General features: G+C 41.3%; 48 protein-coding genes and 1 pseudogene (1 of these 49 running past the window's edge). 23 read left to right on the forward strand and 26 right to left on the reverse strand.

The window, feature by feature from the left end; genetic code table 11:
• The 6 genes from F7734_RS09325 to F7734_RS09350 all read left to right on the forward strand — a co-directional run.
• Window positions 1-1,886 (forward strand): family 10 glycosylhydrolase (locus F7734_RS09325; protein ID WP_155744408.1); only part of this gene is annotated, 1,886 nt, incomplete at its 5' end.
• A 227-nt stretch (window positions 1,887-2,113) separates the two neighbouring features.
• Window positions 2,114-4,960: a PAS domain S-box protein gene (locus tag F7734_RS09330; protein ID WP_155744409.1), complete on the forward strand. Its 2,847-nt coding sequence runs from the start codon at window positions 2,114-2,116 to the stop codon at window positions 4,958-4,960.
• Between the two features lie 15 nt (window positions 4,961-4,975).
• Window positions 4,976-6,199 carry an EAL domain-containing response regulator gene (locus F7734_RS09335; RefSeq protein ID WP_155744410.1) on the forward strand — a complete coding sequence of 408 codons (1,224 nt, stop codon included), beginning with the start codon at window positions 4,976-4,978 and terminating at the stop codon, window positions 6,197-6,199.
• A 234-nt stretch (window positions 6,200-6,433) separates the two neighbouring features.
• Window positions 6,434-7,543, forward strand: coding sequence for a response regulator (locus F7734_RS09340; protein WP_155744411.1), 1,110 nt, complete (start codon window positions 6,434-6,436; stop codon window positions 7,541-7,543).
• Window positions 7,544-7,756: 213 nt separating this feature from the next.
• Window positions 7,757-10,129 carry an NACHT domain-containing NTPase gene (locus tag F7734_RS09345; protein WP_155744412.1) on the forward strand — a complete coding sequence of 791 codons (2,373 nt, stop codon included), beginning with the start codon at window positions 7,757-7,759 and terminating at the stop codon, window positions 10,127-10,129.
• A 92-nt stretch (window positions 10,130-10,221) separates the two neighbouring features.
• Window positions 10,222-11,586 (forward strand): sorbosone dehydrogenase family protein, encoded by a 1,365-nt coding sequence (locus tag F7734_RS09350; RefSeq protein ID WP_155744413.1) that lies wholly within the window; start codon window positions 10,222-10,224, stop codon window positions 11,584-11,586.
• Between the two features lie 145 nt (window positions 11,587-11,731).
• Here F7734_RS09350 and F7734_RS09355 read toward each other — a convergent pair whose 3' ends face one another.
• The 8 genes and pseudogenes from F7734_RS09355 to dndC form a co-directional block, all read right to left on the reverse strand.
• A complete protein-coding gene (locus F7734_RS09355; protein WP_155744414.1) occupies window positions 11,732-12,493 on the reverse strand; it encodes a HEAT repeat domain-containing protein in 762 nt (253 codons plus the stop codon).
• A 101-nt stretch (window positions 12,494-12,594) separates the two neighbouring features.
• Complete coding sequence (locus tag F7734_RS09360; RefSeq protein ID WP_243146772.1) at window positions 12,595-13,164, reverse strand: GNAT family N-acetyltransferase; 570 nt, start codon at window positions 13,162-13,164, stop codon at window positions 12,595-12,597.
• Window positions 13,165-13,304: 140 nt separating this feature from the next.
• On the reverse strand, window positions 13,305-13,457 hold the full coding sequence (locus tag F7734_RS60595; RefSeq protein WP_166481815.1) for a hypothetical protein: 153 nt from the start codon (window positions 13,455-13,457) through the stop codon (window positions 13,305-13,307).
• Window positions 13,458-13,662: 205 nt separating this feature from the next.
• On the reverse strand, window positions 13,663-14,082 hold the full coding sequence (locus tag F7734_RS09365; RefSeq protein ID WP_155744415.1) for an ABC transporter permease: 420 nt from the start codon (window positions 14,080-14,082) through the stop codon (window positions 13,663-13,665).
• 5 nt (window positions 14,083-14,087) lie between these two features.
• A complete protein-coding gene (locus tag F7734_RS09370; RefSeq protein WP_166481816.1) occupies window positions 14,088-15,359 on the reverse strand; it encodes an AmpG family muropeptide MFS transporter in 1,272 nt (423 codons plus the stop codon).
• A 212-nt stretch (window positions 15,360-15,571) separates the two neighbouring features.
• Window positions 15,572-15,969: pseudogene (gene dndE / locus F7734_RS09375) on the reverse strand (DNA sulfur modification protein DndE).
• A 295-nt stretch (window positions 15,970-16,264) separates the two neighbouring features.
• Window positions 16,265-18,250, reverse strand: coding sequence for a DNA sulfur modification protein DndD (dndD, locus tag F7734_RS09380; RefSeq protein ID WP_155744416.1), 1,986 nt, complete (start codon window positions 18,248-18,250; stop codon window positions 16,265-16,267).
• 201 nt (window positions 18,251-18,451) lie between these two features.
• The gene (gene dndC / locus F7734_RS09385; protein WP_155744417.1) at window positions 18,452-20,113 is read right to left on the reverse strand and encodes a DNA phosphorothioation system sulfurtransferase DndC; all 1,662 of its coding nucleotides are present in this window, start codon (window positions 20,111-20,113) and stop codon (window positions 18,452-18,454) included.
• A gap of 158 nt (window positions 20,114-20,271) precedes the next feature.
• On the opposite strand from dndC, the gene F7734_RS09390 reads away from it, so the two are divergent.
• The 3 genes from F7734_RS09390 (at window position 20,272) to F7734_RS09400 (ending at window position 22,627) form a co-directional block, all read left to right on the forward strand.
• On the forward strand, window positions 20,272-21,870 hold the full coding sequence (locus F7734_RS09390) for a DGQHR domain-containing protein (protein ID WP_155744418.1): 1,599 nt from the start codon (window positions 20,272-20,274) through the stop codon (window positions 21,868-21,870).
• An 86-nt stretch (window positions 21,871-21,956) separates the two neighbouring features.
• Window positions 21,957-22,148: a hypothetical protein gene (locus tag F7734_RS09395; RefSeq protein ID WP_155744419.1), complete on the forward strand. Its 192-nt coding sequence runs from the start codon at window positions 21,957-21,959 to the stop codon at window positions 22,146-22,148.
• A gap of 152 nt (window positions 22,149-22,300) precedes the next feature.
• Window positions 22,301-22,627 carry a hypothetical protein gene (locus F7734_RS09400; protein WP_155744420.1) on the forward strand — a complete coding sequence of 109 codons (327 nt, stop codon included), beginning with the start codon at window positions 22,301-22,303 and terminating at the stop codon, window positions 22,625-22,627.
• A gap of 53 nt (window positions 22,628-22,680) precedes the next feature.
• Here F7734_RS09400 and F7734_RS09405 read toward each other — a convergent pair whose 3' ends face one another.
• The 6 genes from F7734_RS09405 to tig form a co-directional block, all read right to left on the reverse strand.
• Window positions 22,681-23,154, reverse strand: coding sequence for a DNA phosphorothioation-associated protein 4 (locus F7734_RS09405; RefSeq protein WP_155744421.1), 474 nt, complete (start codon window positions 23,152-23,154; stop codon window positions 22,681-22,683).
• Between the two features lie 112 nt (window positions 23,155-23,266).
• A complete protein-coding gene (locus F7734_RS09410; protein WP_243146773.1) occupies window positions 23,267-23,788 on the reverse strand; it encodes a type I restriction endonuclease subunit R in 522 nt (173 codons plus the stop codon).
• 12 nt (window positions 23,789-23,800) lie between these two features.
• Entirely contained in the window at window positions 23,801-24,736 is a 936-nt protein-coding gene (locus tag F7734_RS09415; protein ID WP_155744422.1) for an alpha/beta hydrolase, read from the reverse strand.
• 203 nt (window positions 24,737-24,939) lie between these two features.
• Window positions 24,940-26,280 (reverse strand): ATP-dependent protease ATP-binding subunit ClpX, encoded by a 1,341-nt coding sequence (clpX, locus tag F7734_RS09420; protein WP_155744423.1) that lies wholly within the window; start codon window positions 26,278-26,280, stop codon window positions 24,940-24,942.
• 9 nt (window positions 26,281-26,289) lie between these two features.
• Window positions 26,290-26,988: an ATP-dependent Clp endopeptidase proteolytic subunit ClpP gene (gene clpP / locus F7734_RS09425; RefSeq protein ID WP_155744424.1), complete on the reverse strand. Its 699-nt coding sequence runs from the start codon at window positions 26,986-26,988 to the stop codon at window positions 26,290-26,292.
• 185 nt (window positions 26,989-27,173) lie between these two features.
• Window positions 27,174-28,643 carry a trigger factor gene (gene tig / locus F7734_RS09430; RefSeq protein WP_155744425.1) on the reverse strand — a complete coding sequence of 490 codons (1,470 nt, stop codon included), beginning with the start codon at window positions 28,641-28,643 and terminating at the stop codon, window positions 27,174-27,176.
• 805 nt (window positions 28,644-29,448) lie between these two features.
• Here tig and F7734_RS09435 point away from each other — a divergent pair.
• From F7734_RS09435 to F7734_RS09445, 3 genes are all read left to right on the forward strand, one after another.
• A complete protein-coding gene (locus F7734_RS09435) occupies window positions 29,449-30,492 on the forward strand; it encodes an aspartate-semialdehyde dehydrogenase (RefSeq protein ID WP_155744426.1) in 1,044 nt (347 codons plus the stop codon).
• Between the two features lie 134 nt (window positions 30,493-30,626).
• On the forward strand, window positions 30,627-31,526 hold the full coding sequence (gene dapA, locus F7734_RS09440; protein ID WP_166481817.1) for a 4-hydroxy-tetrahydrodipicolinate synthase: 900 nt from the start codon (window positions 30,627-30,629) through the stop codon (window positions 31,524-31,526).
• 381 nt (window positions 31,527-31,907) lie between these two features.
• Window positions 31,908-33,686 (forward strand): ribonuclease J, encoded by a 1,779-nt coding sequence (locus F7734_RS09445; protein ID WP_155744428.1) that lies wholly within the window; start codon window positions 31,908-31,910, stop codon window positions 33,684-33,686.
• A 305-nt stretch (window positions 33,687-33,991) separates the two neighbouring features.
• Here F7734_RS09445 and F7734_RS09450 read toward each other — a convergent pair whose 3' ends face one another.
• Window positions 33,992-35,182, reverse strand: a complete 1,191-nt coding sequence (locus F7734_RS09450) for an anion transporter (protein WP_207714057.1) — start codon at window positions 35,180-35,182, stop codon at window positions 33,992-33,994.
• Window positions 35,183-35,295: 113 nt separating this feature from the next.
• Here F7734_RS09450 and F7734_RS65160 point away from each other — a divergent pair, with 113 nt between their 5' ends.
• The 3 genes from F7734_RS65160 to F7734_RS09460 all read left to right on the forward strand — a co-directional run bounded on the left by F7734_RS65160 (window position 35,296) and on the right by F7734_RS09460 (window position 36,204).
• Window positions 35,296-35,421, forward strand: a complete 126-nt coding sequence (locus F7734_RS65160; RefSeq protein WP_279239686.1) for a hypothetical protein — start codon at window positions 35,296-35,298, stop codon at window positions 35,419-35,421.
• Window positions 35,422-35,681: 260 nt separating this feature from the next.
• A complete protein-coding gene (locus tag F7734_RS09455; RefSeq protein WP_155744430.1) occupies window positions 35,682-35,843 on the forward strand; it encodes a hypothetical protein in 162 nt (53 codons plus the stop codon).
• Window positions 35,827-36,204 (forward strand): Mo-dependent nitrogenase C-terminal domain-containing protein, encoded by a 378-nt coding sequence (locus tag F7734_RS09460; RefSeq protein WP_155744431.1) that lies wholly within the window; start codon window positions 35,827-35,829, stop codon window positions 36,202-36,204. Before F7734_RS09455 ends, F7734_RS09460 begins: the two co-directional genes overlap by 17 nt.
• A gap of 75 nt (window positions 36,205-36,279) precedes the next feature.
• Here F7734_RS09460 and F7734_RS09465 read toward each other — a convergent pair whose 3' ends face one another.
• Window positions 36,280-38,133: a caspase family protein gene (locus F7734_RS09465; protein WP_155744432.1), complete on the reverse strand. Its 1,854-nt coding sequence runs from the start codon at window positions 38,131-38,133 to the stop codon at window positions 36,280-36,282.
• Between the two features lie 241 nt (window positions 38,134-38,374).
• Between F7734_RS09465 and F7734_RS09470 the strand changes: the two genes are divergently transcribed.
• From F7734_RS09470 to F7734_RS09485, 3 genes are all read left to right on the forward strand, one after another.
• Window positions 38,375-38,878 (forward strand): hypothetical protein, encoded by a 504-nt coding sequence (locus F7734_RS09470; RefSeq protein WP_155744490.1) that lies wholly within the window; start codon window positions 38,375-38,377, stop codon window positions 38,876-38,878.
• A 583-nt stretch (window positions 38,879-39,461) separates the two neighbouring features.
• Window positions 39,462-39,635 (forward strand): 50S ribosomal protein L32, encoded by a 174-nt coding sequence (gene rpmF / locus F7734_RS09480; RefSeq protein ID WP_155744434.1) that lies wholly within the window; start codon window positions 39,462-39,464, stop codon window positions 39,633-39,635.
• Window positions 39,636-39,778: 143 nt separating this feature from the next.
• On the forward strand, window positions 39,779-40,375 hold the full coding sequence (locus F7734_RS09485) for a sulfite oxidase-like oxidoreductase (protein ID WP_155744435.1): 597 nt from the start codon (window positions 39,779-39,781) through the stop codon (window positions 40,373-40,375).
• Between the two features lie 59 nt (window positions 40,376-40,434).
• Here the strand turns inward: F7734_RS09485 and F7734_RS09490 are convergent, their stop codons facing one another.
• From F7734_RS09490 to F7734_RS09505, 4 genes are all read right to left on the reverse strand, one after another.
• On the reverse strand, window positions 40,435-41,811 hold the full coding sequence (locus F7734_RS09490; RefSeq protein WP_155744436.1) for an aldehyde dehydrogenase: 1,377 nt from the start codon (window positions 41,809-41,811) through the stop codon (window positions 40,435-40,437).
• Between the two features lie 17 nt (window positions 41,812-41,828).
• Entirely contained in the window at window positions 41,829-42,929 is a 1,101-nt protein-coding gene (locus F7734_RS09495) for a hybrid sensor histidine kinase/response regulator (RefSeq protein ID WP_155744437.1), read from the reverse strand.
• A gap of 640 nt (window positions 42,930-43,569) precedes the next feature.
• A complete protein-coding gene (locus F7734_RS09500; RefSeq protein WP_207714058.1) occupies window positions 43,570-43,932 on the reverse strand; it encodes a hypothetical protein in 363 nt (120 codons plus the stop codon).
• A gap of 105 nt (window positions 43,933-44,037) precedes the next feature.
• Entirely contained in the window at window positions 44,038-44,994 is a 957-nt protein-coding gene (locus F7734_RS09505) for a transposase (protein WP_155744438.1), read from the reverse strand.
• A gap of 344 nt (window positions 44,995-45,338) precedes the next feature.
• Between F7734_RS09505 and F7734_RS09510 the strand changes: the two genes are divergently transcribed.
• The 3 genes from F7734_RS09510 to F7734_RS60600 are packed head-to-tail and all read left to right on the forward strand — an operon-like array spanning window position 45,339 to window position 49,983.
• Window positions 45,339-45,677, forward strand: coding sequence for a CU044_2847 family protein (locus F7734_RS09510; protein WP_166481818.1), 339 nt, complete (start codon window positions 45,339-45,341; stop codon window positions 45,675-45,677).
• Window positions 45,661-47,295 (forward strand): AAA-like domain-containing protein, encoded by a 1,635-nt coding sequence (locus F7734_RS09515; protein ID WP_155744439.1) that lies wholly within the window; start codon window positions 45,661-45,663, stop codon window positions 47,293-47,295. The genes F7734_RS09510 and F7734_RS09515 overlap by 17 nt, the downstream gene beginning before the upstream one ends.
• Entirely contained in the window at window positions 47,296-49,983 is a 2,688-nt protein-coding gene (locus tag F7734_RS60600) for an AAA-like domain-containing protein (protein WP_166481819.1), read from the forward strand.
• 266 nt (window positions 49,984-50,249) lie between these two features.
• On the opposite strand, the gene ureC is transcribed toward F7734_RS60600, so the two are convergent.
• From ureC to F7734_RS09550, 6 genes are all read right to left on the reverse strand, one after another.
• Window positions 50,250-51,953 carry an urease subunit alpha gene (gene ureC, locus F7734_RS09525; RefSeq protein ID WP_155744491.1) on the reverse strand — a complete coding sequence of 568 codons (1,704 nt, stop codon included), beginning with the start codon at window positions 51,951-51,953 and terminating at the stop codon, window positions 50,250-50,252.
• Window positions 51,954-52,029: 76 nt separating this feature from the next.
• Window positions 52,030-52,341, reverse strand: coding sequence for an urease subunit beta (locus tag F7734_RS09530; protein ID WP_155744440.1), 312 nt, complete (start codon window positions 52,339-52,341; stop codon window positions 52,030-52,032).
• Between the two features lie 34 nt (window positions 52,342-52,375).
• On the reverse strand, window positions 52,376-52,678 hold the full coding sequence (gene ureA, locus F7734_RS09535; RefSeq protein WP_155744441.1) for an urease subunit gamma: 303 nt from the start codon (window positions 52,676-52,678) through the stop codon (window positions 52,376-52,378).
• A 12-nt stretch (window positions 52,679-52,690) separates the two neighbouring features.
• Window positions 52,691-53,587, reverse strand: a complete 897-nt coding sequence (locus F7734_RS09540) for an urease accessory protein UreD (protein ID WP_243146774.1) — start codon at window positions 53,585-53,587, stop codon at window positions 52,691-52,693.
• Complete coding sequence (locus F7734_RS09545) at window positions 53,556-54,245, reverse strand: hypothetical protein (protein WP_155744442.1); 690 nt, start codon at window positions 54,243-54,245, stop codon at window positions 53,556-53,558. The genes F7734_RS09540 and F7734_RS09545 overlap by 32 nt, the downstream gene beginning before the upstream one ends.
• 405 nt (window positions 54,246-54,650) lie before the next feature.
• Window positions 54,651-55,019: a hypothetical protein gene (locus F7734_RS09550; RefSeq protein WP_243146775.1), complete on the reverse strand. Its 369-nt coding sequence runs from the start codon at window positions 55,017-55,019 to the stop codon at window positions 54,651-54,653.
• 482 nt (window positions 55,020-55,501) lie between these two features.
• Here F7734_RS09550 and F7734_RS66015 point away from each other — a divergent pair, with 482 nt between their 5' ends.
• Entirely contained in the window at window positions 55,502-57,130 is a 1,629-nt protein-coding gene (locus F7734_RS66015; protein WP_207714059.1) for an ABC transporter substrate-binding protein, read from the forward strand.
• Window positions 57,131-57,150: 20 nt separating this feature from the next.
• A protein-coding gene (locus F7734_RS09560) for a vWA domain-containing protein (protein ID WP_166481821.1) crosses the window boundary here: on the forward strand, window positions 57,151-57,671 show its 5' portion. Its footprint extends 376 nt past the window's final position; 521 of the gene's 897 nt are visible here — the first part of the coding sequence; it begins with the start codon at window positions 57,151-57,153; its stop codon lies beyond the right edge, outside the window.

Below are 57,671 nucleotides of genomic sequence, written 5' to 3' on the forward strand. Positions count from 1 at the left end.
CCCCTACTCCCTACTCCCTACTCCCTACTCCCCGCATTAACGTTGCACCGCCACCAAAGTCAGACGAAGCGATCGACCAATTAGAACAAACGGTACGGTTTAATGTTGACCCCAACTCACAATCGCAAATTAGCCAAGCGGATGCGATCGCACTCCAGCACGAACTTGAAAATCTAATTGGCAGAGTAGAGAGTTCTCGTTTGGCAGTTTCAGTTAATAACGGAAACGCCAACACAACCCAAGGGACCAAGGCGCAACAAACAGAGGTGGCATCCACAACACCAGGTTCACTTGTTTCCAATCCAGAACAAGTTATAGATAATGCCCGCTCGATCGCTAAAAATTTGCCTCAATTAGTTTCACAAAGAAATTATGCCCTTGCCCGTCAGCAGTGGCAAATGGCAAGAGCAAATTTATGGAAACAATTTCCTCTCGACCAAAGACTTGCTCAACCAGAAATTCGGTCAGTGTGGCTCGATCGAGGAACAATTGTCCGTGCTAGGAACGAACAAGGGTTAGCTGCCATTTTTGATAAGTTGGCTCAAGCGGGAATTAACACTGTATTTTTTGAAACTGTAAATGCTGGGTACACGATTTACCCCAGCAAAATTGCACCACAGCAAAACCCCCTCGTTCGGGGATGGGACCCCCTTGAAGTTGCGGTTAAGCTTGCTCATGAAAGAGGTATAGAATTACACGCTTGGGTTTGGGCGTTTGCTGCCGGTAACAGAAATCACAATATACTGCTGAACCTTAACCCTGAATATCCAGGACCGGTGCTTGCTGCTCATCCTGATTGGGCTGGCTACGACAATCGCAGTCAGATGATTCCTCCAGGGCAGGGTAAGCCATTCTTCGATCCAGCTAATCCTCAGTTAAGGCAATACCTACTGAATCTCTATGAGGAAATTGTCACTCGTTACAATGTAGATGGTTTGCAACTAGACTACATTCGCTATCCCTTCCAAGATCCATCTGCCAACCGGACTTATGGTTACGGCAGAGCTGCCAGAGAGCAGTTTCAACAGCAAACTGGCGTAGATCCAGCCAGTATTTCTCCAAAAGACGGAGAATTATGGCAAAAGTGGACGGAATTTCGGACTTCTCAAATTAATACTTTTGTTGCACAACTGTCAAAGCAACTGCGAGAAAAACGACCCAACTTGATTTTGTCAGCTGCTGTATTTCCCCTACAAGAACAAGAACGCATTCAAAAACTTCAACAACAATGGGAAGTTTGGGCAAAAAACGGGGATATAGATTTGATTGTTCCTATGACCTATGCTTTAGAGACAGCTCGTTTCGAGCGTCTGGCACAACCTTGGATCAGATCTTCACAACTGGGATCGGCGCTATTAGTACCGGGAATTCGCTTGCTTTCATTGCCTACAGTGGGAGCATTCGATCAAATTCAACTCCTGAGAGACTTGCCAGTAATTGGTTATGCCCTATTTGCTGCTGAAAACTTTAGCAATGACTTACACAAAGTCTTTAGTGCAACTCAAGGAAGTGTTCAACCCAAACCACAAGAACTCATTCCTCACCGCCAACCTTTTAAAACTGCAGCAGCCCGTTACTCTGCTTTACAACGGGAATGGAAATTTTTGTTTCAAAATAATAAGTTACAACTGTCGAACACAACCTTGGCAACATTTCATTCTCAAGCAGATATTGTACAAAGTGCTTTAGATCGGCTAGCGCAAGAGCCTAATTCCAGTAATTTGATTGCAGCAAAAGCTGTACTCACTCGCTTTGTGTCTCAATTTAGAACATTAATGCGTGCTCCGTCTCAAGAAAATTTGTATCAAGTCAAAGTTTGGGAAAATCGTTTGACTACAATAGATAGGTTACTACGTTACGGAGAACGTGCTCAAGTTCGCAAGTAGGAGAAAATTGCAACCGCCAGTGTACGCAGACGGATGCGGATAATTTATCAGTTTTGTCTGCATGCATCTGCGTACATTGGCGGTTAAAAATATTTAGTATAAACCTATATTTTTTCTTTGTAGTTATACTTAAGAAAATGCTTTTATACAGCGTAAAAACAATATAAGTTATTTAGAGAAAACACTATAATACAACAATTTCGCCATTTAGGCTATTGCAACTACCTATGCAAGCTTTAGCTCAACAAATTTTATTACCGTGTTTGGATTTTATCATTTATCCTTCTCCTCCAACGATTACTGGAGAAAGAACTTTATTAGACGCAGTAGCCGTTATGCGTCAATCTCCGTTACAAACAGGTTTTGTCCTAGTACTAGAAGAAATGCGAGTGGTGGGGTTACTGACTGAGCAAAATATAGTGCAGGTAGCTTTGTCAGATATGAATTTTAAAACAATTAAGATTTTTGAAGTGATGGAGACTTCAGTAATTACCCTGAAGCGTTCTCAAATGGAAACCAATATATTATCATTACTAACATTTTTGCGCCTGCATCATTTACCTACAGTAGTTGTTGTAGATGATGAGGAACAATTAGTGGGAGTGATTACATACGAAAGTATTTGCCACGCTATAGAAAGAGAAGGATTGACTATAGGTGAATTAGAGCAAACTCAGGAGCAACTTAGTTTGATAGAGTCGGCTGTTATCCATTCTGAAGCAAAACAGCAACTTCAAGCTGTTATAGATGCAGTGCCTGGATTTGTATCGTGGGTGAGTGCTGATGGACATTATTTGGGAGTGAACCGTCGTTTAGCTGAAAGTTTGAATTTAACCACTGATGATTTTGTTGGTCAACTGGTGGGTTTTACACAAACCAATCAAAAAATAGCAAATTTCATACAAGATTTTGTGGGTAGTTCCGAGCTAGCAAAATCTTGTATCTTTGATATGCAGGTTCATGGCACAACTCGTAATTATTTAATCACAGCGAATAAATACCAGCAAGGGCAAGCTGCAGTTTTAGTGGGAATTGATATTACTGAAACCAAGCAAGTAGAAAGAGCATTACAACAAGCGCAAGCAGATCTTGTAAGGGCAAATGCAGAACTGGAGGTGCGAGTTGAAGAGCGTACACAAGCTTTGAGAGATATAAATCGGCAGTTAATGTACGAAATCGCCGATCGCCAGTTAATAGAAGAGCAATTGCGGCAATCTCAAGAAATGTGGCAACCGATCGTGGACAACATTCCTCAAAGTGTTTTTTGGAAGGATACAACATCTGTCTATTTAGGTTGCAACCGCAATTTTGCTCAGATGATAGGGTTGGATAACCCAGACGATATTATTGGCAAGACTGACTTTGATTTGGTTTGCAATCGGGAAGAAGCTAGATATTACCGTGAATGTGATGCTAGGGTGATGGACGCTGATACACCAGAGTATCATGTAGTGTCACTTCACGTGCGGAAAGATGGTCAAGACGCTTGGTTAGAAACGACTAGAGTGCCACTTCATGATGGAGAAGGTCAAGTCATGGGTATCTTAGGTACATTTGAGGATATTTCTTCTCGCAAGCAAGCTGAAGAAAGCCTTCGACTTCGCGATCGCGCGATCGCAGCTAGCAGCAATGGCATTGTCATTACTGATGTGACTATGCCAGACTCACCAATTATTTATGCCAATAAAGCGTTTGAGCAAATTACGGGTTACTCTATAGAAGAAGTTCTGGGAAGAAATTGTCGTTTTCTTCAAAATGGAGATACCAATCAGCTTGGTTTAATCGAATTACGCAATGCTATTACCCAAGGAAAGGGCTGTACTGTAGTTTTACGCAACTACCGTAAAGATGGCTCTTTGTTTTGGAATGAGTTAAGTATTTCTCCAGTTCACGACTCCAATGGAAATTTAACACACTATATTGGTATTCAAAGTGATATTACAGAGCGACAGAAGGCAGCTGTTGCTCTATTAGTTTCGCAAGAGCGGTTGCACTATTTACTCTCCTCTAGCCCAGGAGTCATTTATAGCTGCAAACCTTCAGGCGATTTTGACACGACATTTATCAGTGAAAATGTTACGTCCGTGCTTGGTTATGAAGTACAAGAGTTTGTGCAAACGCCTGGTTTTTGGATAAACCATGTTTATTCAGAAGATTTGCCGAGAATCATTGCTGATGCAGCAAAACTGTTTGAGCAAAGACAAGTTAACTATGAGTATCGTTTTTCTCATAAAAATGGGAGTATCCGATGGATGTATGACCAAGCTAAGCTTGTGCTAGATGATACTGGCAATCCATTAGAAATCGTTGGTTACTGGCTCGATATTACAGAACGCAAGCAACTTGAAGAGGAACTAAAAAATGCACTGCAAAAAGAAAAAGAACTCAACGATCTCAAATCTCGCTTTATTGCCATGACTTCCCATGAATTTCGCACGCCTTTAAGTACTATTCTCTCCTCAGCAGAATTGCTACAACACTACCGTTACAAATGGCCGCAGGAAAAACAGCTTTCTCACCTGCAACGCATTCAAAACGCCGTGCATCATATGACAGAAATATTAGACAATGTTTTGTTAATTGGTAGAGCAGAATCGGGAAAACTAAATTTGGCTCTGGAAGAGTTTGATTTAGTTGAATACTGTCAGTACATGGTGGAGGAATCAGAATTAAATATTAAAAATCAACACACAATCAATTTTAAAAGCCAAAATAAATCCGTACAGTGTTGTATGGATAAAAAATTACTAGGGCATATTTTAAGCAACTTACTATCAAATGCTATTAAATATTCTTGGGAGAATAAATTGATTGAATTTACCCTTCAGTTAGAAGCTGAGCAAGCAATCTTTGAAATTCAAGACCATGGAATTGGTATTCCACCGGATGACCTACCTCATATATTTGAATCATTTCATCGTGCTACAAACGTCAGTCACATCCAGGGGACGGGATTGGGACTAGCGATTGTAAAAAGATGCGTCGATACCCACAAAGGTGACATTACTGTAACAAGCCAAGTTGGCGTAGGAACAACCTTCACTGTTAAGTTACCAATAACCAATGACCAGTGACAAACCAAGGAAAGTATGATTAAAATTTTAGTCATTGAAGACGAAGAATCAGTAAGAGAAAATATTTTAGATCTATTGGAAGCAGAAAACTATGATACGATTTCTGCCGCTAATGGAAAAATGGGATTACATCTGGCATTCTCTGAAGCTCCCGATCTAATTTTATGCGATCTTATGATGCCAGAAGTTGATGGTTACGGCGTACTTACTGCATTACGCGAACAAATACTGACAGCAACAATTCCATTTATCTTTTTAACTGCTAGATCGGCTAGATCTGATTTTCGTCAAGGTATGGACTTAGGAGCGGATGACTATTTAACCAAACCATTTACTCGGGCTGAACTGTTAAATGCGATCGTTAGTCGCTTATCTAAACAAGCCACCCTCAAACAATATATAAATCCGAAAAATCTCACCCATGAAACTAAGGCTGTCTCTCCAGAAGCTCAAAAGCTAGAAATGTACCTGCGTCATACTTTAGAACGACGAGATTTTCGCCAATTTCAAATTTATTACCAACCTATTGTTCATATTAATTCTGGTAAAATTATAGCAGCCGAAAGTTTACTACGCTGGCAACATCCCGAATTGGGTATGGTTTCTCCGACACAAGTGATACCTATAGCAGAGTCTACAGGTTTAATTGTCCCTATTGGAGAGTGGATATTGCGTAGTGTTTGCAAGCAAACAAAATTGTGGCATGATGCAGGGTTTTCTTTCTTGCATATTGCTGTCAATTTATCAGTGTGTGAATTGATACAGCCTGAATTTAGTCAAAAGATTATTAAATTTTTACTGAACAATAACCTAGTAGCCGATCGCATAGGGCTAGAATTAACAGAAAGCATGATTATGCAAAATGTAGACTCTGCTCTTCAGAATATACAGAAAGTCAACTCTTTAGGAGTACAAATTGCTATTGATGATTTTGGAACAGGTTATTCTTCTTTAGTTTATCTAAAACAATTGCCTGTCAATACATTAAAAATAGATCGTTACTTCATTCAAAATGTTGCCAGCGATCCACAGAAAGCAGCAATTACCACAGCATTAATTCAAATGGCACACAATATGAATCTCAAGGTCATAGCTGAAGGTGTAGAGACAGAACAAGAATTAGAATTTTTACGAACTTACAACTGTGATGCCATGCAAGGGTTCCTATTTAGCCGTCCGTTACCAGCCCCAGAGTTTGAAAAAATGTTAATAGAGGACAAAAGGTTAGTAGGGGCGTAATGCCTTACGCCCGTACATGGTTAGTGGTTAGTGGTTAGTGGTTAGTTGTTAGTTGTTAGTTGTTAGTTGTTAGTGGTTTTTGAAGAAGATATTGAATGGTAAAAAATCATATATAAATTATATTTTCAAGAAAATTAATGAAAAGATAACTTAAGTAACTAGAGGTCAGCAAACAACAAAGATAAATGACAAATGACAAATGGCAAATGACAAATGACAAATGACAAATGACAAATGACAAATGACAATAGGCACAAAATTCTAGTCATAGAAGATGAGACAAGCGTGCGGCAAAATTTGATAGAATTACTCACCTATGAGAATTTCAAGGTTGTTGCTGCAGAAAATGGGCTAATCGGTGTGCAATTAGCTCATGAGGAAGTGCCGGATCTCATTATATGCGATGTTATGATGCCAGAACTAGACGGGCATGATGTTTTGCAGAAATTACGTCAACAACCGCTAACAGCAACAATTCCATTTATTTTTTTGACTGCTAAGTGCGAAAAAGCTGATGTGCGCCAAGGAATGGTTTTGGGGGCTGATGATTACTTAACCAAACCTTTTACCAGGGTAGAATTACTAGCAGCTATTTCCTCAAGATTGGAAAAGCAAGCTGCTATTCGTCAACAATCACAAAAAAAGTTGGATGAATTGCGTAGCAATATTGCTATGTCACTTCCCCATGAAATGCGGACACCACTCAATGGAATTTTGGGTTTTTCAGAACTTCTTATTAAAGAAGTTGACAACCTTACCTCTCACGAAATCCGTGAAATGGCTGAAGGCATTCATAAATCGGGTGAACGGCTATATAGACTAATTCAAAAATTTTTGCTTTATGCAGAATTAGAAATCACAGCGACAGATCCGCAGAGAATAAAGTTACTTCAAAACCACAAAACTGCATTCCCCACAATGGGATTGCAAAGATTAATCAGTGAAAAAGCTGAAAAATCAGGACGTGGAGCAGATGTAAGCGTCAATTTCCAAAAATCTTGTAGCTTAAGGATGTGTGAAACTAAACTTTATAAAATAACTGAAGAATTATTAGACAATGCTTTAAAATTCTCATCGCCGGGAACCTCTATCTGTGTAGAAAGTACTGTTATCAAACGAATATTTGCTCTATCATTTACTGACTTTGGTAGAGGTATGACAAGCACCCAAATTTCCGATTTGGGGGCTTATCGGCAATTTGAGCGAAAACTTTACGAACAGCAAGGCTCTGGTTTGGGATTAAGCATTGTTAAGCGCATAGCAGAATTACATGGAGGTGAACTCCAAATTTACAGTCAGCCCGGAGAGAAAACTGTTGTGCAAGTACTGCTTCCATGTGCTTGATGGCAAAAAAGAAAACTCTTAAGGCATTATCCTCAGTAGGCTGATTTTGTGGTGATGCCTTAAGTGTTTGAATTTATTATTGGTTAATTGGCTGACTTTGATACTATTATGAACTACTCATGTTTGAGATGATGTGTGATTTGCTATTTCACTTTGCGTATACATTGTATAAAATTGTGTAAAATATGTACGAAAAATCATTTGTTATAGAATATGGCAAAGCGATCGCTCCAAGCCTCAGCTGAGGGAATAAGAAAAGCGAAATATGCTTTTAAACTGAAAGGTTGGACACAAGAATGCCTAGCATCTGAAGTTGGCTTAGACACTCGGCAACCAATTTGGAAGTTTTTTAGTGGGAAACCTGTTGAACGTTACGTCTTTCACGAGATTTGTAATTTACTAGATTTAAATCCAGAAGAAATTGTCCAAAAGCCCGATATTGAACTGGCAACAATTTTAGATGAGACACAAAAAAATCCCACAGATATCGATGCTTTAGTACAAAAAGCCCGAGATGCCTACTATGAAAAGATTCAAGACCAGTGCGGTACTCTGTACGTTTTAGATATAGCTCAGCCTTTAAACCTAGATGAGCTTTATATTGATGTCAATATTTTAGAAGAAATTACCAGTCAGCGATGGCTGGATATAAGCGAGCTACAAAACTTTACGGTTAACAGAAATAACCGTTATTCTTCTAATCAAAGCAATACACAGCTTGAATTTGGTCGTTTTGCCTTGAGTCAATTACATCAAGAAAGAATTGCAGGGGAGCGGGCAGCGTTAAAATATTCTAAGCTGATGGTATTGGGTAAACCGGGATCTGGCAAAACTACCTTTTTACAATCAATTGCAATTCGGTGCAACAATGGAGATTTCAAACCAGATTGTTTGCCATTTTTTGTAAGTTTAAAAAGTTTTGCCGAAGACACAAATGCAAGTGCCAATATTAGTTTATTGAATTATTTAGGGCAGTCAGCTAAGACTTGCGAAATTTTGGAGCAAGAAATAGAAACAATACTTCATTATGGTAAGGCAATTATCCTACTAGATGGTTTAGATGAAGTCACAAATAAAGAGAGCGATAAAGTCATTAAAGAAATCCGTTACTTTACCGAACATTTTTATAAAAATCAAATCGTTATAAGTTGTCGTATTGCAGCGCAAAAATACAAATTTAAAGGATTTACTCAAGTTGAAATTGCAGATTTTACTAAATCGCAAATTTGGGCATTTGTTGAGAAATGGTTTTTATCTACTGCTAAAGCTTATCCGTTAAGAGGAAAAGTCCTAGCTGCTGACTTTATGCAAAAGCTAGAATTACCCGAAAATTATCACATTAAAGAACTAGTTACCATACCCATTCTTCTTAACCTTACCTGCTTGGTTTTTCAACAGTTCAAACATTTTCCCCGCCTCCGTTCCGAACTTTATAGACAAGGTTTAGATTTATTGTTGGTGCGATGGGATGAAGCTAGAGGGATTAAACGAGATGAGTTTTATCATAATCTATCTTTATTACAGAAAATAAAGTTACTCAGTCATATAGCAGCAAGTACTTTTGCTCGAAGTAGTTACTTTTTTTCTGAGAGTCAAATCCAGCAACTTATTGGCAATTACCTCAGCCATTTGGGACAAGCACCTACTGATGTAGATGCTTTGCAATTAGATAGTAAAGCCGTGTTAAAATCTATAGAAGCACAGCACGGACTCTTAGTGGAACAAGCACGAGGCATTTATTCTTTCTCTCATTTAACTTTTCATGAATATTTGACGGCAAGAGAAATTGTTGCCACCGCCAATCGGCAAACATTGCAAGAATTTGCAACTTATATAAATGAAAAGTCTTGGCGAGAAGTTTTTTTGCTAGTTGCGGAAATGCTATACACTGCAGATGATTTGTGGTTGTTAATGAAACAACAAATTAATATTCTGGTAGCTTCAAATGAAAAATTACAGCAATTTCTCAGATGGATAAATCAAAAGGCAAGTGGGATAAACCGGGTACGGCGGCGCTGCCATGCGATCGCATCTTATCACCCAGCCAGCGTGCGTTCCTTTTACTTTACCCTTGCCCTTCCTCCGAACCATTCTCTAGCCGGAAATCAAAGTTTTACTTTGACATTAGATAAAAAGTTTGCAGGTACACTAGTTGTCGATTTAGCCTTAGATTTAGCTTTGACTTATGCTCTAACAGTCAGTTTAGCCATGACTGCGGATATTTTCTTCCAAAGACTATCTGCAATCGAGCTATCTCTCGATTTAGAACACTTATTAGGGCAAAATCCTTCATTACAAACATCACTACAAAACCTAAAAAATCAGTTACCTCATTTTTTAGAAGGGAGAGAAGCCGTCAAAGCGTGGTGGTGGGCAAATGGAGAAACTTGGACTGAAGAATTGCGTTCTTTAGCCATCAGTAAGCGTGATATTGGCTACGACTGGCAGTTTACAGAGAATGAGTTGGAATCACTACAGCAGTACTGGGATGCCAACAAATTGCTCTTTGATTGCCTAAATAGTAGCGATCGCGTCAATGCTAGACTGCGGCAGTCGATTGAGGAAAGTTTGTTCAGTAATCAGTGACTAATGGGCATTGGGCAAAGGGCATTGGGCAAAGGGCATTGGGCAAAGGTTAAACTGAAGGTGTTGTACTTGAAAGTAGTACGGGGACTGCCATGAAATCTCTGCGTTGGTTGCTGCTGTTTCTGTTTCTGGGTATAGCAGCTTGCGATAAGCCGGGTACGGCGGCGCTGCCATGCGATCGAACTAGTGCTTACCCAGAAAAATCTACACCCCAAGCTTCTGCACCCTCTGCTCAACTAGCACAGAATTCGGCGCAAACACAAAATGTTATTCCGACTGAAACATTGTCTCCTACACCTATTAATATTGACCTCAAAGGTTTACCAAAACCGTTTGCAACTGACAGTGCTTCAAAAAGACCCCAAGTCGTACCGATTCCTGCAAAACCCACTCTGCGCGTACCTTCTGGCTTTGTCGTTAACGTTTTTGCGGATGGGTTGGATGCACCACGTTGGTTAGCTTTAACTCCTAGTGGAGATGTTTTAGTGACAGAAACCAGACAAAATCGCATTCGTTTACTTAAAGATACCAACGGTGATGGAGTAGCTGATGTTAAAGAGACATTTGCTAGTTCTGCAAATGGACTCAATATTCCCTTTGGTATGGCTTTTGCAGGTAATGCCTTCTTTTTGGGTAACACTGATGCTGTCCTGAAATTTCCTTACCAACAAGGTCAACAGCAACTCAGTGGTACCGGACAAAAAATCGCTGACCTACCAGGTGGTGGATACAATCAGCACTGGACTCGTAACGTGGTGTCATCACCAGATAGTAAAAAAATATACGTTTCCATTGGTTCCGAAAGTAATGTAGATGAAGAACCACTACCAAGGGCTTCCGTACAAGTTATAAACTTAGATGGGAGTGGACGACAAACCTTTGCCTCTGGTTTGCGTAACCCAGTTGGTCTGGACTTTCACCCTGTAACAAAAGAACTTTACACAACTGTCAACGAACGAGACGGTATAGGAGATGATTTAGTACCAGACTACTTCACTCGCATTCAGCAGGGAGAATTCTACGGATGGCCGTATACGTACTTAACACCCAATAATATCGATCCCCGCCAAGCAACAGGTAACAAGAGCAAACGACCTGACTTAGCAGCCCGCACTCGTACCCCAGATGTTTTATTTCAAGCACATTCAGCAGCCTTGGGGTTGCAGTTTTATGACGGTCAGACCTTTCCGCAAAAATACCGGAACGGTGCTTTTGTTGCCTTTCGCGGTTCTTGGAATCGCGATCGCGGTACTGGTTACAAAATTGTCTTTGTGCCTTTTGATAGTCAAGGGAGACCCCAAGGCTACTATGAAGACTTCCTTACAGGATTTCTACTTGACCCTTCTATACCCACAACTTGGGGGCGTCCTGTAGGCTTACTTGTCTTACCCGACGGTAGTCTTTTGGTTACCGAGGAAGCTAACAATCGGATTTATAGGATTCAGTATCAGGGTTAGTGGTTAGTGGTTAGTAGTTGGTGGTTGGTGGTTAGTGGTTAGTAGTTGGTGGTTGGTGGTTAGTGGTTAGTGGTTATTAGCCGCAACCAACAACTAACAACTAACAACCAACAACTAACAACCAACAACTAACAACCGACACACATCAAAACCATCCCTCAAGTTCGAGGGTTTCTATCATCTGGAGTCCACGGGTATCACCGATACCTAAAATAGCGGCTTTGGCATCCTCCCTAACTCCTAAATCTTTGTCTTCAGCAAAAGCTTGAATTAAAGCGTCTATAGCTGTGGCATAGACGACATTAGAAGGGAGTTCGCGGCACAATTGCCCTAATGCCCAGGCACAATTACTTCGCACAGGGGCAACCGGGTCTTGCACCAATGCTTCAATCAAGGGTGGTATTGCCCCCACAACTGCTTCATAACCTACATCTGCCATCTGAACTAGGGCGCTTGCCGCCCACAAACGTACTGCTGAAATATCGGTTCTTAACGCATCTGTGAGGGGCGCTAAAGAACGGCGATCGCGACAGTTTCCCAATGCCCAAATAATGCCTTTACGTGCGTAACCGTTCCAATCTCGGTTTAATTGGGTAATTAATGGCTCCACGGCATCTGGGCTTGGGTTGCGTCCAATAGCATATGCCGCACTCACTCGCACCAAAGGGCAAGTATCAGTTAACAAATGAATCAAATGCGGAATAGCTCGTGCATCTTCTATGTCACAAAAAGCACGAGAAGCCAGCATTCTTTGCTGTGGTTCTGGATGTTCCAATAGAGCTAGCATTGCCTCTGGATTGGGCTTAGGTGTTTCTGCTTCCGCAGTTAGTGGTCCTAAATGGTCTAGGGGGCTTTCCAGTTCTATTTCTATATCATCAAGTAAGCTTAGGTCTTCTTCGTCATACATATCGTGTATTAATCCCTGATAGGGATTAATATAAAACCCTTCGTGTCACGAAGTGAAGACGTATAAGTTTTCTGGCTCAATATTGCACTTACGCATAAATTTTATTCGTTACTGTTAAGAGGTTTCAACATCCACAGTGATTGAGTTTGATAGCCAAGCTGATTGTAAAGATTGTATGCGGGTGCATTCGACTCAAACACTTGTAATGCTATCTGGCGATCGCCTCTAGCCTTTGCCCAATTTTCCACATAAAGCATCAAAGCTTTAGCAATGCCCTGTCGCCGATGTTCTGGCACAACGTAAAGTAAGAAAATATGAGAGTGACGAGTTCCCTGTATCTGATCGATAGCATTTCCCACCCAGATACAGGCGACGGGAGACTGAGGGGAGGAGGAGGTAGACATGGGAGAAGGGGTAGACATGGTAGAAGATGCTCCCTTGTCTTCCTTGTCTTCCTTGTCTTCCTTGTCTTCCTTGTCCCTCTGTCTTACAAAAACCCACCACACAGGTGTTTTACTAGAAAAATACTGCTCGACTGTTTGTAATAAATGAGAAAAATCCTGTTGCTCTGGGAAAAGTTCTTGGTAAGTTCGCTGCATGAACTTGACCAATAGGGCGCGGTCTAGAGTAGAACCACGGCGAACAATATAATCAGGTAGTAAAGATTCCAAAACTAAATGGGGAAAAGTTTTATATTTTTTTTAAAGGTAGTTAGTGGTGAGACAGGCGTCTCGCCTGTCCCACGCCACTAACCACTAACTACTAACCACTAACTACTAACCACTAACTACTAACCACTAACTACTAACCACTAACTCCTAACCAACAACATTCCCAATTCTCCAATAGGTGCAGGTGCTGCCATATCTGAGGGTAGGAAGATGCGAGCGCTAACTGCCACAAGGGCAACAAAAAATATCAGCACTACAAGTAGCGGCGCAATATACTGTCGGAAAATAGCCATAACACAGAATGCTTGGAACAGCAAATCATTATGATAACTAGCTTAAGAAATATTAAGCTGACTTAATTTATTTTAGCGACTTTGGAGCTCTCATACCATATTAAATAAAGAATGCGAGAGATTGTTGGTTGAAATCAAGTCAAGGCATGACTTTCTCAATCCAAAATCTAAAATCTAAAATCCAAAATGGTATCAGGAGACAAAGTTATCGGCGATCGCGTTCCAAATCGGCAATAGTTTTTTCCCAATACCAATTTTCCGGCATGCCGGGAAAATCTTGCTTTGCCTGCTCGACGAGTCGTTCAGCAGTGGAAATGTCACCAGATAACAGACTAATCAGCTTATTCTTAAGACTGTCATCAGGTATACGCTCATCACTCTGAGGCTGGGGCTTACTTCCACTAGAAGAAGAAGGTCGAGATGACGGTGACTGCTGCCTTCTAAATTCCCAAAATAAGACATAATACAGCGTACCAAAAATGACAATTAGGCTAAATGTTCCTAGAAAAGTGAACAAGTTAAGTGGTAAAAATCCCAGAACTAGCTGGGAAAGAACGTAGCCAAGTAGTACGCCAGTGATTAAAAGAATAACTGTTGCGGTACTAATGATGAGCTTCTGCCCCATAATTCTTATTCCTCATAGTCAAGTCCGGGTCTCTTCATTGGTTCTGGTTGTTGATTCCAAGGAGCAAACCATGGTAGTAAAAGCAAACCGGGTACAGCAGCTGCGATACTAATTAGGAAAAATGCTGGCCAACCCATATCTTTTGCTACAACTCCCGATGGAGCAACTAAAACATCACGGCTGACAGCCATAAAGCTGGAGAGTAAAGCATACTGAGTTGCAGAAAAGCGCTGATTGCATTGACTCATTAAAAAGGCAACAAACGCTGCTGTTCCCAATCCACCACAAAAGTTCTCTATGTTAATGGTAAGTACCAAAAACTGATAGTTTTTACCTAGTTGTGCAAGTCCAAAGTAAGCTAAGTTACTTACGGCTTGCAAAGCGCCAAACACCCATAGGGAGCGATTAATACCAATTTGACTCAAAATTGCTCCCCCAACGAGAGTTCCAACAATTGTCGCAATCAATCCCATACCAGTTTGAATTGCGCCAATATCAGTGAGGGTAAACCCTGTTTGAATCAAAAAAGGTGTTGACATACTGCTTAAGAAAGCATCACCTAGTTTATAGAGAACAATAAACACCAAAACTAAGAAGCCCTGCAATACCCCCCGTCTTTGGAAAAATTCCCCAAACGGTAAAAGTACAGCTTCTCCTAAAGATTCTGGCGGGTTAATATGCTTTGGTTCTGGTGCCAATAGAGTACCAAAAATTCCAATTGCCATGCTTAAGGCCATCAACAAATAAACCGATGACCAAGGTATCCTATCAGCAAGTATGAGCGCTAGAGAACCGGTAAGCAACAATGCAGCTCGGTAACCTAAAACGAAAATTGCTGCACCAGCGCCCATTTCCGATTGTTTCAGGACATCAGTTCGATAGGCGTCAGCGACAATATCTTGAGTTGCGCTGAAAAAAGCGATCGCAATAGCGTTAACAGCTAAAAGTTGTAGTGCTTGCTTGGGCTGTTGAAAAGCCATCAGAGCAATAGTCAACAACAACCCAATCTGTAGAACAATTAACCAACCGCGACGCCGTCCCAAAAATGGCAGTGCAAAGCGATCGATTAGAGGCGACCAGATAAACTTAAAGGAGTAAGGCAAAGCCACCAAGCTAAACAGCCCAATAGATGCCAAATCCACCTTTTCCACTGTCATCCAAGCTTTCAAGGTCGTCCCTGTTAAAAACAACGGCAAACCAGATGCAAAACCCAGCAATAACAGCGTTGCCATTTTGCGGCTTATAAAAACCTCTTGTATTGATAATATTGCTTTCACAGTTTTAATATTCTCCTCCGGTATCCGGACGATGTGAGTTATGTTGCCACATTTATAAAGTAGTGTCAGGCAAAGATGCCAATTTAGGGGGTAGGGGGTAGGGAGTAGAGGGTAGAGGGTAGGGGGTAGGAAATAAATTTGTGAAACGTTGTCAAAATAATTCAATTCTCCTTATCCCTAATCCCTCTTCCCTAGCCCCTAACCCCTACCCCCTACCCCCCTATTCCCTCAATTGCCAATTCAATCAAATCTCTCAATTTTCCTTAATATTTGGATCGCCAGCTAAGTAACCGATACCGCGATGTAAGTGAAGGCGAAACTGCGTGGCAAGAGTTTCTTTATCTGTCCCAAAGCCATCGTTGTAACAGCGTTGCTTGAGCGCAAGTAACAGAATATCGGACATCTCGCCACCAAATACTGACCATGTCATTTCAACGTTGCTATCAGCTGGTATGGGTACGGGTGATGGAGGTGTTGGTTCTGCAAGAGAACGACAAAAACCCCAACGACACAACACGTTCCAGTTTTCAATTTTGGTATTGCGTTTGAGTTTGATAAGTTGTTCTTTTGCTGTTTGTGAGAGTTTTATCCGGTCAATGGGAGGTTCCATGGGTAGACAGTGGCGTAGGTATGAAGAAAAACACGATGTTTGAGCTACATTATGGAGATTATTTCATGTGCAGCGCAAACACTTCAGGATAAAGTACTTCACTGATAGTGTCCAGATCCCCGACTTCTTAAAGGATACTGTTGGCGAATCAAGAATCTGACCCCCCACCTCGTCTACCTCGTTCCTAGGCGGAGCCTCGCAGCGGTCTCACTTTTCACAAATAATCTAGGATTGCTATGGAATGAAGAAAAATGTAGATAAGGTATTCTGAATGCAAAAAGCAAAATGTTATAAATTACCAAAAATACCCTTCTTTAACCGTTGTTTGACGGGTTAATGGATTGTATTGCAAGAGATATTTACGAGCGATCGCATCATTTTCTTGCAAGGCTTTAAATTCTTTTTCTGCAATTTCTGTATCGGTAGAAAGTAGAATTACCTGATGAGAAGCTGAGGGAAAGTAACGCTCAACTAAGTTAGTGCGGTGAGAAGAATCTAGCCTTCCTAAAGGAGTATCAATTGCTACAGGCAATTGATGCCCGGAAACACGAGCCAATCCCCAAAGGAATGCGATCGCTAAAAGTTGCTTCTCTCCTGCAGATAAACGATGTTTTGGAACCATCTTACCTTGTAAATCGTACAAAGAGAGACCAAAAGTATCAGTATCAATGACTATACGATGTACCAAATCAGACTTGTGCAGTAGGTAGCGAAAACACTCAGTCACTTTCTCTTCCAACGTATTAAGTTTTTTCAGAGTTAAGCGTTCGCGGAAGAGACTGAGTGTCTGTTGGACTTTGGTAGATACAGCAATTATATGTTCATAATTTTTTGTATCTAGATTTTGTTTAGTATATTCTTGTAAAGCCTTTTTTGTTTCTTTGACTTCACTCTCTAATTTCTCTAAACGATGTTTAATTCTTTCGTGAAATATTTTTCTTTCAGCTAATTTACTTTGTGCTGCTTCCAATATATCTACTAACTTTTGATAATCTTCTGGTAATGCTGCTGTCTGTAATTTTCTTTCAAAAATTTCAATTTCTTTTTCTTGACTCTTCAGATTTTTCACTTGTTGATTAGTATGACTTTTTAACCTTTTTAAAGAGCCTTGTAATTGATAGAGCTGATTTAAGCTTTCAACATCAGCAAATAACCAAACATTAGCGCTTTCTTCTTGTTGTAAGCTCTGACTTTCTTGCTCGAAGATTATTTGAATTTTATCCTTATAATCTTCTGAAATTCCTAACTGACTAATACACTCAATTAAGCGTTTATCTCGCTCAAGAATAATATTTTTTGCTATTTGAACCTGTTGTATGCGAAATTCTTTTTCTCCTTGCATCTGTACCTGAGTGAGTAAAGATTCTATTAATGCTAGTGGTAGAGCACCACCAGCTGATTGACATAGCTCCTGACGTACTTTGTTTGTCTCAGAGATTTTTTCCTTTTGTTGTATTTCTAGCTGGTTCCGTTCGCTAGCAATTTTACCACCTTCAGTAAGGAATTTATTAAATGCTTCTTTCTGTTCGTTTTCTGCTGCTTGTAATTGTTTTTCTACTTTTGTTAACTGATTTTTTGTTGATTCCTTTTCTTCCTCTTGCTTTTTTAGCTTTTTTTCTATTTCCTCTAAATCTATCAAATCTTTAGCATTTGCCATTTCTTTACGTTTACGATTGACCAATATTTCTATATCAAATGCTAAACGTTCTACCAACTCTAGACCTAAAAGAGAGCGAATTGCCTCACCTATAAAAGATGGAGGTGTGTCTTGCTCTGCTAGATCTTTTACCTGTTCACCATCAAAAAGAAATAAATTAGAAATTCCTAATGGGAGTAGATTTTCAATGTACTCGTCCCAGATATTAACTAATGAAGAAAGAGGCCAAGTTTCATCCTTTGTGTTCAAAATACCTAAGTTGTCTTTAGCATCTTTAGGATTTTTTGTCCAATATCGTACTATTCGATATTGTACTGGCTCACCATTTTCGATATGTTCAAAAACTAATTCAATCCGAGTATCTTGATTTGGTGGAGTGTGGCTGTTTACACATTGGGTAAGAAAGTCACCGTAACTCAAATTTCCGCGAGTAGAACATTGAGCACGATGCCCATAAAGTGCAAGGCGAATAGCATCCATGAGAGTAGTTTTACCTTCACCATTCATTCCACCTATAAGGATAATTGAGCGAGAATTTTCTTCATCAATTTTTGGATCGAGATTGATGACTTGACGCCCAGAGTAAGGACCAAAATTTTGCAGTACAAGTTCAATAAATTTCATGATTTTTTCTCGTTTTCCCCATGAGTCTGGGAATGCGTTTAGGGAGGATCTGCCTCTTGTAATTAGTTTTTAAAAGATTTGAGGTAGAAGCCCACAAATAGGCATTCCCACGTTCTGTGTGGGAATGAGCTAAAGGTAGCAAGGGTAATGGTAGTTCATCAGGTTATACCTGGATGATTCCATAAAAGATGAGGAGCAGCTTTAGGGCATAGATTTCTTGTTTCGGAATTTTTTGTTTGCCCAAATTTGTTCTTTGGTACTCTCTGTAGAGGCAGATTCTGTAGCGGATGTGGCGGGTAGCTCATTTATCAGATCTATTTTTCCATCTGTCTCAACATCACCCAAAGTCAACTGCTTGATCTTTTCAACGTCACCTTTGTCAATCGCTGTTTTCAACTCAAGTTTTGTGTAAGCGTTATCAATTGCTTGCTCGCGAGTATGAGAACTCGTCTTAAAACAGTCTTCTAAGGCTTCGTATATTCCTACACGACGCGTTTTCATCAGAAACTGGCGTTCTGTATCCAGTAGTTTTGCCATTAGTTCTAAGTGCATATCATCACCGTCACAAACTTCCTTTAGTACTGCCCATTCATCGATACCAAGCAACTTATAGTCATTATCAGGACGCGGATCTGAGAAAGGTTCACCTGTAGCTTCCTTATAAATGCGCGGTAAACTATCATCAAACTCGTGTTTTTCTTCCAACCAAATACGTCGAATCTCACTCAATTCTGCTGCAGAAATTAAGGTGATATCACGCATATTTTCTGGAGATGTGCGGCGAACTTGTGTTTGTGCTTCTAAAACCTTTCTCAACCAATATTCCCGCCAATATTTAGTATAGGGACCGGGTATTGGCTCTACTGCTATTTTGCCATTTACATTGCGCTCAAATAGTTGAACATTTCCCCATATACGTCGGAAATCTCTTCTGTCTCGATCGTCTTTTAAGTCTAATTCATTTCGTATATCTAACAGAGGCTGCATCCATTCTTTTTCTTCATCATTTTGGATCATTGCCTCCATCGACTTATCCTGATTAACCATAGTACAAACCCAGCAGCCAAATCTAGAATCGCCACAACTTGGAGTCGATGTATCAACAACTAAGGGGCATTCATTGTCTGCTGTTGCACCTCGGTACATATTGAATAAGTCTTTATTGCTTTGTCCCCAAGGATTGTCCCACTGATTTAAGTAGATCCAGACATCATTATTACTCCAGTCTTCAATGGGAGTGTAAATCAGAGAATTAGGTAGACTCGCATTTGGACTGAGGCGATCGCGAACCCTGCCCATTTGATGCTTTTGCATTGTTGCAGCACGTTTGAAGCTTTCTGCCTTACGAGTACCTAGGACAAGAATTGTTTCACCACTTGCTCTAACCATCTCACGAATAAACTGGTTAGCGGGATTAATTTTCAAGCGTTGAGTACACCAACGAAACTGAATGCGTGGTGCTGGGTAACCTTTACCAATCAAGTTAACCCAAAATCTATCTTGAACTACTGGTTCAAGCAGATGCGGTTCAATTGGTATCTCCTGTTCTTTAGCCGCCAACTTGAGATTTTGGATTGATTTGCGAACCCAAGCGGAAACTACAGGGTTTTCTACCAGAGTATCAGTTGTAATCACATGGATTGTTTTAGTTCGTTTTTCTTGAGGAAGAGTGGCGATCGCATTCCAGATGAGTTGCAATACGGCGCTAGAATCTTTGCCCCAAGAGACTCCTATAATCCAGGGTATTCCATCTAAGCAGTATAGTTCTTGGATTTCAGTGGTAAGAGCTTGGATGTCATCCACTAACTCTGCCACAGTACGGGCTGGCTTATTTTTATTTTCAGACTGTGGTGCTGTAGCCATTTCTCTCTTTCCTCTGAAAAGACAGACAGTTAGTTGCTTTCTCTAGGGAGGCTCAGAAAGCAGTCCTTGTATTGTAAAGCGAATGGTTTTTAAAAACTTGTGTATTTAAACTGAATTTTTAAATTGTATAGTAGAGCGAATAGTTTTTAAAAATAGTTATGAAGAAAAGTGCATCCGATGGGGCTACTGGAAGCGCTGACGATTCTCTAGAAAGAGAAAGCCAGGATAAGAAAGCAATTTCTTTGCTGCTGGATAAATTTCTGAGTACTAAGGATTGGATTCTCGTCCAAAAAACGGAGATGGGCGGTATTGAGTCATATATAGGTTCTGTCTCCTTAGAATGGTTTGCCCAGAGGGTTTGCTTTGCCTCTGCTCTACCCCTTTTACAGCAAAAGTACAACCACCAAACAGATAACGTGGAAATTGACGCTGAGAGTATTGACGAAATTCAACAGCGTCCCCTTGATTGGTCCCGTCAACTCCCCTTAACGCAATATTTAGCTACTCGGAAAAATCATAAATTTCCTCCTGTTCTTGTAGCGATCGCTCGCCCTTGGGTAGATGATTGTGCTTCCTTGGAATGGGGCGACAACGGACGCGCTAGAAAACCCACCACTGAGTTCATGCCATTAGATACCGATGGTAAAGTTGGTTTGCTCAACGTTTCTGAAGAGGATGTAACTATTTATGCACTAGATGGTCAACACCGACTGATGGGAGCGCAAGGAGTAATGGAGTTGCTTAAAACTGGTAAACTCCAAAAGTACAAGAAAGATAAATCCCCTGACGATACCTTGATGACTGTGGCTGATTTGCTTGAGCATTATCAGGTTCAGCCTGCTTATCTAGAAAGCTTGCCTAAGGAGAAAATTGGGATTGAGTTTATTTGTGCAGTGGCTGCCGGAGAAACTCGCGATCGAGCAAGGCGACGGGTGAGATCTATCTTCGTTCATGTTAACTTAATGGCTGCGCCTTTGACTAAAGGTCAGTTAGTGCAGCTCAATGAGGATGATGGTTTTGCGATCGTTGCCAGAAAAATCGCCACCACTCATCCACTTTTTGAACAGCGTCTCGATCGCAAACCACGGGTTAATTGGGATAGTGCAACAGTTGCAGCGAAATCGACAGTGTTGACAACACTTCAAGCTCTTAAAGAAATGTCTGAACGGTACTTAGGACAAAAGTACCCTCACTGGAAACCTATAGACAAAGGTTTAATTCCTCTACGACCAACTGATGAAGAACTCGAAGAAGGAATTAGAACTTTTTATAAACTTTTCGATTATTTGGCAGTCTTGCCAAGTTACAGAATTCTGGATGATGAAGATACACCTTTATTGAGACGTTTCAGCTTTGAAAAGGATGGAGGTGAAGGAAATTTGCTTTTCCGTCCTGTTGGTCAAGTTGCCATAGTTCAAGCTCTTGGTATTTTAGTCTTTAAAAAAGAGTTTTCCTTGGAAGATATATTTAAAAAGCTTCGTCAGTTTGACCGAGAGGGGGGCTTTAGTGGTATGGAGCACCCTCAATCTATTTGGTATGGAGTTTTATACGATCCAAATAAAAAGCGGGTACAGGTTGCAGGCAAGGATCTAGCGACCAGAATATTGATATATATTCTAGGCGGTACTCAGGATAATCTTGACCGTGCCGAACTGCGTAAAGATTTAGCTAAAGTTAGAACCATTGAAAATAAAACAATAGGTTTTGATGGCAACTTCGTTGAACCCAAGCAAGTAGGACTTCCGCCTGTTCTGTAATACTGCTTAGAATTACATCACTATGTATAGCCGTTTATATACTTTTGTGCTACGGTAGGACGAAGTGTATAAAAGGAGTTTGATTTGTGGTATGGCCTGTCAGTGATGATGCTGTACAACAGCTAGGTGAGAATATTTGGTTGTACGATTTAGCACAGATACGCGGAACCAATGCTATTTTAAATCGCATTCCCAGTTTGACTGGCGTCTATGCTTGGTATCGTCGCTTCCAGCTAGAACAATCTGTTGCAGAGAATCCTGAACTTTTCATGATATAGCCTTTCTCAGTCTCATGAGGTACACCCCCCTTTCATCCCCCCTTTGTAAGGGGGGACAGAGGGGGGTAATTTTTGTACCTCACCAGGTTGAAATTTACTGTAAAATTAAGGTTGCAAAAGCTGTAGAAGATAGAATATTTTCCTTACTGTGCTTGTGGTACTTCGGTTCTCGTAAAGTCGAAATTGATGGATATAACAGGCTAGAAACCCTGTCAAAGAGAAAACTGCTTCGTTTCTTTAGCGCAGATACAAATAAAGCTCAATGGCCAGGTTGTAATGATGCTTATAGAACATTATATAGAGGTTTTGATACAAACGCTTTTTATGGGAAAGACCATGAAAAAATGAATTCTCAGCAAAAAGAAAATATGGTTCGGGATAGGTTTTCTTCCGTACTAGCAGCAGGCTTGCCTGAAGCATACAATCAATCTTCAGAAAAACAAATATCTGAAGATGAGAACGAACATGATGAAGAATAATTTCATAAAAAACATTTTACTTTACCTTTGTTAAATAAAGTAAAGTAGTCGATTTATACGAGGAATTTAGTTAAATTAAATTCCTTGTCTTCCCCTTCTTGCTCAAATCGTTCAGAACTCAGAAGCAGCAAAATGCGCTCCAAATAATCTACCGTACCCCGAACTTCAGCTTGTAAAATCTCCAAACCCCCGTTAGCATATTCCTCAAAAATACGAAGACGTTCATTTTCAAACTTTGCCTCTTGAGAAGAGAGAATATTAATATCTTGAGTTGCAGTTACTCCCAATAACTTAATGACTAAATCATATCCTCTAGATACAAAAATTTCTTGTCCTATAGGAGCAGGTTCCCGTTTAGATATCTCCCCCAACGCCACACGCCGTTTATGCTTCGCACCCAAAGCCGCAGCAAAAGCGATCGCATCAGCGTAAGTTTGGAAAGGACCCGTTGTACTATCAGACGAAGTTAAAGCTTTTACTAACTCAGCCTTATCCTTAGCAACTCTAACTTTCCCAGTTTCCGCCATATTACTTATATATAAATTGTGATAATCTTAACCTACATCTAAGCACAATGTCGAATCATCCTCTCATCCTCTCGTTCCCAGGCGGAGCCTGGGAACGAGGTGAGTTTCTGGATTAACTTAACTTCACTTGACCAATCTTCTTCAGAATTTGCAAAACACTATAAAGCTCTCTAGCGGAGGTAAACAAAGTAAAAACCCGCGATAAATCGTACTGAGGAGTACCCTCTTGACTCAACTTAACAAATAAAATATCGTCCCCATTCGTCACCATGCCACACACGGGCTTACTAGGGTACGGGTTAGCCATAAGATAAGCCAGCGCTTGTGGTAAAGCTGACACAACCGACAGCGCAGTTTTTTTAGACTCTACCACCATAACCCAAAACTGATTTTGCAGCACCAAAACATCAATCCGTCCGCGCAGCACCTCTTCGCCATCATTGAGTACCAAATCTACAGATGGTTCAGCCTTAATCATAAAAGGAGGATCGTAAAACCCCGCCACTGCCAACAAGGGTGACACCACCAACAGTAACACCGTCCCCTCTAACAAATCCCCCGCAGTACGATGATACAAATATCTACGCCGCAGTTCATCCAAAGAAGCTTTTTCTGCTTCCGTGATTTCAGGCAATCCCTCATAAATCTAAAATCCAAAATCCAAAATCGTATGGCTTTCCAACTGCAAAAACTCACGCACTCGTGACAAGTAATTAGGCGCATCTTCCAACATGGGAAAATGCGCCGTATCTCGAATAACTGTAAATTCAATATTCTCATTCAATGCTGCTGCTTGACGCCCCATCTCAGCAGGAATAATTTTGTCATACTCCCCAGCAATTAAGAGTGTAGGCACTGTTATGCCCGCAAACGCCTGTGGCATTGACTCGGCTGCTGCTTTACTGACTGCTGTAAATATAGTCCCTAAAGCAGCATCATAATCAGCTAGGAGAAAATCTTCCAAAAAAGCTTTGCGTTCTGCAGGCGAGATAGGACGACGCAAAAACCGCGCCATAAACATTCGGTCAATAAACGGTATATTCGCCAACCACTTAGGGCGGAATTTCACAACATAGCCACCAAATTTATGAAAGGCTGCAAAGGCTTTTTCGTCGTACTCAAAAACTCCAGCGCAAGTCAAAATTGCTCTTTCCACTCTTTGCGGGTAAAGATTCAGAAACAAAGTCACAATTGACGTTCCCGTAGAATGAGCAGTGATATACACTCGTTGAAGTTGCAAGGCATCTAACAAAGCTGCCAAATCTTCAGCATATTCCTCAAGCTCATAAGTTAACTCCTGAATAGCTTGAGATTCAGCTTCGGGCGATCGCGATTCAAAAGATTCCGCAACAAATTCACTTGCTTGAGCTATAGTTGGCTTCCCATAAGAACGTCCAAAGCCACGCATATCATAGAGCAAGCAATCAAATTGTTCTGACAAAATCCGTGCCGTACTCTCCCAGTAACGACCAGAACCAGCCCAACCGTGGACAAAAACCATCACGGGTTTCTCTCGCACCTCTGATGGCTTTTTTATCCACTCGTAATAATGCTCAACGCCACGAACATGAACGTATGACATTTTTGAATGATGAATGATGAATTATGAATTATGAAAGGGATTTCAAGTTTTGAATTATAGGTTAATGAATTTTGAAATGATAAAAATTTATGAATCTTGAAACTAAACTTTACTATTTAGTACTCACTATTCCTAATTTATCATTCATAATTCATCACTCACAATCTACCATTCATAATTCATAATTCATAATTCATAATTCTTTAAGCCGACTCTGGTTTTGGTAGTGAAGATGGATGTACCAACAATTCAGCTGTCGATCGCTTCTCGACCATTTCTCTGGTTACCGTGCAACGAGTCACGTCTTTACGGGAGGGTAACTCGTACATCACATCCAACATCAGTTCTTCAACAATACCTCGCAGTGCCCTTGCTCCCGTTTTCCGACGGTATGCTTCCTGTGCAATTGCTCGCAGAGCGTCTTGTTTGAAATCTAGCTGAACGTTGTCCATCTTCAGCAGTTTTTGGTATTGCTTCACCAAAGCGCTGCGGGGTTGTGTCAGAATCGCCATGAGTGCTTCCTCATCTAGCGGTTCTACCACTGCTACCATTGGAATCCGCCCGATGAATTCTGGAATCATGCCAAATTTCACTAGGTCGTCTGGTTCTAGGTGACGCAGAGTGTCAGCCGTGCGCCTGTCTTTCGTCTGACCTTCGCCCGGTTGTACAAAACCTATTGACTTTTTACCAATTCTCTGATCTACAACTTTCTCCAAACCGACGAAAGCACCGCCACAGATGAATAAGATATTGCTGGTATCGATTTGGATGCAGTCTTGATAGGGGTGCTTGCGCCCTCCTTGGGGTGGAACATTAGCAATCGTCCCCTCTAACATTTTCAGCAAGGCTTGCTGTACACCTTCGCCAGAAACATCGCGAGTGATTGATGGGTTTTCGCTTTTACGAGCAATCTTATCGATTTCATCAATATAAATAATTCCTCGTTGTGCTTCCTCAACATCTAAATCTGCCACTTGTAACAGTCGCAGCAAGATATTTTCCACATCTTCTCCCACATACCCTGCTTCTGTTAAGGTCGTAGCATCAGCCACAGCAAAGGGGACATCAAGAATCTTGGCTAGAGTTTGTGCCAATAGAGTCTTTCCACACCCAGTAGGACCAATGAGCAGAATATTAGACTTTTGTAGTTCTACAGAATCATCCAATACTTTGCCACTGCCTTTCGCCTGAACTATGGACAGCCGCTTATAGTGATTGTATACGGCGACTGAGAGCACTTTTTTGGCTTCCTCTTGACCAATCACGTGTTCGTCGAGGTACTTCTTAATCTCTCGCGGCTTCGGTATTTGATTGAACGACACATTAGAAGAGCGACGAGCACGTTTTTGAGGTGGTTCTGACCTGGGTGCTGGTTGAGACGACGCTGCCCCATTCGTGTCTAGTAACTCTTCATCCAGGATTTCATTACACAGGTCAACGCATTCATCGCAAATGTAGACTCCCGGTCCTGCGATTAGCTTGCGAACCTGCTCCTGAGACTTACCACAAAATGAACACTTTAAATGGGAGTCGTACTTAGACATACCAGCCTCTTATTTCAGAACGGTGACGTTTTCCCCTGCAACGGGAAGATTTTGTCGTAGAATGACTTGATCGATCAAGCCATAGTTTTTTGCCTCTTCTGCCGACATAAAAAAGTCGCGTTCAGTATCGGCTTCTACTCTTTCCAATGGTTGACCAGTATGCTGAGCCAGTAACTGATTCAACTTAGATTTATGATAAAGAATTTCTCTGGCTTGTATTTCGATGTCCACTGCTTGCCCCTGAGCACCGCCCAATGGTTGGTGAATCATAATTCGGGAGTCAGGAAGAGACATCCGCTTGCCACGAGTTCCTGCGGTTAACAAAAATGCCCCCATGCTAGCAGCCAATCCAAAACAGATTGTTACCACATCAGGACGAATTTGCTGGATTGTATCATAAATTGCCATGCCTGCCGTAACGGAACCACCAGGAGAATTGATGTACAGTTGAATGTCTTTTTCAGAATCTTCAGCGTCTAAAAACAACAACTGGGCAACAATCGAGTTAGAAACGACATCATCAATGGGCGTTCCTAGAAAAATGATTCGATCGCGCAGCAGACGAGAGTATATATCAAAAGCTCGCTCTCCTACTCCGGATTGTTCTACCACCATTGGGACAATGTTGCTAGGACTACTTAGGGAGGAGTAAAGCTTGAAGTCACTCGAACTATGAAATTGGTAGTTTCCCGACTGAGATACAAGCATATAAGAACTTTTGATGACAAGTGTAATAGTGATTTTTGCAGCCAGGGCTGCTACGAATCAAGAATTGATTTCGCGATATAACTATGTGTTAACCATTATGCCTCATATAAATTGCTCCGTGTGAAACAGTATCAAATCTCAGTAACCATTTACCAAAATCTTGATAAATGGTCACTGGTCACTGGTCACTGGTCACTGGTCACTGATTCCGCTTGCACATCCACCGTTTGTTCTGATGCTGTTGGTGTGAATTCTGCTTGAGTGACTGGAATGGTTTCGGCAAGTTCCACTTCAGAATCAGATTCTGTTGCTGTTGCCGCACTCAAAGACCCTTCTGGCACTAGTTCAACAGTTGCCCGTTCTAAGAGCCAATCCATAATTTTTTCAGACAAGAGTTCATTTTCCACGACTTCCCGAGCTCTCTCAGGATCGACCTCGCGATCGCCATACTGCTCTATTAACTCTTCGACTCTAGCGTTTACCTCTTCTGGAGACACTTCGATAGATTCGCGCTTGCCGATTTCCTGTAAAGATAGCGATCGCTTGATACGTTCTACAGCTTCATCACGAGAACGTTCCCGTAACTGAGGAATCACGTCTTGGGTAAACAACTTCTTGATATCAATGCCTTGTTGAGAAAGACGGACTGCTGTTTGTGTCAACATTGTATCCACTTCCTGTTGAATCATGGTTTCTGGCAAATCCACTTTTACGTGCTTCACCAGTTCAGCCAACAGGGCTTCCTGCTTGTTGGATTTGGTTTTCTGCTCTGCTTCCTTTTGGAAACGTTCTTCTAAAGAACTGCGTAATTCTTCAAAAGTTTCAAAATCACTGACTTCTTGAGCAAAATCATCGTTCAATTCTGGCAGTTCTTTTTCCTTCAGTTCCTTGAGCGTAACCGTGAAAATAGCGGGCTTTCCTGCCAACTCCTGATTTGTGTATGGATCTGGAAACTGAGCCGTAATTTCTTTGGTTTCTCCAGGATTCATGCCTACCATACCCGTCACGAAACCAGGAATAAATTTATCTTCCTGCAACTCCACCTGATAATCAGTTACGTCGGCACCCGGTATTGGTTCCGGTTCTGTAGATGCGTCTTCTCCTTCGCCTTTAGCGATAACGCCCTTGAAGTCCACAACAGCAACATCACCGAGTTGGGCTGCTCTTCCTTCTACTGGAATTAGCGTTGCCCTTTGTTGCCGTTCGCTATCCAAGACTTGCTCAACCCGTTGTGGGTCGTACTTGACTTCTTCTGCTTTCAGTTGTAGTCCCGTGTAATCACCGAGTTCTGCCTCTGGCTGAACATCTACAGCCGCAGAGAATGTCAAAGATTTACCAGGTTCGTAGTGACCTATTAACTCCTCAAAAGAAGAGCGCAACTTTGGCTGACCGATCGCTTTGACGGATGATTGTTTAACTGCTTTTTCGATCCCATCTTGAATCAGTTCTTCCAGCGCTGCTGCCTTAATGCGAGTTGCGCCCATGCGCTGTATTAATATTTGCCGAGGCACTTTGCCTTTACGAAACCCAGGAATATTTGCAGTACTCACTAAGTTTTTAATGACCTTTTCGTAAGTTTCCTTGGTCTTTTCCGGTGCAATTTCTATTTCCAGACCAACTTGACTGGCGGGAAGTTTTTCCTGGGTTACTTTCATCTTCGTCTCTACGTATGTCGATATTTTGGTTTTTTTACTAAGTAAGTCTTAGGGAACCGCAAAAAATAGATTATCTCATTTTTGTGGAATGGGCATTCCTGCCGATCTTGTGCTCAGAGATTTCAAATCAATTTTCCCGGAATGTGGGGTAGGCGTCCTCGCCCGCCCTGGATCGGTAGCAGGTCTTGCCTGCACCACAAGAAATGTGAAACATTTTTTCTTTAGAAGTTCCTTCGTTGCTGACACTCAATCTCAAATTAGTTTATCTATATAATCCTCCAAATAGTTTTTCCAAAGAGGTGACACGTGATATGCTGGTTCTCAATCAGCAGTTTGCACGACCTGCGTTATAACGTAGGCTACAACTGTCTAATGGGGCTAAGCGCAGTTCTTGTGAGCTTCGACGCCTTGGGGGATAGACCAGTTGATTGACTTGCTGCTTGAAGTCCATCTGAATCATAGTACATCAATCATTCTGATAACGCACCTTGATAGGGAGAATACCTGTCATCATACTAAAGTGCAGATATATGCATTTTGGCAACAATGAGGAACAGGCAGTATAATGGTGTTTGATTTGGTTGAAAATTTAATGATTATTAATTGTTGTAAAATGCAGCAATCACAAGCATAACTAAGAAAATAAATGTATTAAATTAAGAAATACGATCGACTGCTAAAAATAAACAAAATAACTATTCAAAGCTTGACAAAGCAATTGGTATATGCCAATGCGCTCTAGATTCTGAACTTTTACAAGAACTTGCACATAAAACTATTTAGACATTTAGAGGAGGAAGTCAGTTTGTCCAAATCCTATCGCATTGCTATTTTGGGAGCGACTGGTGCCGTTGGCCAAGAAATACTGGAGTTACTGTCCAAGCGGAATTTCCCTGTTTCCGATCTCAAGCTTTTGGCATCGGAGCGGAGTGCAGGCAAGAGGATGTCATTTAAAGGGGAAAGTTTATTAGTAGAGCCAGTCAGTGAAAAAGTCTTTGAGAACATAGATTTAGTACTAGCAAGTGCAGGAGGTTCTACGTCAAAAGCTTTGGCACCAAAAGCTGTGGCATCTGGTGCTGTAGTCATAGATAATTCCAGTGCCTTTCGCATGAATCCGGAAGTACCCCTAGTTGTTCCAGAGGTCAATCCAGAGAGTGCGGCAACCCATAAAGGTATAATAGCTAATCCTAATTGCACCACAATTTTGATGGCAGTGGTTGTTTGGCCATTGCATAAAGTGATACCCGTGCGCCGTATAGTAGCTGCAACTTATCAATCGGCAAGTGGTGCAGGTGCTAGAGCAATGGAGGAAGTAAAAACCCAAACAAAGGAAATCCTAGCAGGCAAGCAACCTGTTGCTGAAGTGTTCCCCTATCCCTTAGCCTTTAATTTATTTCCCCACAACTCCCCATTAAATGAATCTGGGTACTGTGAGGAAGAAATGAAAATGGTGAATGAGACCCGTAAAATCTTTGGCGAGCAAAGTATAAGAATTACGGCAACTTGCGTGCGGGTTCCCGTACTCCGCGCTCATTCAGAAGCGATTAACCTAGAATTCGGAGAACAATTTAGCCCAGATAAAGCAAGGGAAATTCTGCAGCAAGCACCTGGAGTAAAATTGGTGGAAAATTGGCAGGCAAACTATTTTCCAATGCCAATTGAAGCAACAGGTCAAGATGAAGTTTTAGTAGGAAGAATTCGCCAGGATATCTCACACCCGTGCGGTTTAGACCTATGGCTCTGCGGAGACCAAATCCGTAAGGGCGCAGCATTGAACGCAGTACAAATTGCTGAATTGTTGGTTGAAAAAAGTTGGTTGCAGCCACAAGAGTTAGTAGTTAGTGGATAGTGAATAGTGGATAGTAGTTAGTGGATAGTGGGTAGTAGTTAGTAGCGTATTAACAACTAACAACTAACAACTAACGACTAACAACCAACAACTAACAACCAACAATTAACAAAAAAAGTAGGAGAAAACTGAGGGTGGTAGATTTTGGTAGAGTTCTAACCGCTATGATTACACCGTTTCGTGAAGACGGTAGTGTCAATTACGATGTAGCAGCAGAATTAGCGGTGCATCTAGCTAGTCACGGAACCGATACAATAGTCTTGTGTGGCACAACCGGAGAATCCCCAACCCTAACTTGGGACGAGGAATACCAGTTATTCTCTGTGGTGTTGCAAGCAGTGCAAGGAAAAGCTCATGTCATAGCAGGCTGTGGCTCGAATTCTACGAAAGAAGCAATTGCTGCTAACCAAAAGGCAGCTACAATAGGAGTACATGGTACTCTGCAAGTGGTTCCTTATTATAATAAACCGCCGCAAGCAGGACTGTATCAGCATTTTCAGGCGATCGCCCAAGCAACGCCGGAATTGCCAATGTTGCTGTACAATATTCCCGGACGCACAGGTCAAAATCTTTTACCAGAGACAGTGGCGCGTTTAGCGGAAATTGATAATATTGTAGGAATAAAAGAATCAAGTGGAAATTTAGACCAGGCGAGTGAACTTCGTCGGTTGACACCAAAAGATTTCCCGATTTATTCTGGCGACGATCATTTAACGCTACCTTTGTTAGCAGTGGGGGCAAAGGGAGTAGTCAGCGTAGCTTCTCATGTTGTAGGAAACCAACTACAGCAAATGATTCAAGCTTTTGAATCGGGTCAGGTTCAGTCAGCTAGGGAAATACATCTCCAACTGTTTCCTCTGTTTAAAGCTTTATTTGCAACTACCAATCCAATTCCAATTAAGAAAGCATTGAATCTTCTGGGTTGGAAAGTGGGTTCAACTCGTCTACCACTAACTGAGGCAGATTCAGAAGTCAGTCGAAAGTTAGAAATGGTTCTTCAGGAACTTAATCTCCTGAAAGCAGCAACTAGTTAAACACGTGTAAGTTGTTTGCTGTTGAAGCTATTTATAAGAAAATGTGCGTAATTTTACCATATTGCAGATGCGAAATCTGTGTTAAGACTGAAGTGAATATAATTATGAATTCAAAGCCTTTTAAGCCCATTTAAATCAACTAATTCAGTAAGTCGTCACAAGTAAAGTTAATTAGCGAGGTTTGTCATTTGTCATTTGTCATTGTTGATTCGTAAAGGTTATAACAATTTTTCTATGTCATTACACAATGGTTTTGATTTGCGTCCACCTACGTAGACTGCATGCCTTTCTATTACAAGAAAACTTCTAGATCCTCCATTCTGACAGAGAAACAACACTCTAAAATCTCACATTTTTAACGAAGAACAACCAAGGGAGAAAATGGTAAAAAACGAAACTTCTGCTGCCCTGAAAATTATTCCATTGGGTGGCTTGCATGAAATTGGTAAAAATACCTGTGTCTTCGAGTATGAGGATGAAATTATCCTTTTAGACGCAGGATTAGCTTTCCCTACAGAAGCCATGCACGGGGTGAATATTGTCCTACCAGACATGACTTACATAAGGGAAAATCGTCACAAAATAAAAGGGATGATTGTTACCCACGGTCATGAAGACCATATAGGCGGTATAGCTTTTCACCTAAAACAATTTGAAATTCCTGTCATTTACGGCCCCAAATTGGCATTGGCTATGCTAGAGGGTAAGTTGGAAGAAGCAGGAGTGCGCGATCGCACCGAGTTAAAAACCGTTCTACCCCGCGATGTCGTCAGAATTGGCAAGCATTTCTTTGTTGAGTTCATCCGTAATACTCACTCCATAGCCGATAGCTTTACCGTAGCCATTCATACACCTCTAGGTGTAGTTGTTCATACGGGAGATTTCAAATTTGACCACACCCCAGTAGATGGCGAACGTTTTGATATTCAAAGGCTAGCCGAACACGGAGAAAAAGGCGTCCTTTGTTTGATGAGTGATTCCACGAACTCAGAAGTTCCAGGGTTCACCCCCTCAGAAGCTTCCGTGTATCCAAATTTAGAAAGAGTTTTCACTCAAGCCACCGGACGACTTTTTGTGACAACCTTTGCCTCCAGCGTGCATCGCATCAACATGATTTTGCAGCTGGCACAAAAGTACAAACGCACGGTGACAGTGGTTGGGCGTTCTATGCTCAATTTAATTGCTCACGCCCGTAATTTAGGATACATCAAGTGCGAGGACAATTTACTGCAACCGTTGCACATAGTTCGAAGTCTTCCCGATGAAAACGTACTGATATTGACAACAGGTTCTCAAGGTGAGCCAATGTCAGCCATGACAAGAATCGCCAAGCAAGAACATCCCCACATTAGAATACGGCAGGGAGATACAGTTGTATTTTCAGCCAATCCCATTCCCGGTAATACCATTGCAGTGGTAACCGTAATCGATCAATTAATGATGCAAGGGGCAAATGTAGTTTATGGTCGCGAGAAAGGCGTTCACGTCTCGGGGCATGGATGTCAGGAAGACCAAAAGCTGATGATTGCCCTAACCAAACCCAAATTTTTCCTACCAGTTCACGGGGAACACCGGATGCTGGTAAAACACAGCCAAACAGCCCAAAGTATGGGTATTCCTGCAGAAAACATGGTCATTATACAAAATGGCAATGTAGTGGAATTGACAGAAGAATCCATCCGTGTAGCAGGTAAAGTACCATCCGGACTGGAACTGGTAGACACTTCTGGTATTGGCATGGTCAGCGACAAAGTGTTGCAAGAACGGCAACGCATGGCAGAAGAAGGCATTGTTACAATTGCAACAGCGATAGACTGGACAGGGAAACTTCTGGCGAAGCCAGAAGTTCACCTGAGAGGCGTCGTCACAAGTTTTGAGCGATCGCTACTGCAAAAATGGGTACAACAGCGAATAGAAGAAATCCTTAGCGTGCGTTGGTCTGGATTTACCACCTCTTCCTCTTTTGGAAGCGACCAACCAGAGGTAGATTGGGTTGGATTGCAAGAGCACCTGGAAAAAGAATTGGCACGCTCCTTGAAAAGAGAACTGCATTGTCAACCAACAGTGACATTACTGATGCAAATTCCTGATGAGCCTCCTGTAAAAGTTGCCGATGGTAGAAGACGGCGCACCCGCACGGCTGCTCAAGTCGCATCATAGTTTAACCCTCACCCCCTGGCAATAGGAGAGGAAGCTGTGCCCCCACTCTCGTTCCCAGGCGGAGCCTGGGAAGGCCTATGTTGGAGGCTCCGCCTCCTGTATGGTGCGGCAGCAAGCAACCTACCAGTCTGCATTCCCAGCAAGCGACACTGAATCGAGAGACGAAGTAGGTAGGGCTATGCCGCACAACATAGAGAGGTGGGCTTTAGCCCTACCTACTTTTTTATAATTGGCGATAAATTTTTAGGTTGAGGCAGAGCCTCAAGTGATGCATTCTCAGGCTCCGCCTGGGAACGAGAGCTAAGCTAACCAATCAATAAAAAAGTCAGAAGTAAAGTTAAGACAGTCAAAGGCAACCCAAAGCGCAAATGCTCCAAAAAACTGAGCTTGTAACCTAACTCAGCAGCAGCTTCCACAACAATTAAATTAGCGACCGATCCAAACAAAGTGAGATTTCCTGCCAACGTCGATCCAGCCGCTAGTAATAGCCAAGACTGGGAATTGTCTTTAGGAATTAAAGGTTGGAGAAGCAGTACAGCTGGAACATTAGAAATCAGGTTAGATAATACAGCCGTGACGCTTAAAAGACCAGCAGGAGAACGAGCGGCATGAGTGAACGGCTCAAGCAAATTCAACTTTTGCGTTACCTGAGAAAGAATAAACAACCCAGAAAACATAACTAGCAGATTCCAATCTACCTGTTTGAGAATGCGCTGTGGTTTAATTCGGCGAGTGATGAGCAACAAACTCGCAGCAACAAGGGCAGACTCCGCAAGAGGCAACCCTATGGCAAAAGCAATCAACAAGCCGGTAGTGATAATTAAAGTTTTTTGATACAAAGGTTTATAAATACGTGCTTTCCCATTAGACAATTGGTTGCAGGGTTGAGTCGATCTCACATCTGGGTAGAGTAGCCACAACAACCCGACTTGAATGACCAAACCGATTGAAGCAATGGGAGTCAATGCCCGTGCAAAATCTAAATAACCGATACCTGAGAAAGAACCAATGAGAATGTTTTGAGGATTTCCACTCAAGGTAGCGACAGAACCGATATTAGTTGCCCCAGCAACCGCAAGCAAATAGGGGATCGGATTTAAATTTAAGCTCTTAGTTAGGCCCAAAGTGAGTGGTGTGAAAACTAGGGCTAGAGTGTCATTGAGAAAAAAAGCAGACAGGATACCACTCCCAAAAGTCAAGACAGTGATTAAGCCTAATGGGCTGCGAGTAAAACTAAGCAATATTGACAGGGATCGCGGAAAAAAGCCAGCGAAAGATAGATTGGCATTAACAACCATCATGCTGAGCAGAAACACGATAGTTTTGGCATCAATAGCATCCCAAGCTTCCTGCAACTTTAAAGCACCCAGAGCAATCAGAAATGCCGAACCTACCAAGGCGATTGTGGCGCGGTTCATACGTAAACCGGGGAAACAACCAAATGCCAACCCCAAGTAAGTCAGTCCTAAGACAGCGTAAATCGCAAGTTGGCGCATAGGGTTAGGGGTTAGGGACAAGGGGGACATGGGAGACAAGGAGGACAAGGCGGAGTGAGGGAGCAGAGGTAGTAACTAATACTCAATGGCTAATGGCTAATGGCTAATGACAAATGACTAATCTCATACTTCCTCTTGTACGCAGTTTGCGATCGCTATTTACTTTCTTATTAAAACTTTACTTTTCTTTACAGAAGAATATTTTTTCTTTAAATGAGGCTGTAGGATTTGCGAGCTAAAAACAATGTAAAATTTACGTAGTTTGGCTAGAAGCTAATAATCAACTTCCAAGCGCTATTTACCAGTATTTCTACTTAAGAAAAAGTTGGTAAAGGAATGAAACAAAAAGTTTTGTAAAACTTTGATTTAGCTCTACCCAAAGGCAGATGACTTCACTAAAATTTAATCGTTGTGTCAAGTTATAAACAAGATGCTAGTACCACACTTCCGATCAAAAGGAAATTGATGTTAACTTGACTTAATATAGAACAGGCAAGTCATGCCAGTAGCTACTCAATCATCAGGTTGTACAAATCGTCAGATTGCATCTCAGTCAGGACAAGATTTTTCCGGGATGAGTCATCGCAATGTTGTAGATTTTCAGCAGGCAGTTAAAGACCCTCAATCAGACAGAGGAGTGAAAAATGAAGGTATACCATAATACCCCAAAAAGGATTTTTGTTGCAAGCTGGGTATCGCTAAATCCAGCACCAGGGAACGAAGCTAAAGCGGTCGGGCTACACAGTTCATCTCCCAAGCCTCACTTTGATATTCTTAAACCGTTACGGCACTGGTTAGACAATTTTCAAGTAAAAAATCGCGAACTGGCGCATCGCTTGTGCAAATCTATCCCATCTCAATGCCCGTTTGAGCGAGACATCAAGCTATTTGGGAAAACCCTATTTCGCATTCCGCCATTGTGCAAGCTCAACCCTTTGTATGATGAAGTGGTAGGCTTGCGTTTTCGTGCATTGTGTTATTTAGCCGACGAATGCGGCGAAGATGTAACACAATATTGCTAATGGCTAATGGCTAATGGCTAATGGCTCTAGAAGACTGACAACTAACCACTAACCACTAACCACTAAGAATTACCATTAATCACTTTTTGACCACTTTTGAATGGCTTCCTGAGCCTGTTTATAGGCAGCTGTCCCGTCTGGTACTAGCACAGCAGTGTCAATAGCTGATTTAAATTCCCCTCGGTTAGCACGCCGTTGAGCAAGATCGAAAATTTTTTCGCTCCAAGTGTCAATAGATTTCTTAGCAACATCAAAGCCCGGTTGACCTTGTGGCACTTTCTTAGCAACCTCGATAGCACGATTGTATGTAGAAGCCTGTCCGGGCCGAACTAAGCCGCTTGCAGCATCCACGAGAGTTGTGTTACTCACATACTGCTTTGCCATTAGCCGCCACTGCCTCATCTGAAATTGTGCTTTAGAGTAGATTGATTCCTCTTTTGTAATTAATTGCGCTGCAGCGATCGCATCCGCATAACGCTTTTCTTTAGCACGATTTTCCGCTATCTCCAGAATTATCCGGCTCCAAACCTCAATATTGGCTTGAGCCTGTTTATAAAGAGGATCGCTGGGTGGAATTTCACGAGCTTTTATAATCGCCAAGCGTAAATTGCTGGCTTGATTTGGAGTCAGCGACATCTTCTCCAAGTCCGCCAGGGCTTGTTTTCGCTTTTGAAACTCATCCGAACTAGAAGTTGATTGGACAGTTGGTTGAGGACTCAATTGAATATTTGATGGCGTCGATGCTGTAACTGGAACAGTAGGGGCTTTTGGTGAAACCCCAACAGCATCGCGATCGTCCCTTGGGCGGCTCCCTTGAGGAGCATCGCCATCAGTACCCGTTTTGGAAGACACGGGCAAAAGCTTCTCCAATCTCAATCCCACCCGTTCGTGGAGAACAACAACTGCGACGATACATAAAAGTAGCATCGTAAACACACTACCAAAGAGAAGTTTTGGCAAAAAAGAGCTTGTTGCTTTTTTGGAAGAAGTGGGAAGGGGGCTTGAGGGAGTGGAAGACACGTAGACAAGGAGAGGGGGGGAAGGGAGACGGGGAGAAAGGTAGCAATTTCCCCCTTGTCCCCTTGTCCCCCTCGTCCTTACGCTTATTCCACTTCCTCCCAAGAGGGGAGCGACTAATACAAGTGGTGTAAATTCAGGTCGAGCAACAGCAGACGCGCTTTTTTTGTCTCTTTTATCATCAAATTGGGGCAAGATAATTTGCCCTTCTAGGGTAGAGACAACAATTGGATTTTGTGTAGGACGCCAGTGATGCTGACACAATTCTGGTGTACGAACACTGAGGTAGTTTTCCAAATTCGTTAAACTGCTGCCATGACCGAAACGCAAAGCTTCCAAAAGCGTTGCTGTAAAGAATCCATGACCTAATTCGCTGCTTTCATAAGAAAATTCTTCTAATTGGCAAGAAAGAATTGTAGGAATTTGTAATTCTTTGGCTAATTCCACTGATTCTTGACCAATAAAAGCATCTGCTTGAGATCCAGTAGCACGGTTAATATCAAGCAGGATAAACGCATTCAGCGCAGCAACTTGTAAGCTTTGCATAATGGAGCGCAAGTCTATGCCCGTTTCCTCAATGTGATAGGGATTTCCGTCCATTGGCATCAAGTAATCCTGCCCTTTAGCGTTAGTGCCATAACCGCTAAAGAAAAACCACACTCGGTCTTGAGATTGAAAGTCAGTTGCCACCAAATCTTCAAGCAACAACAGAATATTTTCCTTAGTAGGAACTGTTGACTTATCTCTAAAAGGTGGCGAGGTATCCGTCATTAATAGACAATGTTGCGGTACAAAACCGCCATATGTCACTAAAAAATCTTTGACAGCCTCGGCATCTGCTTGAGCATAACCCAAGGGTTGGTAAAAATGATATTGATTGATGCCAATGGCGATCGCCCAATTGTTTGCCATCGTGCTCTTAGTTTAGTTATTGTTTGCTATTTCTAACAGTGACCGATAATTACTGATAATTGTACTGAAGCCAAAAACCTCAAGCATGAAGTATAAATTTTTCATTATTGATACTTATTTTTGTCAATTTAGATTAAGGTGATCGCCTGAGGAGCCACAGAGTATGAGGAGCAGTCATGTTTTTGAATCATCAAGGATTATTCTTTTTCAAACCAGTCCATTAAGAACACTCATTCAATCTATGCCAGTCATTGGCAAGAAAATCCGGATAGCTTCTGCTCTACTTGTGTTAAGTAGTGGGGTTCCTTTGTGGATAGCAAGCGAAGCACTTACTCCCCAAATTGTACAAGCTTACACCGCCAGAGTTGACCTTTCCATTGACCGCTTCCCTGAAGAAAATTACGAAACTCTCTTAACTAGAGCAGAAACGGCTGCTAGAGCCGCAGCTCAACGCAGTTTTGACCAAGATATTTTAGTAACAGATGTTTCGATAATAGTTTCCGTACAAAACTATGGTGCGATCGCGCCAGTTCTAGAATTGAAAGTCAGCCGTCCGCAATGGCGTACACGTCCAGACCCAAAACGTTGGGCAACTTACTTTAAAACAGCGCGATCGCTACTATTTTTTGGAGGTAAGTTTTCCACCACTCCAGATGTTAACCCAGAACCGCCAAATCCCCCTGCACCAACACCTCAAAGCGCCGATCCTAAGGTGGGTGGAGAAAATGCTGCACCGCCAAAATAAGTATGAAGGATATAGGATAGTTTACACCTTAATAACGCGGGAAGCAGGTAGCCCCGAAGTATGAGTATCAAGAAATTAATGAATTGAGGCTCATATGTTATTTATATCGGGGTGGAAACGCGACGCGGCGGAAACTTTTGCCGTGACATGGTATACTTTTGTTAGTAGCAATGAGATACATAGTCCTAATAAAGGCTAGAAAGCAAATGCTTACGCTACGTTGTATTTGTCCGACTTCCACGGCTGAAAGTGCTGGGATATTACTGTTTGGACAAGAAATCAGGAGAGTTTTCATGTGTTGTGGGGTGGAGCCGCTCCCGTGGTCGGCATGAAGGCGTTGACCTAAACTGCGAGATGAGTAAGCTAGTCTGAAAGCCCGTGTCCCTGGTAGAGCGGCAGAGCGGTTTGACCCATAGCTGAGAAAGTGTAGCCAGATAGTCATCCTATGCAAATAGGTTCGGGCGAAAAGCTATGTCCGACTCTTAGCCTGAATCCGCTAAATTTTATTTAGCGGTGTTGGCTCAATTCAGCCTTTTGTTAGCATACAATAGTGAGGTTGTCAAAAATTGCAGTATCCGCAAACATGGCTGTTCCAAAGAAGAAAACATCAAAATCGAAACGAGATAAACGTCGCGCTACCTGGAGACACAAAGCTACAGTTCAAGCTCAGAAAGCCCTCTCTCTAGGCAAATCAATCCTCACTGGACGTTCTACCTTTGTCTATCCAACTGGTGAAGAAGAGGAAGAAGAGGAATAGTAGAATAGCTGATGGCTAATAGTTAATAGCTAATGGCTAATGGCTAATGGCTAATGGTATGTAAGTTTCTCAATTAGCAGTTAGCAATTAGCAGTTAGCAATTAGCAGTTAGCAATTAGCAAAAAATCTATATTTCTACTAGTATGCTAGGAAAGTTTTTTCAGAAGCCAACACAACAAGAAGGCGATCGCGTTCCACCTGGGCAATACCTAACAAAGGGATTTCCCGTACTGACCTATGGTGCAACACCTAAAATTAATATAGAGGAATGGGAATTTAAAGTTTGGGGTTTAGCAAAACCTAAAAGCTTTAAATGGTCAGATTTCATGGAGTTACCCCATCACGAATTTACAGCAGATTTTCACTGTGTAACCCGTTGGTCAAAACTGGATGTCAAATGGACTGGCATTAAGGTAACAGATTTCATGAAATCCATCGAAGTAGATTCCAAAGCAGCCCATGTCATGGAACACTGCTACGGGGGCTACACCACCAATATATCAATGGAAGACTTTGTAAGAGAAGAAAACTTCTTTGCTTTTCAAGTCTTTGGTGAACCCTTGAGCGCCGAACACGGAGGTCCGTTGCGATTGGTTGTACCTCACCTCTACGCTTGGAAAAGTGCCAAGTGGATTAATGGCTTGGAGTTCCTGGAAAAAGAGGATCTGGGTTTTTGGGAACGCAATGGCTACCATCGCCGTGGAGAACCTTGGGCGGAAGAGCGCTATAGCAATTTCTGAATGATGAATTATGAATGATGAATTATGAAGTTTTATAATTTACCATTCATAATTCATAATTAAGTGAAAAATCGCTTCAAAAGAGACAATTTATCTTTGTAAGGAGGGTAGAGCAATTTAGAGTTGAACAAGAAAGACCTATGTAACACACTTTTGTAATGGGAAAAGGTATCAAAGCTCGCTTTGCCATGATAATTACCTATACCACTGTCACCAACACCACCGAATGGTAGAGATGAGACAGCGTAGTGTAACACTGTATCGTTGATACAAACCCCGCCAGATGAGGTAGTTTGAAGGACTTTCTGTTGTAAGTTTTTATTGTTGGTAAACAAATACAGAGCTAGGGGTTTTGGTCGAGAATTAATTAAATCAATTGCTTCTTGTACATCTGTGTATTCAATCACAGGAAGAATGGGACCAAAAATTTCTTCCTGCATAACTGGATCTGTTAGAGACACATTATCAAGGACTGTGGGAGCAATATAACGCTCTTCTCGATTCGTTTCTCCTCCAATGCGAATGTCGCTATCTTTTATCAGATTAACTAACCTGTCAAAGTGCCTTTGGTTGACAATTCTGCCATAATCGGGACTGGTGGCTGGATTATCTCCATAAAACTCTTTGAGCCGCTTTTGTATTTCTACTAACAAATTTTCTTTAATTTTTCTATCAACTAAAAGATAATCAGGCGCAATACAAGTTTGTCCGGAATTTAAAAACTTACCCCAAGCAATCCGTGTAGCTGTATGTTCGAGGTTGGTTTCAGAATCGACAATACAAGGACTTTTGCCACCTAATTCTAGAGTGACTGGTGTTAAGTTTTTTGCAGCTGCTTCCATAACGATTTTGCCTACAGCTGTTCCACCAGTAAAAAATATATGGTCGAACTTTTCTGCAAGTAGTTTCTGACTGGTTTCCACGCCTCCTTCCACTACGCTTATATATGCTGGATCGAAGTGTTTATGAATAATTTTACTAACAATAAAAGAGGTTTGTGGTGCAAGTTCTGAAGGCTTAATAATTGCACAATTACCTGCTGCGATCGCACCAATTAAGGGAGAGATAAGCAAATGAAATGGATAGTTCCAAGGTCCAACGATCAAAACAACCCCCAATGGTTCGGGGTAAATCTGTGCTGAAGCTGGAAAGAATTGCAGTGAAACTGGTGCTTTTTGAGGTTTAGCCCAATTTTTAAGATGTTTGATAGCGCGATCGATTTCTTTAACAGTTGAAATTTCCGTACCATACGCCTCAAACTCTGGTTTCCCCAAATCTGCTTTCAGTGCTTGAAGAATAGCTTCTTGATTTTCACTCACAGCTTGTTTGAGAACTTTTAATTGTTTGACTCGAAAATCAACATCTTTTGTTGTACCAGTTTTAAAAAATTCTCGTTGACGAGTAATGAGATCGGCAATTGATACTTGATTTTTCATCTTTTTGATAACCCCAACTACTGCTGTATAGGTAGTTTTACAGTAAAAATACTGCCTTTACCTACCTCCGAATGAACGATAATAGTGCCTTGATGTGCTTCAACAATTCGTCGAGAAAGATACAATCCCAATCCACTCCCAGAACTCTTGTGGCTTCCCTGGCGAAATCGCTCAAACAAAGTGGTCTGTTCTTCAAGAGAAATCCCCGAACCCGTATCTGCCACCTCAACAGTTATGAATTCATCAGATCCGCTTGCTGGTGTCATGTGGATAGTGACTGACCCGTTATCTGTAAACTTAATCGCATTACCCACAAGATTGGTAAAGAGACGGTGTAGTTCCAGGCGATCTGCCATTACCTTATCTGTACCAGAGTTTTCACTTAACTCTAGATGAAGTGCAAGCCCTTTATCCACAGCCAGTGGGTTTAATTCTCCCACAACTTCATTAAGTAGATTGGGAATATCGACTGGCTGAAATGCCATAGTTTTACGACCTGCTTCAAAGCGGTAAACTTCTAGCAACGTATTGACCATAGTTAATAGATTGCTATTACTGCGAGCCATAATATCAATGACTTCTTGCATTTGATCTGAGAGATTACCTAATGCGCCCTGCTGAAACAGCATGAGCATTTTATCAGCAGCGACTAAGGGTGTGCGTAAGTCATGAGTCAAGCGAGAGACAAAATCTTGCCGTTGGAGATCGATTTCATCCCGTTCATCTATAGTATGTTTCAGGCGGAGAAGCGATCGCACCCGTGCGAGTAACTCATCTACCGTCACAGGTTTGCGAATAAAATCATCAGCCCCCAAATCCAAACCATGAGCAACATTAGGTGAATCATGGGCGGTAATCAGCAAAATGGGAATAAAAGGTAATGACTTATTTCCCCGAATCTGCTTGGTTACTTCATAACCATCCATTCCCGGCATCATCAAATCAAGCAGTACTAAGTCACAGGTTGAAGTTTCCAGTTCTGCGAGCGCTGAAACACCATTTTCTGCTGTACTAACGATATAGCCTTCTTCTTCGAGAATGGTTTTAACGAGAAATACATTATCAGGAGAATCATCCACAACAAGAATTTTGTCGGGCTTTGAAGATGAAGAGTTCATATAAGAAAGAAAGAGGAGAGGTGGAGTAATACTAGGTTAGTATAAGATATTAGTTATTGGTATCATTTTTTCCATTATTCTCTTAAGAAATTTCTCATCTAATAAGGATTTTTTACCCTTAAGTCTTCCGATACCCGACTTCTCAAAGAAGTCGAGTATCTGACAGATGATTTATAAAGTAAGCATTAAGAAGAGTGTAGGTTGGGTTGAGGAACGAAACCCAACATTTACAGACATTGTCTGGGTTTCTAAATTCGGATTGGCAGTTGTTTAGCCGATTGCAAAGTAGGTATACCATAGATAGTCACAAGACAGAGTAGAAGTCCTTGATGCTAATTCAAAAAAAGATGACTCCTTTCCTGCTCTAAAAGTATATATTCTAATAAACCGCGAAGACGCAAAGTACGGGAAGAAAGAAGAGAAGAAGAGCGGTAATCTTAAAGCAGTTGATGGTTTATTGCTACTCTCAGTCCTGTTTTACCAGTAGCAGTAATTACCCAAGATGGAGAAATTTATCCTGTAGAGTGGGTTCAAGGCGATCGCAACAACTAACGATAAGAGCAAGCAACAACAAGTCCGCCGAATGGTTGAACTCGGAAACATTGCAAGACAACGACATTTTGTTGTTCTTGGTAAGCCTCTAATTAAGAAGGTGTTGGAATTCTTCTAAAGAACCAATGGTAATAGCGCTTGTAAAAAGGTTTTCCAGTAGAGACGGCTCATTGATTACATTAACGCCGTCCACAATTGCTTCAGGAACTACTTCAAATCGAGTTGGGAGAATTTTAATTATATGCTCTCTTGTTTTTTCTTTTTTTGCCAAACGTTCAACACTTGTGACATACCGCATTCTTCGAGCCTCCTCGTAACTTCTCACTTCTTGTTTAAAACTACGTACCAACTCTTCTGGTAACACCATTATCCAATCAATAAACCGAAATAAACCTAGAACACCTTCCCGACTATATCCCTGTTCAAATAATATTGTCAGTAGCTCAAACAAATTAGATAAAATAGCCTTCTATGTTCGTATTTGCGCTTTAGCGCTAAAGCGCAAATACGAACATTTTACGTTTTTTCAGGTTGAAGTACTTACTATGTTCAATTTCTAACTAGCTCCAGAGGTTCTTTCGTTAATAAGGTGTTGGAATTCTTCTAAAGAACCAATGGTAATAGCGCTTGTAAAAAGGTTTTCCAGTAGAGATAGCTCCTCAATTCCATTAACAAGTTTCACAATTTCTTCAGGTACTACTCCAAATCGTGTTTGAAGAGTTTTAATCACATACTCTCTTGCCGTTTGAACCATACCTTCTTCTTTTGCCAAACGTTCAACACTTGTGACATACCGCATTCTTCGAGCCTCCTCGTAACTTCTCACTTCTTGTTTAAAACTACGTACCAACTCTTCTGGTAACACCATTATCCAATCAATAAACCGAAATAAACCTAGAACATCTTCCCGACTATATCCCTGTTCAAACAATCCTTTTACTATGCTCAATTTCCACTGTAGCCGATTTTCTGGGTTGCTGTGTGTTGCTTTTGTTTTTAAATGTGCCATGACAACTACACTAAAGGGATTAGTGCTTTGTTCTAAAGTTTGCCATTGCGTCTCATAGTCCAAAAGTTTTACGACAGGAAACTCCAAACTAACGCGACATCCAGCTAAGGCGTACCCGTAACTTGAAGGTCGCCAAGAAGTTTCTTCGTCAGCTAAAACCGCTAAACTGATGACTTTCTGTTTGTGGCGGTCAAACAAACGGTAATTATAGATGTACATCCGTTGGGCAAAGTGACGGTCGTACTGTCCTTGAACTTCGATATGAATCAATATCCAAGCCTTTTCCCCATCAACTAACCAAACCTTGGCAACTTTATCTACAAGTCGCTTACCAATTTCTGCATCTGGTTCTAGCTGTTGCAGTTCTGTATCCAAAAATTCACAAGGTCGAGTCCAATCAATAACAGCATAAGCTTCAGGGAAAAAGAATTCTAAAAAGCGAGGGAAAAATCTTTCAATAATGTCTTTCCAAGGACTATCGTAATCAGTGCGTTGTTCGGTCATGAAATTGTCAATCGTCGAATCTAAATGAGAAGTTGTAACTTTGAAGAGCGACCCATATATTGAGCAATACGGTGAGTTATTGCCGATAGATAGTATATTTTGCAACGCCTAGCTTAGCAAGTACGAATACATACTAACCGCAGTATAATCATGCTATTATGATTATGAGTGTCAAAAAAACAAATTCACAAGTATCGTATTTTGTCAAGTGAATTATTGTTGGGAGTAAAGCTTAGACCAGGTTAATGAGTTGCTAAACAAATAAAGACACAAAATGAGGTAAATTTACGGTTCACAGTTAGTACCAGCCAAATTTTTTATGAAATCTTGTGTAGAGGTTTATAGTGAAGCGCATAATTGATTTTCCATTAGAAAACGGTGACTCAATTCTTGTAGAGGTTGATCAGCCAGCAGCAATAGACAATCGCATTGGTTTACGAGATGAAATTGTGGAAAAGGCGAATCAGACTTTCGAGTCTGCCTTGGACAAAATCAAGCCTGTAGCAAATGTGATTCTCACTAAAGTACGTAGTTTACATCAGCCTGCAGATGAAGTAGAAGTCAAGTTTGGTGTCAAAATTGTTGCAGGGCTAGGGGCAGTAATTGCTTCCGGCAGTGGTGAGGTCAACTATGAAATTATCCTGAAGTGGAAACGGGAGTCAAAAGATGACCGTACCATTTGAGTTATCAGTAGTTAGAATTTACTCAAACAATGGTCAAGTTGCGGGTGCTGGCTTCTTGGTTTCCCAAAAGCACATCCTGACTTGTGCTCATGTAGTAGCGAATGCTTTATCTCTTGCAGGAACAATTGTTGAAAAACCAGAACAATCAATCAGCCTGGACTTTCCAATAGTAGCAGCAAAGAAGTTGTTCAAAGCTAAAGTCGTGTTCTGGCGACCAGTCAATCCTAATGAATTTGCAGAAGACATTGCAGGATTAGAGCTAGAAACTGCACCACCTGACACAGCACAACCCGCGCAATTGGTATTTGCTGAAAACGTCTGGCGTCATCCTTTTCGAGTTTTGGGCTTTCCACGTAATCAATATGACGGGGCATGGGCTTCTGGAGAATTACGCGCTGGTATCAGTAACGGTTGGGTACAACTTGAGGATATAAAACAACAAGGTTATGCATTGGAGCAAGGCTTTAGTGGTGCTCCAATTTGGAATGAACACTTACAAGGCATAGCAGGAATGGCAGTGGCAGCAGAAATGAACCGATTAGAGACTAAAGCCGCTTTTATGATTCCAACGAAGGTGTTATGTGAAGCATGGTCTGAATTATCAAGTATTGTTCACTCAGAAACCTGCACAGAACGCGAATTTCCTATTTTTGATCAAAATTTGTATTCTTCCTGCTACAAAGAAATTAAGAAATCAGGGGCATTACTGCGCGTAAAAGCTCCATTGCACTGGGGGAAAACCTACTTAATAAAAGAGATTCTAGATTATGCGACTCAGCAAGGTTATCAAGCCGTAAGAGTGGACTTGAAGCAGGCGGAAAAAAAGGACTTTGATAGTCTAACGGGATTTTTAGAGTGGTTTTGTTTCTACATTTCTTGGAAACTGAATGTAGAAGAGAGAATTAATAAGTATTGGCAGAGTAGCTTGCCTCCAAAAATAAAATGTACAAACTACTTTCAAAAGTATTTATTGCAAGAAAATCAAACTCCTTTAGTTTTGGCATTAGATGATGTGGATTTGCTGTTCCCGTATAAAAGCATCGCGCATGAGTTCTTCTCAATGTTACGTAGTTGGCATGAAGACGCTAAGAGTTACCCTATTTGGCAAAAATTACGTTTGCTGCTTGCCTATTCTAAAGAAGATTTCGTTCCCCTGCACAATCATCAATCGCCATTTAATGTTGGTATAGCTATACAGTTGTCAGAACTCACTCTTATTCAAGTGCAAAACTTGGCACAGCGCTACCAACTTGATTGGAGTGAAAGGCAAGTTAACAGATTCATGGCTATGGTGGATGGGCATCCTTATCTAGTACGTTTGGGGCTAGATAGAATTGGACGAAAGGAACTGACACTAGAACAATTCTTGAAAATTGCACCTACTGAAGAAGGTTTATACTGTAACCATTTGTTAAGCCATTTATCTAGATTAAAGGAAAATTCAGAACTAGAGGCAGCCATAAGGCAAGTAGTGTCAGATCATTCTCCAGTAAACCTTGACTCAACAGAAGCATCTAAATTAGTGAACATGGGACTAGTGAAGAGGAAAGCCAATGGAGTGGTGCCTTTTTGCGAATTGTATCGGCTGTATTTCAGTGCTCGCTTGAGGGTTAACTAAATGAGTGACATACCAGACTCAAACTATGAATATCAAGTTGGGGGAAGTTTACCGTTTAATGCTCCCACCTATGTGACACGGCAGGCAGATGATGAATTATTCAACAAGTTGAAAGCAGGAGAATTCTGCTATGTTCTAAACTCGCGACAAATGGGTAAATCGAGCTTGCGGGTAAGAACTATGCAAAGGTTGCAGGCAGAGGAGATTGCTTGTGCTGGAATTGATATTACCGCAATCGGTACTCAGGGTGTTACCCCTGACCAATGGTATGCAGGTGTAATTGAACTTTTGGCTACGAGTCTAAAACTTGATAAATTTAACATGGATATCTGGTGGAAAAATCAAAAATTGCTACCTCCAGTACAGCGATTGAGTAAATTTATTGAAGAGGAACTGCTAAGTTCTATTTATAAAAAGATCGTCATTTTTGTAGATGAAATTGATAGTGTTCTCAGTCTAACTTTTTCGACTGAGGATTTTTTTGCCTTGATTCGATTCTGTTATAACCAACGTGCTGAGAAGCCAGAATATAAACGCCTCACATTTTGTCTTTTAGGAGTAGCAACTCCCTCTGATTTGATTCAAGACAAACAGCGCACACCATTTAATATTGGTCAAGCTATTGAACTCAAAGGGTTCAGTGAAAATGAAGCCAAGTCTTTGGCTCAGGGATTAGATGGTAAAGTTAGCGAGCCGCAAAAGAAGCTGAAGGAGGTTTTGGAATGGACTGGTGGTCAACCCTTTCTAAGTCAAAAGCTTTGCAAACTCATCCTAGATGATAAACAGAGATTGTCTGTAGAGAAATTAGTGCGATCGGGTGTTATTGAAAATTGGCAATCTCAGGACGATCCGGAGCATTTGAGGACAATCAGTAATCGAATTTTAATCAATAAGCATGCAGAACGGTTGTTAAGGCTATATCAGCAAATTTTACAAAAGAAAGAAATTGGAGAAGATAACAGTCCGGAGCAAATGGAGTTGCGACTGTCAGGTTTGGTAGTTAAGCAAAATGGCAAGTTAAGAGTTTATAACCGCATTTATGAGTCTGTTTTTGACCATAACTGGATTAATCAGACGTTAGCTAATTTACGACCTTACACTAAGGAACTTGCAGCCTGGTTAAATTCCAATAGTCAGGATAAATCACATCTATTGCGTGGACAGAAATTACGAGAAGCTCAAAAATGGCAAAAAGGTAAAGAATTACTTGTTCAAGATTATCAATTTTTAAATGCTAGCCAAGAATTGGCAACACGAAAGCAGCAACGTTTGCTCTCAGTGCTTACTCCAATACTACTACTACTAATTCCAGTACTAGGGTGGCTCTATTGGTCTTCATTTGTTACCAATCAATCACCTCCTCAACCACCAAGACAGGAACCATTAGAACCGCAACAGTCAATATCAGCATTTTTTAGCCAAGGTGAGCATACTCTCTTTAGTGGAAATGAAAACGTAAATCGTGAACGCGGTTCTGAAGCTTTCAGAAAAAAAGATTATAAACAAGCTGTTAAGTATTTTCAAAGCGCTATAGAAGCCTTTCCTTACGATCCAGAGTTACAAATTTTTTACAACAATGCCAAAGCACATGAAAAAGGAAATCCAGTCACTCTGGCAATTGTCTTACCTATAGCTACTAGAAGAGAAATTTCTCAAGAACTCTTGCGAGGAGTTGCACAGGCACAAGATGGTTTCAACAGTTCGGATGCAGAAAACACTCGATTGTTAAATATTGTAATTGCCGATGATAAGAATGAGCCAACTCAATCTCAAAAAATTGCTCAAAAACTCGCTAAAGACCAAAAGGTTCTAGGAGTTATTGGACACTACACTAGCACAAATAGTCAAGCTGCACTACCTGAGTATGAAAAAGCTGGTCTAGCTATGATTGCTCAAAGCACAAGTACTTCACTAAGTGGGCTAAAGAATAAAGTCTTTTTTAGAGCAGTACCTTCTGATAAAGAAATGGCTACAAAATTAGCTGATTATGCTAACCAAAAGGGCTATCAAAAAGTGATTATTTTCTATAATCAAGGTGATATTTATAGTCAGAGCTTAAAGAAAGAGTTTGAACAATCATTTAAAGGCAGAGGTGGAAAAGTTGTAGAAAATATAGATTTGGCTCTTCCTACACTCAATACTTCTAACAAAGACTTTTTCAGTACTTATCTGAATAAAGCAGATGGAGTTGTTTTGTTTCCGAAAACACAATCCATTTCCGTGGCGCTTGAAATTGCTCGCGCTCAATTAAAAAACCTAGGAAGCAAGAAGTTGCCTCTATTAGGTGGAGATGCTTTGTACGATCCAGAGATTTTGAAGTCAGGCAGAGAAGCTGTTGAAGATTTAGTTCTCGCTATACCCTGGTTTGCAGAAGCAGAAAACTCAAAAAAATTTGCAGGTCAAGCTAGGGACAAATGGGGAGGACAAATTAGCTGGCGCACCGCAGCTACTTATGATGCAACTCAAGCTTTTATTCAAGCTTTATCTATGTCCAAATCCAGCAATCTATCTCGCCAGACTGTCTTGAAAAATCTTAAATCTCTTAAAATTTCACAGCAGGACACTGCAGGATATCCACTCCAGTTCGATCAAGAAGGTGAGCGCAAACAAGAACCTGCTCTTGTCAAAGTAGTGAGAGGTAGTGGTGGTCCCCAGGAAAGTGGATTTAAATTTGAACACGTTAAGTAGTGAGGATATCTGTAAAGATATATTGTCGTTGAGGGCAGTGCCAAGAATAAAATTGTTTCTGGAAAATACTCGCATTTTTACTATATTTTGTTCCGATTCAATAATCGGCGTAAGCATTAAGAAAGAAGAATTCTACAAAACGAGAAAAAAATTTTTCAATAATTTCCGTTCTTAGAGATAGCACTCGCACTGCTATAGCCCATATGTTGAAAAATCTGCTTTGATACTGTTTTTTTAACTACAAAATAAGAAAAAATTAAAATTTATTAAAACAAAAAGTATCTTTGCGCCATTGGCAAAACCGTTGCTGGTTCGCATATCAATAATTCGCCATCCGCCCTGACTTCATAGGTTTCTGGATCGACCTCAATACTCGGTAACGCATCATTTAATTTCATATCTCGCTTACTCAACTGGCGCGTCCCGGAAACAGCAACGACTTGCTTTTTCAAACCCAACTGACTCTTAATCTCCCTGTCTAGCGCGACTTGAGAAACAAACGTGAAAGACGTAGCGTGACGCGCACCAGCGAAACTGCCAAACATGGGACGCATATGCACTGGTTGAGGAGTGGGAATACTAGCATTCGCATCGCCCATTTGCGCCCATGCGATCGCACCTCCTTTCACAACTATCTCTGGCTTCACCCCAAAAAACGCCGGACGCCACAAACACAGATCGGCTAGCTTTCCCTCTTCCACCGACCCCACATATTGAGCAATACCGTGAGTTATTGCCGGATTAATAGTATACTTAGCAACATATCTTTTCGCTCGGAAATTATCGGCTCTTTGTCCTTCAGCACTTTGATTGAGTTCTCCTCGTTGTACCTTCATCTTATGGGCGGTTTGCCATGTACGAATAATCACCTCTCCTACCCGTCCCATGGCTTGGGAATCAGAGGAAATCATGCTAAATGCGCCCAAGTCGTGCAGAATATCCTCAGCAGCAATAGTTTCTCGACGAATGCGGGATTCAGCAAACGCCACATCCTCAGCAATTGCGGGATCGAGGTGATGGCAAACCATCAGCATATCAAGGTGTTCGTCCAAAGTATTGACAGTGTAAGGACGTGTGGGATTGGTAGAAGATGGTAGGACATTGGCTTCCCCACACACTTTGATGATGTCTGGCGCGTGTCCCCCTCCAGCGCCTTCAGTATGATAAGTGTGGATAACACGATTCTTAAAAGCAGCGATAGTATCTTCCACAAATCCTGCTTCGTTTAGGGTATCGGTATGAATCGCAACCTGTACGTCATACTCATCAGCTACACTAAGACAAGTATCAATTGCTGCGGGAGTCGTTCCCCAATCTTCATGCAATTTTAAAGCGATCGCACCCGCTTCCACTTGTTCTACCAATCCTTGAGGTTGGCTGGCATTCCCTTTACCCAAAAACCCCAAATTCACTGGAAAAGCATCAGCAGCTTGCAGCATTCGATACATATTCCAAGGTCCTGGGGTGCAAGTCGTTGCGTTTGTACCCGTAGCGGGACCAGTTCCACCACCTATCATTGTAGTGATACCGGATGCGATCGCAACTTCAATCTGTTGGGGACAAATAAAATGAATATGGGTGTCAATCCCCCCCGCCGTGAGAATCATACCTTCCCCAGCCAGTGCTTCCGTTCCAGGACCAATAATAATATCTACATTATCTTGAATATAAGGATTTCCAGCTTTACCAATTTTAAATATCTTGCCATCTTTAATACCGATATCCGCCTTGACAATTCCCCACCAATCAAGAATCAAAGCATTTGTAATCACTAAATCCACTGCACCATCAGCATTAGAAATAGGTGATTGTCCCATCCCATCACGAATAACTTTACCGCCACCAAACTTGACTTCATCGCCATAAGTTGTTAAGTCTTGTTCGACTTCGATCAGTAATTCCGTATCAGCCAGTCGGATGCGATCGCCCACTGTCGGACCAAAAGTTTCTGCATAGGCGCGACGATCCATTCTGTAACTCATTGTTAAGTCCTCAAAATATGAAACCGCAGATGAACGCACCCTCGACGCTCATGGAAGAGAGTTTTTACGTATTAAGCGCTCCGTTAACTTTGGCGTTAAACCCATAGACTTGACGGCTACCCACTAAAGGAACTAGCGAAACCTCTTTATCATCACCCGGTTCAAAACGAACAGCTGTTCCTGCAGGAATATCAAGACGCATTCCCCGTGCTTGTTCCCTATCAAAACTCAACGCAGCATTCACTTCATAAAAATGGAAATGAGAACCAACTTGTATCGGTCTATCACCTATATTAGACACCCGCAATAGTACAGTAGGACGACCCACATTCAACTCAATTTCCCCTTCTCCTACAATAACTTCCCCTGGAATCATACCTTCTTAGCGCCTTTGCGTCTTTGCGTGATACTTATCTTATCGGACTATGCACAGTCACCAACTTTGTCCCATCAGGAAAAGTTGCTTCCACCTGTACATCATGAATCATTTCTGGTACACCTTCCATCACATCATCCTGTGATAACAGAGTTGTACCATAACTCATTAATTCTGCCACTGTTTGCCCATCCCTTGCACCCTCCAAAATAGCAGCAGAAATATAGGCGACGGCTTCCGGATAATTCAACTTCAACCCCCTAGCCTTACGCCTTTCCGCTAACAGCGCCGCCGTAAAAATTAATAACTTATCCTTTTCCTGCGGTGTCAGTTGCATCCCCTACCTCTCTTATACAAACCAAACTCTTGGTACACAACCACCACGAGCCAACACAGATCGACGCAGCAATTGCCACACAGCCGTAAACCAGTTTCTCACCTCCGTTGTTCCAGAACCACGGTATCGACACAATAATCCACATGGGAGACGAGTTACACCAGCTGAGGGAGTAGGGGATAAGAAAAGAGTACGTGCTTTTTGTACCAATTCTTGTGAAACTTCTTGCCCAATGTACACCAAACTACCAGTCACTGGTTGCCCTGCCAATCCATGGGGACTGTGAAAAACTTCTTCACTCCCCGGTAACCATTGTCTGTCAATCCATAAAGGAACTCCCTGCTGCCAAACTTCTGTATGCGATCGCCACTCTCCAATGCAAAACTTTTCCCCCCTAGCACTCCTTCCAAACCGCGTAATTTCCCAGCCTATCCAGTTCGCTGCCGTAGATAATTCTACCCGCAAATCTTGTCGATATATTGCACCGTTAAAAACGATTGTTTCTTGAGGGAGCCACTCCAAACAAGCACCTGCATCCACTTGAATATCAATATTTTGTCTTGCTTGTGCGCCGTTACTTCGATAAATTTTACTGGCTGCTGCTGTTGTGATGAGTGCTTGGGCGCTTGGTTGGAGATGGACTTTGCAAAAGAGGCGATCGCCACCCACAACACCCCCAGCTGTATGTAAAATTACACTATGACAAATTTCTTGTCCTTCTGGATAAAAGGGGCGCTGCACCTTAAGTGGTGCTATATTTTGATTGTGAATGAGTGTTGTTCTACCTTGGCGTTGAGCATACACCAAGTCTAGTTCGCCATGCCATCCATTTACAGATCGTGTCGTGGTTGAATAATTAGGTTGATTCACGAATGGTTTATACTTTTTTTGCCAAGATAATATAATCATCTAATACATAATTTGACTCATACTTCTGACCCAAATACTGCTGAAGTAGTGAAGTCATGTGCATTTGTTTGGGTAATTTTTCTTTAGCGTGTTTTATAAACTCCACACCTCCCAAAGGAGTTCTCAACTCGGTTGATGTTAAATACTTATACCACACTAACTCTAAACCCAGCTCCTCTATAAATTTTTTGACCACGCTTTTTTCTTGTTCGTGGTCTTCACTTCGTTTTGTTTGGTAAGCTTTAAATAACTTTTTATCTTGAATAATTAAAATTGCATAACCTTCGGGCTTTAAACTATGAGAAATTATTTTATTATAGATAATTTTCGCTTGAGTATTTTTTTCAATATCGCTAAAAAAACAATGAGAAATGACTGTAAAATCAAAAAAATCTTGCGGTATATTGCTCGATGAAGCATTCCAAGTTAAGAGGTCATCTGTTACAAAACGGAAGTAGGCATTCACTGGAGTTTTTCGAGATTCTATATATCGTCTCCAAAACTGTAGCCCTCGAAATTGGAAGGTATCTTGTTTCTCTAAAGAGTAATAAGATATATGCATTTTTGGAATTTGAAAGAACCCGCTTGTACTTTGGAGAAACAAGGCTAGACCATAAGCGACAGTTGCGGGACCTGCTGCAACATCTAGGATTTTCATGTTAGTTGGTAGTAAACTAGCCTGGTATACAAAATACCTTGGTTTCGGCATTTGTAGACCTGCTATGATGTATTAATTTAATGATAAGCTCACGCAAAGACGCAAAGGCGCTAAGATTGAGTATGTTCTGCTTGTTCTTCAGTCACCTTTTTCTCTCGAGCATTTTTATGCTTCATCTACGGTTAAAGCAGGCTTGATTTTTGGATATGGTGCTATTGAGGTTGACGAAATTAATGTAGGGTTGGATGTGTTGAGAAAAATTTTTCCAAAAAATGAAAAAATATAATGAACCGTACCAGGCGCAAAGGATGCTGAGGGAGAAGGGAGAAGAGTGCGATCGCAATTAATTGTTCAATAATAAGAATTTATTATCTAGCACAACTTCTATAGATACTGCACTCTCCTCTACACTGAACTACTTATTTGTTCATTTGTTATTACCTGCAAAGCCAAAGATGCAGCCTCCACAACATTTGCCCATTTAGAAGAATTGATATACTCTTCGTCTGACATTTCTGTTCCATGCACCTCAAAAACTTGCTCTATAGCAGTGCAAACTGCTGCAATCAAACGAGCTTCTTTTTCGTTTTCAAGTATTACTCCAATTGCTGCATTTGTGTTTTCTGCCAAAATCGTATCATCAAAGAGAAAATGTACTGCTTCATCAAAGCTATCATAAAGAACTCCTGCTGGATAATTATGGTTAATCCAGGCTTTCTGTTGGTATTCCCTACTTGCTAAATTGCGAAGAGTTTCTAATAATTTTTCTCTCATCTTAGGATATTGCACCATAAAAAATCTCCTATTCTACGGTTCATACCAGGTTTTCCATTGTAGCCATTCATCAAGGGGAATATGCGCTTCTGTAGGATTAGTATTGTTGGGTTTTGTTCCTCAACCCAACCTACACAATACTTAAATTATTCTTAGGAATTCCATATATATCTAAATATATCTTAATCTAAATTTTGTATAATTCTCAATGAGTGGATTTAAACTGTTTTCAGTAAATCTACATAAAATTTTTAATACTTGAAAAATCTAATTGCGGTATACTGTTTGTGAAGCATTGAAAAACATACTTTGCAGCTACAATTCACTAAATTGGCTCGTCAGGGCTAAAGGTTGAAGTGTTTGCACAGTAAGGCTTTTTTTGTCTGGTCTTAGATTTTCAGTCAAAGGTCAGGGAAGAAGTTTGTGTGACTTTTATTCCTACATTTAGATAATAACAAGAGCTTATACGGAGACGGGAAAAAGTGGCTTCCCAAAATAGCTGGTTGTGCGATGGGGTACCAAAAGATGGAAAAGATTATCCATATTGTTCTGGTCCTCACGCATCCCATATGAATTACAGCCCTAATTGTGAGATTTGCGGCTTACCTCAAGAGGCACACAAACTAACAGTCAAACCATTGAGTTTTGGCAAGAAATCTGCACCGCTAGTAGCAATGTTAGTTGGTGCTATGACATTGGTAGTGGTAGCAGCAGGATTTGGACTATACAAACTTTATCAAATACGTCAGGATGGTGATGAGTCTTCTGTGGCGAGTAGTCCTACTAGCGCACCATCGTCTGCTACAACAACACCTACCGATCCACTGGCAATTGCTAGCGTAACAGCTGCTAATGCACCATTGCTCAGTCAAGGTGAAAAAATATTGTTACCAAATCCGAATAATCAATTCAAAAATTCTGGGGCTACTGCTTTTGCGGCAAAGAATTGGGATGAAGCTATAGCACAGTACGAACAGGCTGCAATTGCTGATGCAAACGATCCTGAAGCTAAAATTTACCTCAACAACGCTAAAGCTAAAAAAGCCGGGAATCCCTTGACTATGGCAGTAGGCGTTCCTATCACTATGAATGCGAATGCTGCTAAAGAAGTGCTGCGTGGTGTTGCTTTGGCTCAAGAGCAGTTCAATCAGGCTCCCAAGCAACCAGAACGTTTGTTAGAAGTCGTTATTGTCAACGAAGAACCGGCTCAAGCAGCTTCTTTGGCTCAAGATTTAATCAAATATCCCAATGTCTTGGGTGTTTTAGGGCAAGGTATCAACAACGATAGTCGGCAGGCGATCGCTCTCTACGAACAGGCAGAATTGGCAGTTCTTTCGCCTATCAGCACTAGCTTCATTTCTGGTAGCAACGGACAATCTACTCTCAAAACGATTCCTATTGCCCAAAAAGCTAAAGAACTGCTCACAACATATTTACAATCCTCAGCGCAAACAATTGCCAAGTATGCTAGTAAGAAACAACCCCCAACAGTAGCAGTTTTTTACAACTCAGATAGTCCTTACAGCCAACAATTAAAAGACCAATTTGCTACAAGTTTAACGCAAGTTCAAGGCAAAGTTGTGCAAGAAATAGATATCAACAATCCTAACTTTAATCCGGTAACCGAGCTTGGTAATGCTAATAAAGCAGGCGCAAAGATAGTTTTCTTAGCGCTGAGTAAAACTAAAGTTGAGCAAGCAGTGGCGATCGCCAAAGCGAATACATCTCGCCAACCGTTAACTCTACTTGCTAGTGACGATCTTTATACTCCCACTCTACTGATTGACGGTGGTGATGCAATTGAAGGTATCGTGTTGGGTGTTCCTTGGAGTTTCCAATCAAACGATCCTTTTGCCAAGGAAGCTGCTGAAATTTGGAAAGGACGAGTCAGTTGGCGTACCGCTACTGCTTATGATGCTACTGTTGCTCTAGGAAATGCTTTTACCCAAAACCCGACTCGCTTGGGTGTGACTCAGTTATTTAAAAGCGGCATCAACGTACCATCGGGAACAGCAACTAATTTTAATATATTTCAGGAAGTGCCTTTAGTACAAGCAGTAAAAGGTAAAAATGGTCCTTCAGGTTCTCAATATCAGTTCGAGCGTATTTAGAAGTTATTTTGAGGTGTCCTGTGGTTCGTTCTCGTCGCCCACTTTGGCGGTATCCACTGTTTCAAATTCCGTTAATGTTGCTGTGTGCGTGTTTACTCATAGCAGCACTATTTGGAATTTTAGGACTGGGTAAACCAAAAGTAGCTGTAGCGATCGCACTTGATTTGAGCAACAGCACCTATAACGGTATATTCAATGCTGCTGGAACTGTTATGGCGCAAGAAGTTGCTGCTGTTAAATCATATTTACAGCACAATGACCAATTTCTCCAAGAACCAAACCAAATTCAAATCTTTGGCTTTGGTGGAGTCGTACAACCACTTACAAATAGTTTTCAAACTGACAGTAAGCGCGTTGAAACAGAGTTAGAGCAGGCATTAAAAATCCCAGATTTACCGATACGAATTGTTTCCAATACAACAGATATTAATTTGGCAATTCAGCAAACAACAACTGCTTTAAATAATATTCAAGAACGCTGCCGTGAATTACTACTAGTGACTGACGGGGAAGCATCAGTTTCTCCAAGCGTTATTGCTGA

The sequence above is a fragment of the Scytonema sp. UIC 10036 genome (assembly GCF_009725235.1).

Coding starts and splice junctions, on each gene's coding strand:
- F7734_RS09330 (WP_155744409.1), top strand. CDS start 2,114: ATGCAAGCTTTAGCTCAACAAATTTTATTACCGTGTTTGGATTTTATC.
- F7734_RS09335 (WP_155744410.1), top strand. CDS start 4,976: ATGATTAAAATTTTAGTCATTGAAGACGAAGAATCAGTAAGAGAAAAT.
- F7734_RS09340 (WP_155744411.1), top strand. CDS start 6,434: ATGACAAATGACAATAGGCACAAAATTCTAGTCATAGAAGATGAGACA.
- F7734_RS09345 (WP_155744412.1), top strand. CDS start 7,757: ATGGCAAAGCGATCGCTCCAAGCCTCAGCTGAGGGAATAAGAAAAGCG.
- F7734_RS09350 (WP_155744413.1), top strand. CDS start 10,222: ATGAAATCTCTGCGTTGGTTGCTGCTGTTTCTGTTTCTGGGTATAGCA.
- F7734_RS09355 (WP_155744414.1), bottom strand. CDS start 12,493: ATGTATGACGAAGAAGACCTAAGCTTACTTGATGATATAGAAATAGAA.
- F7734_RS60595 (WP_166481815.1), bottom strand. CDS start 13,457: ATGGCTATTTTCCGACAGTATATTGCGCCGCTACTTGTAGTGCTGATA.
- F7734_RS09365 (WP_155744415.1), bottom strand. CDS start 14,082: ATGGGGCAGAAGCTCATCATTAGTACCGCAACAGTTATTCTTTTAATC.
- dndD (WP_155744416.1), bottom strand. CDS start 18,250: ATGAAATTTATTGAACTTGTACTGCAAAATTTTGGTCCTTACTCTGGG.
- dndC (WP_155744417.1), bottom strand. CDS start 20,113: ATGGCTACAGCACCACAGTCTGAAAATAAAAATAAGCCAGCCCGTACT.
- F7734_RS09390 (WP_155744418.1), top strand. CDS start 20,272: ATGAAGAAAAGTGCATCCGATGGGGCTACTGGAAGCGCTGACGATTCT.
- F7734_RS09405 (WP_155744421.1), bottom strand. CDS start 23,154: ATGGCGGAAACTGGGAAAGTTAGAGTTGCTAAGGATAAGGCTGAGTTA.
- F7734_RS09415 (WP_155744422.1), bottom strand. CDS start 24,736: ATGTCATACGTTCATGTTCGTGGCGTTGAGCATTATTACGAGTGGATA.
- clpX (WP_155744423.1), bottom strand. CDS start 26,280: ATGTCTAAGTACGACTCCCATTTAAAGTGTTCATTTTGTGGTAAGTCT.
- clpP (WP_155744424.1), bottom strand. CDS start 26,988: ATGCTTGTATCTCAGTCGGGAAACTACCAATTTCATAGTTCGAGTGAC.
- tig (WP_155744425.1), bottom strand. CDS start 28,643: ATGAAAGTAACCCAGGAAAAACTTCCCGCCAGTCAAGTTGGTCTGGAA.
- F7734_RS09445 (WP_155744428.1), top strand. CDS start 31,908: ATGGTAAAAAACGAAACTTCTGCTGCCCTGAAAATTATTCCATTGGGT.
- F7734_RS09450 (WP_207714057.1), bottom strand. CDS start 35,182: ATGCGCCAACTTGCGATTTACGCTGTCTTAGGACTGACTTACTTGGGG.
- F7734_RS65160 (WP_279239686.1), top strand. CDS start 35,296: ATGACTAATCTCATACTTCCTCTTGTACGCAGTTTGCGATCGCTATTT.
- F7734_RS09455 (WP_155744430.1), top strand. CDS start 35,682: ATGCCAGTAGCTACTCAATCATCAGGTTGTACAAATCGTCAGATTGCA.
- F7734_RS09460 (WP_155744431.1), top strand. CDS start 35,827: ATGAAGGTATACCATAATACCCCAAAAAGGATTTTTGTTGCAAGCTGG.
- F7734_RS09465 (WP_155744432.1), bottom strand. CDS start 38,133: ATGGCAAACAATTGGGCGATCGCCATTGGCATCAATCAATATCATTTT.
- F7734_RS09470 (WP_155744490.1), top strand. CDS start 38,375: ATGCCAGTCATTGGCAAGAAAATCCGGATAGCTTCTGCTCTACTTGTG.
- rpmF (WP_155744434.1), top strand. CDS start 39,462: ATGGCTGTTCCAAAGAAGAAAACATCAAAATCGAAACGAGATAAACGT.
- F7734_RS09485 (WP_155744435.1), top strand. CDS start 39,779: ATGCTAGGAAAGTTTTTTCAGAAGCCAACACAACAAGAAGGCGATCGC.
- F7734_RS09490 (WP_155744436.1), bottom strand. CDS start 41,811: ATGAAAAATCAAGTATCAATTGCCGATCTCATTACTCGTCAACGAGAA.
- F7734_RS09495 (WP_155744437.1), bottom strand. CDS start 42,929: ATGAACTCTTCATCTTCAAAGCCCGACAAAATTCTTGTTGTGGATGAT.
- F7734_RS09505 (WP_155744438.1), bottom strand. CDS start 44,994: ATGACCGAACAACGCACTGATTACGATAGTCCTTGGAAAGACATTATT.
- F7734_RS09515 (WP_155744439.1), top strand. CDS start 45,661: ATGACCGTACCATTTGAGTTATCAGTAGTTAGAATTTACTCAAACAAT.
- F7734_RS60600 (WP_166481819.1), top strand. CDS start 47,296: ATGAGTGACATACCAGACTCAAACTATGAATATCAAGTTGGGGGAAGT.
- ureC (WP_155744491.1), bottom strand. CDS start 51,953: ATGGATCGTCGCGCCTATGCAGAAACTTTTGGTCCGACAGTGGGCGAT.
- F7734_RS09530 (WP_155744440.1), bottom strand. CDS start 52,341: ATGATTCCAGGGGAAGTTATTGTAGGAGAAGGGGAAATTGAGTTGAAT.
- ureA (WP_155744441.1), bottom strand. CDS start 52,678: ATGCAACTGACACCGCAGGAAAAGGATAAGTTATTAATTTTTACGGCG.
- F7734_RS09540 (WP_243146774.1), bottom strand. CDS start 53,587: ATGATTATATTATCTTGGCAAAAAAAGTATAAACCATTCGTGAATCAA.
- F7734_RS09545 (WP_155744442.1), bottom strand. CDS start 54,245: ATGAAAATCCTAGATGTTGCAGCAGGTCCCGCAACTGTCGCTTATGGT.
- F7734_RS09550 (WP_243146775.1), bottom strand. CDS start 55,019: ATGAGAGAAAAATTATTAGAAACTCTTCGCAATTTAGCAAGTAGGGAA.